At 65.8% G+C, this 57671-nt stretch carries 46 protein-coding genes and 1 pseudogene (1 of these 47 only partly in view); 20 read left to right on the forward strand and 27 right to left on the reverse strand.

Annotated elements, in window-relative coordinates; genetic code table 11:
* Positions 1 to 330: 330 nt before the first annotated feature.
* Positions 331 to 570: pseudogene (locus SH602x_RS11310) on the forward strand (response regulator); the annotation flags it as partial.
* Between the two features lie 97 nt (positions 571 to 667).
* Positions 668 to 928 (forward strand): LuxR C-terminal-related transcriptional regulator, encoded by a 261-nt coding sequence (locus SH602x_RS11315; RefSeq protein WP_479476889.1) that lies wholly within the window; start codon positions 668 to 670, stop codon positions 926 to 928.
* A 54-nt stretch (positions 929 to 982) separates the two neighbouring features.
* On the opposite strand, the gene SH602x_RS11320 is transcribed toward SH602x_RS11315, so the two are convergent.
* The 3 genes from SH602x_RS11320 to SH602x_RS11330 form a co-directional block, all read right to left on the reverse strand.
* On the reverse strand, positions 983 to 1405 hold the full coding sequence (locus tag SH602x_RS11320) for an RrF2 family transcriptional regulator (RefSeq protein ID WP_479476890.1): 423 nt from the start codon (positions 1403 to 1405) through the stop codon (positions 983 to 985).
* Between the two features lie 81 nt (positions 1406 to 1486).
* Positions 1487 to 2299, reverse strand: coding sequence for a phosphoadenylyl-sulfate reductase (locus SH602x_RS11325; RefSeq protein ID WP_479476891.1), 813 nt, complete (start codon positions 2297 to 2299; stop codon positions 1487 to 1489).
* Between the two features lie 191 nt (positions 2300 to 2490).
* Complete coding sequence (locus tag SH602x_RS11330) at positions 2491 to 3579, reverse strand: acyl-CoA dehydrogenase family protein (protein WP_479476892.1); 1089 nt, start codon at positions 3577 to 3579, stop codon at positions 2491 to 2493.
* A 375-nt stretch (positions 3580 to 3954) separates the two neighbouring features.
* Between SH602x_RS11330 and glgP the strand changes: the two genes are divergently transcribed.
* Positions 3955 to 6180, forward strand: coding sequence for an alpha-glucan family phosphorylase (gene glgP, locus SH602x_RS11335; protein ID WP_479476893.1), 2226 nt, complete (start codon positions 3955 to 3957; stop codon positions 6178 to 6180).
* Positions 6181 to 6247: 67 nt separating this feature from the next.
* Here the strand turns inward: glgP and SH602x_RS11340 are convergent, their stop codons facing one another.
* From SH602x_RS11340 to SH602x_RS11355, 4 genes are all read right to left on the reverse strand, one after another.
* Complete coding sequence (locus SH602x_RS11340; RefSeq protein ID WP_479476894.1) at positions 6248 to 7618, reverse strand: efflux RND transporter periplasmic adaptor subunit; 1371 nt, start codon at positions 7616 to 7618, stop codon at positions 6248 to 6250.
* Positions 7615 to 10002: an ABC transporter permease gene (locus SH602x_RS11345; protein WP_479476895.1), complete on the reverse strand. Its 2388-nt coding sequence runs from the start codon at positions 10000 to 10002 to the stop codon at positions 7615 to 7617. The genes SH602x_RS11340 and SH602x_RS11345 overlap by 4 nt, the downstream gene beginning before the upstream one ends.
* The gene (locus tag SH602x_RS11350; protein WP_479476896.1) at positions 9996 to 10712 is read right to left on the reverse strand and encodes an ABC transporter ATP-binding protein; all 717 of its coding nucleotides are present in this window, start codon (positions 10710 to 10712) and stop codon (positions 9996 to 9998) included. Before SH602x_RS11350 ends, SH602x_RS11345 begins: the two co-directional genes overlap by 7 nt.
* A 285-nt stretch (positions 10713 to 10997) precedes the next feature.
* A complete protein-coding gene (locus SH602x_RS11355; protein WP_479476897.1) occupies positions 10998 to 12149 on the reverse strand; it encodes a Glu/Leu/Phe/Val family dehydrogenase in 1152 nt (383 codons plus the stop codon).
* A gap of 236 nt (positions 12150 to 12385) precedes the next feature.
* Here SH602x_RS11355 and SH602x_RS11360 point away from each other — a divergent pair, with 236 nt between their 5' ends.
* Positions 12386 to 15358 carry a serine/threonine protein kinase gene (locus SH602x_RS11360; protein WP_479476898.1) on the forward strand — a complete coding sequence of 991 codons (2973 nt, stop codon included), beginning with the start codon at positions 12386 to 12388 and terminating at the stop codon, positions 15356 to 15358.
* A 176-nt stretch (positions 15359 to 15534) separates the two neighbouring features.
* Here SH602x_RS11360 and SH602x_RS11365 read toward each other — a convergent pair whose 3' ends face one another.
* The 10 genes from SH602x_RS11365 to SH602x_RS11410 all read right to left on the reverse strand — a co-directional run bounded on the left by SH602x_RS11365 (position 15535) and on the right by SH602x_RS11410 (position 23715).
* Entirely contained in the window at positions 15535 to 15837 is a 303-nt protein-coding gene (locus SH602x_RS11365) for a hypothetical protein (protein WP_479476899.1), read from the reverse strand.
* Positions 15838 to 16007: 170 nt separating this feature from the next.
* A complete protein-coding gene (locus tag SH602x_RS11370; RefSeq protein WP_479476900.1) occupies positions 16008 to 16295 on the reverse strand; it encodes a hypothetical protein in 288 nt (95 codons plus the stop codon).
* A 525-nt stretch (positions 16296 to 16820) separates the two neighbouring features.
* Positions 16821 to 17219 carry a hypothetical protein gene (locus SH602x_RS11375; protein ID WP_479476901.1) on the reverse strand — a complete coding sequence of 133 codons (399 nt, stop codon included), beginning with the start codon at positions 17217 to 17219 and terminating at the stop codon, positions 16821 to 16823.
* On the reverse strand, positions 17216 to 18289 hold the full coding sequence (locus SH602x_RS11380; RefSeq protein WP_479476902.1) for an MBL fold metallo-hydrolase: 1074 nt from the start codon (positions 18287 to 18289) through the stop codon (positions 17216 to 17218). Before SH602x_RS11380 ends, SH602x_RS11375 begins: the two co-directional genes overlap by 4 nt.
* Positions 18286 to 18759, reverse strand: a complete 474-nt coding sequence (locus SH602x_RS11385; protein ID WP_479476903.1) for a hypothetical protein — start codon at positions 18757 to 18759, stop codon at positions 18286 to 18288. The genes SH602x_RS11380 and SH602x_RS11385 overlap by 4 nt, the downstream gene beginning before the upstream one ends.
* Before the next feature lie 89 nt (positions 18760 to 18848).
* Positions 18849 to 19646, reverse strand: coding sequence for a hypothetical protein (locus SH602x_RS11390; protein ID WP_479476904.1), 798 nt, complete (start codon positions 19644 to 19646; stop codon positions 18849 to 18851).
* A gap of 315 nt (positions 19647 to 19961) precedes the next feature.
* Positions 19962 to 20852, reverse strand: coding sequence for a DUF1559 domain-containing protein (locus SH602x_RS11395; protein ID WP_479476905.1), 891 nt, complete (start codon positions 20850 to 20852; stop codon positions 19962 to 19964).
* Between the two features lie 51 nt (positions 20853 to 20903).
* On the reverse strand, positions 20904 to 21782 hold the full coding sequence (locus tag SH602x_RS11400) for a DUF1559 family PulG-like putative transporter (RefSeq protein WP_479476906.1): 879 nt from the start codon (positions 21780 to 21782) through the stop codon (positions 20904 to 20906).
* 37 nt (positions 21783 to 21819) lie between these two features.
* Positions 21820 to 22713: a DUF1559 domain-containing protein gene (locus SH602x_RS11405; RefSeq protein ID WP_479476907.1), complete on the reverse strand. Its 894-nt coding sequence runs from the start codon at positions 22711 to 22713 to the stop codon at positions 21820 to 21822.
* 117 nt (positions 22714 to 22830) lie between these two features.
* On the reverse strand, positions 22831 to 23715 hold the full coding sequence (locus SH602x_RS11410; protein WP_479476908.1) for a DUF1559 domain-containing protein: 885 nt from the start codon (positions 23713 to 23715) through the stop codon (positions 22831 to 22833).
* Between the two features lie 168 nt (positions 23716 to 23883).
* Here SH602x_RS11410 and SH602x_RS11415 point away from each other — a divergent pair, with 168 nt between their 5' ends.
* From SH602x_RS11415 to SH602x_RS11450, 8 genes are all read left to right on the forward strand, one after another.
* Positions 23884 to 26460, forward strand: coding sequence for a multiheme c-type cytochrome (locus SH602x_RS11415; protein WP_479476909.1), 2577 nt, complete (start codon positions 23884 to 23886; stop codon positions 26458 to 26460).
* Positions 26461 to 26687: 227 nt separating this feature from the next.
* Positions 26688 to 29843: a PSD1 and planctomycete cytochrome C domain-containing protein gene (locus SH602x_RS11420; protein ID WP_479476910.1), complete on the forward strand. Its 3156-nt coding sequence runs from the start codon at positions 26688 to 26690 to the stop codon at positions 29841 to 29843.
* Positions 29844 to 29885: 42 nt separating this feature from the next.
* Entirely contained in the window at positions 29886 to 31313 is a 1428-nt protein-coding gene (locus SH602x_RS11425) for a DUF1501 domain-containing protein (RefSeq protein WP_479476911.1), read from the forward strand.
* 109 nt (positions 31314 to 31422) lie between these two features.
* Complete coding sequence (locus tag SH602x_RS11430) at positions 31423 to 32085, forward strand: DOMON domain-containing protein (protein ID WP_479468315.1); 663 nt, start codon at positions 31423 to 31425, stop codon at positions 32083 to 32085.
* Between the two features lie 167 nt (positions 32086 to 32252).
* Positions 32253 to 33257, forward strand: coding sequence for a ketoacyl-ACP synthase III (locus SH602x_RS11435; RefSeq protein ID WP_479476912.1), 1005 nt, complete (start codon positions 32253 to 32255; stop codon positions 33255 to 33257).
* Between the two features lie 82 nt (positions 33258 to 33339).
* Complete coding sequence (locus tag SH602x_RS11440; RefSeq protein WP_479476913.1) at positions 33340 to 33891, forward strand: YqgE/AlgH family protein; 552 nt, start codon at positions 33340 to 33342, stop codon at positions 33889 to 33891.
* Positions 33892 to 33969: 78 nt separating this feature from the next.
* The gene (locus tag SH602x_RS11445; protein WP_479476914.1) at positions 33970 to 34665 is read left to right on the forward strand and encodes a hypothetical protein; all 696 of its coding nucleotides are present in this window, start codon (positions 33970 to 33972) and stop codon (positions 34663 to 34665) included.
* Between the two features lie 192 nt (positions 34666 to 34857).
* Positions 34858 to 35127, forward strand: a complete 270-nt coding sequence (locus tag SH602x_RS11450) for a hypothetical protein (RefSeq protein WP_479476915.1) — start codon at positions 34858 to 34860, stop codon at positions 35125 to 35127.
* 32 nt (positions 35128 to 35159) lie between these two features.
* On the opposite strand, the gene SH602x_RS11455 is transcribed toward SH602x_RS11450, so the two are convergent.
* Positions 35160 to 36479 (reverse strand): prepilin peptidase, encoded by a 1320-nt coding sequence (locus SH602x_RS11455; protein WP_479476916.1) that lies wholly within the window; start codon positions 36477 to 36479, stop codon positions 35160 to 35162.
* Positions 36480 to 36592: 113 nt separating this feature from the next.
* On the reverse strand, positions 36593 to 37171 hold the full coding sequence (locus SH602x_RS11460) for a hypothetical protein (RefSeq protein ID WP_479476917.1): 579 nt from the start codon (positions 37169 to 37171) through the stop codon (positions 36593 to 36595).
* 369 nt (positions 37172 to 37540) lie between these two features.
* Here SH602x_RS11460 and SH602x_RS11465 point away from each other — a divergent pair, with 369 nt between their 5' ends.
* Entirely contained in the window at positions 37541 to 38179 is a 639-nt protein-coding gene (locus SH602x_RS11465) for a hypothetical protein (protein ID WP_479476918.1), read from the forward strand.
* 16 nt (positions 38180 to 38195) lie between these two features.
* Here the strand turns inward: SH602x_RS11465 and panB are convergent, their stop codons facing one another.
* Positions 38196 to 38993: a 3-methyl-2-oxobutanoate hydroxymethyltransferase gene (panB, locus tag SH602x_RS11470; RefSeq protein WP_479476919.1), complete on the reverse strand. Its 798-nt coding sequence runs from the start codon at positions 38991 to 38993 to the stop codon at positions 38196 to 38198.
* Between the two features lie 325 nt (positions 38994 to 39318).
* Here panB and SH602x_RS11475 point away from each other — a divergent pair, with 325 nt between their 5' ends.
* The 4 genes from SH602x_RS11475 (at position 39319) to SH602x_RS11490 (ending at position 42372) form a co-directional block, all read left to right on the forward strand.
* Entirely contained in the window at positions 39319 to 40263 is a 945-nt protein-coding gene (locus SH602x_RS11475) for a hypothetical protein (RefSeq protein WP_479476920.1), read from the forward strand.
* On the forward strand, positions 40260 to 41312 hold the full coding sequence (locus SH602x_RS11480; protein WP_479476921.1) for a hypothetical protein: 1053 nt from the start codon (positions 40260 to 40262) through the stop codon (positions 41310 to 41312). Before SH602x_RS11475 ends, SH602x_RS11480 begins: the two co-directional genes overlap by 4 nt.
* A gap of 234 nt (positions 41313 to 41546) precedes the next feature.
* Positions 41547 to 41933: a hypothetical protein gene (locus SH602x_RS11485; protein ID WP_479476922.1), complete on the forward strand. Its 387-nt coding sequence runs from the start codon at positions 41547 to 41549 to the stop codon at positions 41931 to 41933.
* Positions 41934 to 42174: 241 nt separating this feature from the next.
* Positions 42175 to 42372 (forward strand): Flp family type IVb pilin, encoded by a 198-nt coding sequence (locus SH602x_RS11490; RefSeq protein WP_479476923.1) that lies wholly within the window; start codon positions 42175 to 42177, stop codon positions 42370 to 42372.
* A 109-nt stretch (positions 42373 to 42481) separates the two neighbouring features.
* On the opposite strand, the gene SH602x_RS11495 is transcribed toward SH602x_RS11490, so the two are convergent.
* On the reverse strand, positions 42482 to 47326 hold the full coding sequence (locus tag SH602x_RS11495; RefSeq protein ID WP_479476924.1) for an outer membrane protein assembly factor BamB family protein: 4845 nt from the start codon (positions 47324 to 47326) through the stop codon (positions 42482 to 42484).
* A gap of 642 nt (positions 47327 to 47968) precedes the next feature.
* Between SH602x_RS11495 and SH602x_RS11500 the strand changes: the two genes are divergently transcribed.
* Positions 47969 to 48307, forward strand: a complete 339-nt coding sequence (locus tag SH602x_RS11500) for an HU family DNA-binding protein (protein WP_479468301.1) — start codon at positions 47969 to 47971, stop codon at positions 48305 to 48307.
* 404 nt (positions 48308 to 48711) lie between these two features.
* Positions 48712 to 51603: an excinuclease ABC subunit UvrA gene (gene uvrA, locus SH602x_RS11505; protein WP_479476925.1), complete on the forward strand. Its 2892-nt coding sequence runs from the start codon at positions 48712 to 48714 to the stop codon at positions 51601 to 51603.
* Between the two features lie 543 nt (positions 51604 to 52146).
* Here uvrA and SH602x_RS11510 read toward each other — a convergent pair.
* The 5 genes from SH602x_RS11510 to SH602x_RS11530 form a co-directional block, all read right to left on the reverse strand.
* Positions 52147 to 53058, reverse strand: a complete 912-nt coding sequence (locus SH602x_RS11510) for a TIGR01777 family oxidoreductase (protein WP_479476926.1) — start codon at positions 53056 to 53058, stop codon at positions 52147 to 52149.
* A gap of 247 nt (positions 53059 to 53305) precedes the next feature.
* A complete protein-coding gene (locus SH602x_RS11515) occupies positions 53306 to 53548 on the reverse strand; it encodes a hypothetical protein (RefSeq protein ID WP_479476927.1) in 243 nt (80 codons plus the stop codon).
* Positions 53549 to 53565: 17 nt separating this feature from the next.
* A complete protein-coding gene (locus tag SH602x_RS11520) occupies positions 53566 to 53829 on the reverse strand; it encodes an addiction module protein (protein ID WP_479476928.1) in 264 nt (87 codons plus the stop codon).
* A gap of 43 nt (positions 53830 to 53872) precedes the next feature.
* Complete coding sequence (locus SH602x_RS11525) at positions 53873 to 54823, reverse strand: TIGR00266 family protein (RefSeq protein ID WP_479476929.1); 951 nt, start codon at positions 54821 to 54823, stop codon at positions 53873 to 53875.
* 137 nt (positions 54824 to 54960) lie between these two features.
* Positions 54961 to 55947, reverse strand: a complete 987-nt coding sequence (locus SH602x_RS11530) for a peptidylprolyl isomerase (RefSeq protein WP_479476930.1) — start codon at positions 55945 to 55947, stop codon at positions 54961 to 54963.
* Positions 55948 to 56177: 230 nt separating this feature from the next.
* Here SH602x_RS11530 and SH602x_RS11535 point away from each other — a divergent pair, with 230 nt between their 5' ends.
* Positions 56178 to 57077 (forward strand): recombinase RecA, encoded by a 900-nt coding sequence (locus SH602x_RS11535; RefSeq protein ID WP_479476931.1) that lies wholly within the window; start codon positions 56178 to 56180, stop codon positions 57075 to 57077.
* 89 nt (positions 57078 to 57166) lie between these two features.
* Here the strand turns inward: SH602x_RS11535 and SH602x_RS11540 are convergent, their stop codons facing one another.
* Positions 57167 to 57671: the final stretch of a hypothetical protein gene (locus SH602x_RS11540; RefSeq protein ID WP_479476932.1), read on the reverse strand. It continues 515 nt past the right edge of the window; only the last 505 of its 1020 coding nucleotides appear in the window; its start codon lies off the right edge, out of view; its stop codon occupies positions 57167 to 57169.

Genomic DNA, 57671 nt, shown 5'->3' on the forward strand with positions numbered 1-57671 from the left:
CGAGAATCTGTCCGATCGCGCGGCTCGACTTTTTGCGAACGAATGTCGAGTCACCAGGCGGCGCCGTGCGTGCTCTGCGGCGCCCGGAACCCCCTAAGAGAAATACGGGGTTGCTCGTGGGCCGTGAGCGCAAAGACTGGTATTGCCACCGGAGAAGGCCCGGAAACGTTTCCATCGGCTCGCCCAGCGGTTTAGGTTGATGTCGTCACCTTCCGGACCCGGGCTTCCTGGGGGGCTCGCAAAGGAGGACCGATGAACGCCATGGAACGACCCTACGACCGCTCAGTCACCTTTCTGCTCGTCGACGATCACGAGATGTACCGAATCGGCATGCGGCGGCTGATCGAGAAGCAGCCCGGCTGGCGAGTGGTCGGCGAAGCGGCGACGCCCCAGGATGCGCTCCGCCTGGCAGGCGACCTGCACCCACAGATCGCGATTATCGACCTGCGCTTGAAGGATGGCGACGGGCTCGAGCTGGTTCGTCAGATGCAGGCAGCGGATCCGGCCGTCAGGGCGCTGATTTCGTCGGTGAACGACGAGGAACTGTTCGCCGATCGGTGCCTGCAGGCCGGAGCCTCCGGATACGTCGCCAAAGGCCAGCCTGCTGAGACGCTCGTCGCGGCCGTCCAGAAGGCGCTCGCGGGGGGGCATCTACCTCAGCGAGGAGATGACCGACCGGATGGTCACGCGGACCGCGGGGAGGCGAAAGGCAGTCTTCCCGCTCGACACGCTCACCCCGCGCGAGCGAGAGGTGTACGTCATGATCGGACGCGGTCTGAGCGTGAAGCAGATCGCCGGCGCGCTTCAGCTAAGCGCGAAGACCGTCGAGTATCACCGGCAGCAGCTCAAGAAGAAGCTGCAACTCTCTTCCAGCGCGGCCCTCGCTCGGCATGCGACCGTCAACCCGCTGCAAGCCGAGAACGCCTAGTCGTGGCGTCGCCTGTTCGCCGCTGGCTCGCCCGCCGCTGCTCGGGCGTCGCGCTCAGATGTAGTACATCGGGTCGGCGTCCGCGCACCGGCGGGCGAGTTCCGACAGCGGCGTCGCGCGCAGCAGATCGCTGACCGAGGCGTCGATCTCCTGCCAGACGCCCGAGAGTGCGATCATCGCCGGGGTCGGACGCTCGCCCGGTTGCCGTAAGGCGGGGCGACCCTCCATCGCCTCGATCACTTCGTCGAGCGTCGTCTCCTCCGGATCGCGGGCGAGAAGGTATCCGCCCGACGCTCCCCGGGCGCTGATGACCAGGCCCGCGCTCTTCAACTGGTGCAGGATCTGGACGAGGAACTTCTCGGGGATCCGCTGCGCCTCCGCGATTTCGCGCACCGGCGCCGGCGCTCGCGAGGCATGTCGCCTCGCAAGTTCCACCAGCGCCAGACAGGCGTATTCGGTTTTCGCGCAGAGATTCACGGGGATTCGTCGTCCGGGCGTCGCGTCAGAGATTCGTGCGGCGGGTCATCGACTTGCCGAGTTTCGATCGTTCGAGGGCCGTCACACGTTGCGTGCCGGGTCCGTTCCCTGCGTGCCTTCGTCGAGCGAGTGCAGCCCGCACTCGGTCTTGGCCGTGCCGCTCCAGCGACCGGCACGTTCGTCCTCGCCGAGTTGGATGGCCCGCGTGCAGGGCCAGCAGCCGACGCTGGGGTAACCATTGTCGTGCAGAGGGTTGTACGGGACGTCGTGGTCGAGGATGAACTTCCAGACCTGACCCTTGCTCCAGTTCGCGAGCGGGCTGATCTTCACCAGGCTGAACTTCTTGTCCCAGCCGATGATCGGGGCCTTCGCCCGGTCGGGGCTCTGATCCCTGCGGATCGCGCTCGCCCAGGCGTGATAGCCGACGACCGCCTTCTCCAGAACGCGAAGCTTGCGATCGAAGCAGCAGCGGTCGGATCCTTCTTTGGTCTTGTACAGCGGGCCGCCGTGCAGGGCTTCGTAGGCGACGACGTCGAGTTCCGGCTTCTTCAGTTCGACCTCGATGCCGTAGCGTTCCTTGACCCGCTCGCGCAGATCGAGCGTCTCCTGGAACTGATAGCCCGTGTCGAGATTGAAGATCGGCGTTTCAGGAGCGACCTCGGCCAGCATGTGGATCAGGCACATTCCTTCGGGTCCGAAAGCGGTCGCCATCGTGAACCGGGGGGCGAAGCGTTCGACCGTCCAGCGCAGGATTTCCTGGGCCGTCGCCGTTTCGAGTTCGGCGCTCTTCGCCGCCATCTCGTCGCGCAACTCGTCCGTCCAGACGAGCGGCTCGACCGGCTGCGAAAGGCTGGCGGCCGAATCGTAGGAAAGTTCGGCTGCAGCGCGGCCCACGGCGACTTCCTCGGAAACGAAAACAAAGTGGTTGATCACGAACCGCGGCGAACCGCGCGTTCTGGCTGCCTTGAATCCTTACTAACTTGACGTATTTAGTCAAGTATGCGGCGGTTCCATCCCATAGAATCGGCAGATCCGGCAGTCCGTCTTCACCTCGTCCGTCGGCGCGATCCGATTCCAACGCGGATCTAGCCGTTCGACAGCGAGTCGAGGCCGGCCAGTGCGCAGAGGTGGGCCTGCTGCACGGGAGCGGGGCAGCTCCAGACCAGGAAAAACATCGCCTCCCGGCACCAGCGACCCGCCGGATGGCCCGAGACGTAGCCCGCGCCCTTCGCCGCGCTGAGCGCCGCCTGCGACGATCGCAGGGCCAGTCCGTTCGCCCGCTGACGGATTTCGGAACTGGAACAGCTTGCCTCGCCGACGCTCGCGGCCAGCAAGTCAGCGAGCAAGGCGTCGGTCTGATTCGCCAGCGCCTCCGCCGGTTCGGCCAGTTCCGTCCGCTGGGCGGCTTCGTTCCGGAGGAAGTCGACCGCAGCTTGCGCCAGTCCGACCGCCAGAGCGCTCGTCTGCAACCCTCCGGTTCCGGCGCCGGCGCCCTGGGAGAGAACGCCGACCGTCGGCCCTGCGAGGACGCGGTCAGACGGAACTCGCACGCTTTCGCAGCGCACCGCGCCGGTGCGACTGCCGGTAAGCGCCATCAGGCTTTGGGGTTCGGCGACCTCGACGCCCTCGAGTTTCGTCTCGACGAGGGCGAGGATCTCTTCGCCGCTCTCGAGCGTCGCGCCCATGACGATCCAGTCGGCCTTCTCCGCGCCGGTGACCCAGGGGCTGTAACCGTCGAGAAAAAACTCGCTTCCGTCCTGCCGGGCCGCGAGCGCCGGTCGCCCCATGTGCCGGCGACTGGTCGTCAAATGCGAGATCCCCACCGTCGCGAACGCCCGCCCGGTCAGCAGATCCTGCAGCAGTTCGTCCTTTCCTGGAAACCCGGGAGCAGCGGCGATCCGCTTGCAGGCGCCGAGAAACTGGGTCAGGACGAACGTCGTCGTCATACAAGCCCCGGCCAGACGGACATACGCTCTCAGCAGGTCGGTCTCCGACCAGCTTCGTCCCCCCTGCGCTTCCGCCAGAAACCATTGCGGGACGCCCGCGCGAACGCAGTCGGCAAGAGATTCCGCCGGCCAGGTTCCGCCCGCATCGACGACGCTTGCGCGGTCCGTCAGGCGCCGCACGAGCGGCTCGAACGCAGGCGAATCGACGTGGACGATCGGCTGAAGCATGGCGGCAGGAATCACAGGACACCGATCGATTCGCAGAGACGACTTCCGACGCGCTGACCGAGGCCGCAAGGGCGGGCTACTTTGCCTACGCGGAATATCTTTGCATTAAGTGGCCGCCCGGGTACTGCAAGGGGGATAACGATTAACAGGTCTTGCAAAGCGAAACGGAGATCGCCACGCTTTGTGCAGCGGACGTCGATTTCGCGTCTTCTCCTTCCGAACCCGGAAAAGTCCGACTTGTTGAGTTCGCGCGTTAATCGTGAATGCCAGCGAGCGTACTTCAGCTAACTCGAACGAAAACGACGACTTGCAGCCCGAACGGTCTCCGTGATCCGTTCAGGCTTCAGCGTATCGTGAGAATAACAAGGGATTGCGATGAACCCGACGGAACTGACCGAGCAACCGAAGGAGAACCCCGTCGTCGAAGTGCTGGCGACGACGCGCCCCATCGAGGCGACCGAGCTGTCGGCGCAGGCGCTTTATGACAAGTGCATGGCGCTGGCGAGCAATCTCTGGTGGTCGTGGCACCCGGAAGTCACGGCCATCTTCCGGGATCTGGATCCGATTCTCTGGCGCCAGCTCGATCATAACCCGATCGCCCTCCTGAAGGAGTTCGAGCCCGAGAAGCTCGCGGCGCGGGCGACGGAGACGGTTCTCTTCAGCCGCATCAATCATGCGTATCGGCTGCTGCGGGTCTATCTGGAGAACAAGCAGACCTGGGGCTATACACACGCCGGCGTCCTCGGCGCGCGCCCGGTGGCATACTTCTCCGCGGAGTTCGGCATTCACGAGTCGCTGCCGATCTATTCGGGCGGCCTCGGCGTGCTCTCCGGCGACCACGTGAAGAGCGCGAGCGGACTCGGCGTGCCGATGGTCGCCGTCGGTCTGTTCTATTCGCAGGGCTACTTCCGCCAGCAGCTCGACGAGAACGGGATGCAGCAGGAGGCCTACGTCAACACGCAGGTCGATAACCTGCCGATTCGCGCCGCGACGGACGCGGACGGCGCCCCCGTGACGATCGAGATTCAGACACGGACCGGGACCCTCAAGGCCAAAGTCTGGCAAATGGACATCGGCCGCGTGCCGCTGTTGCTGCTCGACACGCGGGTCGAGGGCAATTCGCCGGAAGATCGCGAACTGACCAACCGTCTCTACGGCGGCGACGAGCGGGTTCGCATTCGTCAGGAACTGCTCCTCGGCGTCGGCGGCGTCAAGGCGGTCGCGGCGATCGGCTACACGCCGGGCTGCTATCACCTGAACGAAGGTCACAGCGCCTTCGGCCCGCTGGAAGCGATTCGGCAGCGGATGGTCGAGGACGGCCTCACCTTCGACGAGGCGCTTCGCGAAGTCCGGCAGCAGACGATGTTCACGACCCACACGCCGGTGCCGGCAGGGCATGACCGTTTCGCGCCGGAGATGGTCGAAGAGCATCTCGGACCGCTCCGCGATGCGCTGGGAATCTCTTACGAGCAGTTGATGGGCCTCGGCCGCGTCGAGCCGCAGAATCACGGCGAGTCGTTCTGCATGACCGTGCTGGGACTCAAGCTCTCGCGCAGGGCGAACGCCGTCAGCTCGCTGCACGGACACGTGTCGCGGCGGATGTGGTCGAACCTCTGGCCCTGGCGGAGCGAGGAAGAAATTCCGATCGGTCACATCACGAACGGCGTGCATATCCCGAGCTGGCTCGCTCACCAGATGCAGCTCCTGTACGACCGGAATTTTCCGGCGGGCTGGATGAAGGACATGGGGCAGCCGGAGATCTGGCGGCATGTCTACGGCATCGACCCGGGCGAACTGTGGGAGACCCACATCGCGCTGCGAAACCTGCTCCTGGAGTTCGCGCGTCGTCGCCTCTCCCGACAACTCCGCCGACGGAGCGAGGCGGAGGATTCCGTCGAGGCGGCGCGTCACGTCCTCGATCCGCGCATCCTGACGATCGGCTTCGCGCGGCGGTTCGCGACGTACAAGCGGGCGAACCTGCTGCTGCTCGATCTCGACCGGCTCGATTCCATCGTCAACGATCCGCACCGACCGGTGCAGTTCATCTTCGCCGGCAAGGCGCATCCAAAGGACGAGCCGGGCAAGCGCCTGATCCAGCAGATCGCGAATATGCGGAAGGATCCCCGGTTCGCGAATCGCGTCGTGTTCATCGAGGACTACGACATCAACGTCTGCCGGCACATGATTCAGGGGATCGACGTCTGGTTGAACAACCCGCGACGTCCCCTGGAAGCGTCCGGCACGAGCGGTCAGAAGGTCGTTCTCAACGGCGGGCTCAACTGCTCGATCCTCGACGGCTGGTGGGCGGAAGCCTACGACGGCGAGAACGGCTTCGCCATCGGACGCGGCTCGCACCATTCGGACGAGAAGATCACCGACCGGCGGGACGGCGAGGCGCTCTTCGACGTGCTCGAGAATCAGCTCGTTCCGATGTTCTATGACCGCGACGTCGACGGCCTGCCGCAGGCGTGGATCAAGCGGATGATGAACTCGATCGCGAGTCTCGCCTGGCGGTTCAGCGCCCACCGCATGGTGATGGACTATACCCGCGTCGGGTACGTTCCCGCCGCCGGCGGCCTGTCGTGCGAGATGCCGGACTGAGCTGACGCAGGCGGTCTTCGTCTGAGCGGGGGACGACCGTCCCCCGAGCCCTATCGGAAGCGCCGTTCTACGGTTCGACAGCCGTCGCCTTCATGCCGTCGCGGTAGCTGTTCTCCGGCGCGAGGGCGACGAGTTCGCCTTCGGCCAATCCCTCCACGATCTGGGCCGCTTCGTCGGTGAGGATGCCGGTCTTCACCGCCCGCTTGAGCAGGCGTCCGTCGTCGACGACGAAGACCCGTCGGCTGCCGTCCGCTGCGCGGTAGAGAGCCGTTCGCGGAACATAGATTGCGTCGGTCGCGGCCTCGACTTCGATGCGAACGCGGACGGCGTATTCGACGCCGACCTTTCGATCGCGCACCAGCGTCTCTCGCGTCGCTTCGGGAAGCTCGATCGCGACGCGCACCCGCTGCTCCTCCACGCCGAGCGAGCTGACTTCTTCGAAGCCTTCGGGCTCCACCAGTTCGACGGTTCCCGGAAGTCCGTTCCCCGCTTCGCGTCCGACGGCAGGCCCGTAAATCTCCGCCGGCTGACCCGCGCGAAGCTCGACCGCGTCGTCGCTCAACAGGTCGGCTTCGACCCGCAGATCCTCGATCGATCCGACTTCGGCCAGTTCGGCGCCGGCTGCCAGCGCCTGCGGAGAGACGACCGTCCGCTTCAGCAGCACGCCTTCGACCGGGCTGTAGATCGCCCGCCGGCGCCGGCGCAGCAGCGACTCCTCCAGCCGGGCCACCGCTTCCGCCTTCTGCTTTTCGAGCGTCGTCCGGGAGAGTTGCTTGCGGTCGATGTATTGCGCGATCAGTTCGGGCAGCAGCGTCACGGCGGTCTGAATCGCTTCGACACTCTCCTGGGTGAAGACGTCGGTTCGATAAGCCGCCTTGGCCTCCACCGACTGCATGCGGGCCCGCTGCAATTCGTCCTGCGTCGCGCCGCCTGTTCCTGCGACGCTCTCGACGCGGCGCAGGAACGATTCGGCATAGTCGGCGCGAGCTTGCGACGCCTCGGTCTGCGCCTTGGCCGACGCCGTTACCGACTGCGTCGCGTCGACGAACTTCTCGGCCTGACGCTTGGCGGTGGACTCGACGGTCACGTCGTCATTCTCGGCGATCTGCGCGTCGAGCGTTTCGACGACCGCCTGGAGCGCGGCGACTTCGAGGTCGAGATCCTCCGCCGACATTTCCGCGATCACGGGGCCGACGGGAGCAGGCGCGACGAACGTTCCGACGGGCAGCGTCACCCCCTCCGTTCGGCCCGCGTACGGCGTGGAGATCAGATGGCGCTCGCGCAGACGCGTCACGCCCTTCTCGTCGATGAATCGCCGCACGTCGCCTCGCTGCGCCGCGGCGACGACGACCTCCTCGCCCGGCGCCAGCAGCATGGCGCCGACGATGGCCGTTCCGATCAGAACCAGGATCGAGATCGCGATCAGCGTGCGCTTCATTCGCGGGTCTTCAGAGATTCGAGCAGGTTCAAGCGAAAGATCAGTCGCTGCACGACCGCGTGCGCCAGCAGGGTGAAGATGCCTGCCGCGACCAGCGCCCAGGCGATGCGGAGCGGCTCGAACAGGATGGGAAGCCGGAGCACGTCGGTCGCCGCGCCCTCCGCGGCGAGCACGGTCAGCAGGTAGCCGAGCGGCAGGCCGAAGAGGACGCCCAGCGCCTGAACCGTCGCGCTCTCGACGAAGAACTGGTAACCGATCTCCCACGGATCATAACCAAGAGCCCGCCAGGTCGCGGTCTCGCGACGGCGTTCCTCCAGGTTCACCAGCGCCGCATTGAGCGACCCGCCGAAGAAGATCGTCCCCGCGAATCCGACCAGGACGACGACGAATACCGTCTGGTTGCGCAGCAGGGTCTCGTCGAGCAATTCGCCGATCCGGCGGCGGTCGACCGTCGACTCCACTCCCGGTATCGCGGCGATCTGCCGCTTCAGCCGATCCTCTGCGCCCGGCTCGACGGCCAGTTGCACGGACGCCAGGTGCGGCTCCGCCTGAATCATCTCGGCCAGCGATTCGATGCGGGCGTAGGCGGCGGCGCCGAGAAACGTCTCGGTCACGGCCGCGACCGGCGCGACGTACTCGCGTCGCTCGCCCGTCAGCGTGCGAAAGCGGAGCGGTTCGCCCACTTCGACGCCGAGAATGTCCGCCAGGCGGGACGAGAGCACGATGCCTCGCTCCGGCAGTCGAAACTCCTCGCCGTTCGCGTCGTAGAGCCTCGTCAGCATCGCGGTCGACGACAGACCGGAGATCGCCCCTTCGCGCGTCTCGCGACCGAGAAACTCCACCGCAAGGTCGAGCTTCGGCTCGGCCCGATCGACGCCGGACAGTCGCCGGAACGTGTCGAGTTCGTCGAGCGGAGCGACGTCCTTGAGGACTACCTCCAGATCATGTCGCTCCTGTTTCTTGAAGGCGACTTCGATCAGCGCGTCCTGCGAAGAGGTCAGCATAAGACCGCAGACCAGTAGCGCGGTTCCCATCGCGCTCGCGAAGATGCCGATCCCCGCGCGACCCGGCGCGCGAAGCGCGTTTCGCACGCCGATCCGGATCTGCAAGGGAAGCGTCCGCCAGATGGCCCAGGAGGAGACTCCGCGACCGCCGACGACCTCCGGCGCTGCGGGTCGCATCGCCGCGGCAGGCGGCAGCCGCATCGCGCTCCGCGCGGCGAACGTCGCGCCCGTGGCTGCGGCGCCCAGACCGAGCGAAGCTGCTCCGATCAGCGAGACGGCGTTCGGCTCGAACGGCAGCGAAGGAAACTGGTAGTAGACGTCGAACACGAGGACCAGGCCGTACGCCATGGCGAGGCCGAGCGCCACGCCAGCCGCGACGGAGCCGCCTCCCACGATCAGGCCGAACTTCAAAAAGTGAAAGAAGATCGCACCGTCGGAGTATCCGAGCGCCTTGAGCGTGCCGATCACGGTCCGGCGGTTTCGCACCATCCGCTGCAGGAAGACGTTGATCAGCAGCGTGCCGACGATCAGGAAGACCGTGGGCACGACCGCCGACATCGAACCGATCCCTTGAATATCGCCCTCGAGAATCTCGTTCGAGGCCTGACGGGCCAGCGGCGTGACGCGGGTGACGCCTGCGGAATCGAGACGCGATTCGAGCAGCGCGAGAGTCGTCCGGCGCTCGGTTTCGCTGAGCTCTTCGCCGTTCGCGTCATGCACGAACGTGCCGACGATTTCGTTGGACGCTCCTTCCAGGTTCGCGAGGCGCTCGGCGAGCGACTTCCGAACGTAGATCGCTCCGTACGCGGACGGGTCGGGAAGCAGGCTGCCGGGACCGACGAGAAAGGCGAACTCGCTGCTGACCGCGGCGCCGACGACGGTGAACCGCTCTCGTCGGCGATTGACGGTGAGGATCAGTTCGCTGCCGGGATTCAGTCGATGAGCCTGAGCGAACTTGTCAGAGACGATCGCCTCGTTGCGCGACGGATCGGAGAAGTATCCGCCTCGCAGCACGATCAGATCGTTCAGCGTCCGTTCGCGTTCGTCGGGCGCTGAAACCAGGATCGCGTTGACGTTCGTCGCCGCGCCTTCGAGTTCGACTCGGACCGGCAGGCTGATCCGCCCTTGGAGTTCCGCCACTCCCGGGGTCGACGCCGCACGCTGAACTTCCGCGTTCGAAGCCGTCTCGACGCGGATCCAATAGTCCGCCATGCGACACCGGGCGTAGTACGCGTCGCGTGCCTGCAGCAACGTCCGGTGGGCGTTCTGCATCCCGACGAAGCAGCCGAGTCCGACTGCCAGGACGCCGCCGATCGCCAGGATCACGCCCAAGTGGTTCCACAGATCGCGACCGAGCATGCGGTCGAGCTGACTTACCACGCGGCCGCCTCCGGCTCGACGCGGTTCGCGACGCGAGTGACGCTGGCGATGCGACCGTCGCGCATCTGGACGACCCGCTCGCAGACGTCGGCGAGCGCGAGGTTATGCGTGATGATGACGACGGTCGTCCTGAGATCGTGGTTCAGGTCCACGAGCAGGCGCAGCGTCGCCTTGCCGGTTTCCCGATCGAGCGCCCCGGTCGGTTCGTCGCAGAGCAGCAGTTCCGGGTTCTTCGCCGCCGCCCGGGCGATCGCGACTCGCTGTTGCTCGCCGCCCGAGAGCTGCGCGGGGAAATGATGCAGCCGCGCGCCGAGCCCGACCCGTTCGAGCGCTTCCCGGGGGTCGAGCGGATCGGGACTGATCTCGGTGACCGCCTGCACGTTTTCCAGCGCCGTCAGGTTCGGCACCAGGTTGTAGAACTGGAAGACGAAGCCGACTTTCTCCCGGCGGTAGCGAGTCAGTTGTCGAGCGTTCGCTCTGCCGAGGTCGAAGTCGCGATAGCGGACCTCGCCCGACGTCGGCGAATCGAGTCCGCCGGCGAGATTCAGCAGCGTCGTTTTGCCCGAGCCGCTCGGTCCGACGATGCAGAGCATCTCTCCTGCGTCGATATCGAGATCGACGTCCGCGAGAGCGATCGTTTCGACTTCGCCGGAAAGATACTTTCGTCCCGCGCCGCGAAAGCGGAGTAGGACTTCGCGTTCGTCGCTCATGTTCGCGATGAGGCGCTCCTTCCGCAGGTCAGGCATCGCCTGACGGAGACTTCGATCCGGCCGTCGTTCAGCTGCGGACCTTGCAGACGTCGTCGTCAGGCAATGCCTGAACGGCTAGTTGGAACCGTCGTAAATGTCACGTGTGCCATGCCCACATCGCGCCAGCAGGGTGGGCAGGTAAGGTTCGGCCGGCCCTGAAGCATGCCCACCCTTCCTTCGGAGATGTGGGCATGGCACACAGAACCGTCGAGCCTGACGAAAGAGCCCGGGTCGACCTACCGCAAATCACGTGAGGCCGGCCCGTTCCGCGGCGCCGTGGACGCGACGGATGGCGAGCAGATAGGCGGCGTTGCGGAGGCTGATTTCGCGTTCGTGCGCCTCCTGCCAGACCTCTTCGAACGCTCGCGAAAGATACGCGTCGAGCTCCTGCCGGACGCGGGTGAGGTTCCACTTGTAGTACTGCATATTCTGCACCCACTCGAAGTAGCTCACCGTGACGCCGCCCGCGTTGGCGAGAATGTCGGGCAGGACCAGGACGCCCCGGGCGTGCAGCAGATCGTCGGCCTCCGGGGTGACCGGCGCGTTCGCCGCCTCGATGACGATCGGCGCCTGGATGTGCTCGGCGTTCTTCTCGTCGATCACGCCGCCGATCGCCGCGGGAATCAGGACGTCGACCTTCAGCCGCAGGAGGTCCTCGTTCGAGATCCGCTCCGCGTCGGGGTAACCCTTCAGCGACAGACCCTGTTCGACGTAGTAGTGCAGCATGGCCTTGATATCGAGTCCGCCGGCGCGGAAGTAGGCGCCGCTGACGTCGCTTACGGCTACGACGCGATACTCCGATTCATGCAGGTACTTCGCCGCGTGCGACCCGACATTGCCGAATCCTTGAATCGCGACGGTCGTTCCCTGCGGATCGCGACCGAGTCGTTTCAACATCTTGTACGTGAGGATGCCGACGCCTCGCCCCGTCGCCTCCTCGCGGCCTTCGGCGCCGTAGTCCTCGACCGGCTTTCCGGTGACGACGCCCGGGTTGAAGCCGTAGTACTTTTCCCACTGATTGCGGAACCACGCCATTTCCTGGGCCCCGGTCCCCATGTCGGGAGCCGGAATGTCCTTGCGCGGTCCGACGATCTCGTGAATCTGGTCGACGAATTTTCGCGTCAGCCGCTCCCGCTCCTTTTTCGACAGCTTCCCGGCGTCGACGCAGATGCCCCCCTTCGCTCCGCCGTAAGGAAGGTTCACGACGGCGGTCTTCCACGTCATCAGCGACGCCAGGGCCCGGACCTCGTCCAGGTCGACGTGATAGTGGTACCGCAGGCCCCCTTTCATCGGTCCGCGAACGGCGCTGTGCTGCACGCGGTAGCCAGCGAACGTCTCGATTCGCCCGTCGTCCATCTCGATGGACACCTGCACGGTCATCTCGCGCTGGGGCGTCATCAGAAGCTTCCGAACGCTGTCAGGCATTCGAAGCAGGTCCGCCGCTCGGTTAAAATAATTCTGCGTCGCCTCGAAGGCCTTCATGTCGATCTTTCAAGATGGTTCGGGCGCGGCGTCGCTTCGCCCGGTTTTCATCGACGCCATGCCCGCGCTGCGTCGCGACCTGGGCATGGCGCCCAGATTCGTCGCGGGATGCCGATGACGATCGGGCTACTTTTTCAGGAACGTGTCCGCGCATGAACGCCGTGGCTGCCGAGGATTTCTGGTCCCTGCTGCGCCAGAGCCGTCTGTATACCGAGGACGTCTGCGATGCGCTCGAAGCGGAGTTCGAGCGAGCGACCGGCGAGCGGCATCCGGAGGATCTGTCGACGCTCGTCGACTGGCTCGTCGAGCAGAACGCGCTGACGGAATACCAGTCGCTGGTGCTCAAGGCGGGACGTCCCGGACCGTTCTTTTACGGCGATTATAAGGTTTACGATCGCGTAGCGCAGGGCGCGCTCGCGGGGACGTTCCGCGCCGTTCACGTGCCGACCAGCCACCTGGTCGCGCTGCAGTTCCTGCGCGGCGAGGCGCTGACCGACGCGTCGCTCTGGAAGACGATCGTCGACCGGTCGCTCAAGCTCGCAGCGGTGCGGCATCCTTTCGTATTGCCGTTTCTGGAGCCGGTCGATCTCGATTCGTTTCGGTTTCTCGTGTACGAGGATCCGGGCGCGCTGACGGTTCGCGACTGGCTGAAGAACGGCCCGCTGCCGCCGGAAGAGGTCGTGCGCGTCGTGCGCGACGTGGCGATGGGGCTGGAGGCCCTGCACGAGAAGAAAACGACCGCGGCTGACTTCCGCCCGGAGCGGATCTTCGCCACGACGAACGGCGCGGTCCGGCTGCTGGTCGATCCGTCGCAGCGCCGCGGCACCTTCGCCGAGATGGCGGAGGCTTCTCCGGAAGATCTGGAGCGCCGCGCGGATTACCTGGCGCCGGAGTTTCAACTTCCGACGCAGCGCCCGAACCCGCAGACGGACATCTACGCCCTGGGTTGCCTTGCGTTCGAGATGCTGACGGGACGACCGCCGTTCCAGGGAGGCGACGTCGCGACGAAGCTGGCCCGGCATGCCAGCGAGAAGATCGAGAACCTGAAGGCGCTCGGCGTGCCCGAGCCGATCGCGAAGCTCGTCGCCTACATGATGGCGAAGAACCCGGAGGTGCGATTCCAGACCGCGACCGACTTGAAGGAACAGGCCGACTCGCTCCTGCCCCCCAACCTGAAGAAGCCGCGCGTCGCGATGCCGCCCGAGACCGCGGCGCCCTACGAACAGTGGGTCAAGGCGAAGCGCGCCCGGCTCGCCCGCACGCAGCGCGAGAAGGCCCTGAATACCCAGATGGCGGGCGCGGTTCCGGCAGGGCCGGCAGCGATCAATCCTGTCGCGGTGAACCTGGCTCCTGGAGTCGCCGCCGCGAGCGCTCCCGACGGCGCCGCGCCGGGCGAACGAGCCCCGTTCGTCGTCCGGAAGAAGCGCGTCTCGAAGAAGCTGGTTCCTGCCATCGCCGCAGGCGTGTGCGCGGCGCTCTTCGCCGCCGGGGCGATCTATGCGTTCATGACGTACGGCTCGTCAGACGTGGCGACGACGGATCCGAACGGAGCCGGAGCGAACGGGACCGACGCGAACGGTCCGCCTGTGGTCCCGACGTCAGGAACGGGAGGGACGACGGTCCCGCCGGTGAACGGAGCGTCGGCGAACGCCACGGCGACGAACGTCACGGACGATCCGGACGCGCTCTACGTTTCGCCGACTTCGGGAGAGCCCTGGTCGCTCGATCTGGTTCCGCCCGACTCGCAGGTCTTTCTGTTTCTCCGGCCGTCGCAGATCGTCGGCGATCCGCGCAGCGCGGTCCTGTTGGAAAAGGACGCGCTCGGCCCGGACGTCGCCGCCGGCGCCGACTGGATCGAGGAAGCGTCGGGCCTTTCGTGGAGCGAGATCGACCGCCTGGTCGTCGCCATCTTCCCCAACGGAAACGACTTCCCCAGAGTCGCTCTCCGCGTCGACCCCCTGCCGGAGCTGACGCGGGAAGACTTGCTCGCGAAATGGGACATGCCCGACATCACGCTCGAAGAGGGGATGGGTTATTTCGAGCGCGGCGAATCGATGATCGTCCTGCCTGACGACCAGACTCGCTTTCTGGTCGCGACGCCCGACGACGCCCAGGCGACGCTGAAGGTGAAGGGCGCTCCGCCGCTCCTCCGTCGCGAACTGGAGAACCTGCTCGCGACGACCGACAGCGATCGCGACTTCACCGCGATGTTCGCCCCGAACTTCTTCTTCGGGGAAGGTCGTAAGCTGTTCGCCGGCACGCGCGAGAAGCTGGTCGCGCCGCTGGCCAACTTCCTCGGCTCCGGCATTCAGGCGGGCGCGTTCAGCGTGCACCTGGACGATCTTTTCTACCTGGAGATGCGACTCGCTTCGGAAGCGGGCATGAACGATGACGAGGTCGCGTCGGGCATGCGCGACCGACTGGTCGCGCTGCCTGACCAGGTGGAGGAACACGTCCTCCTGCTCGACCCCAATCCGTACTGGAAGAAGCTCGCCCTGCGATACCACCTGATGGTCGCCTTCCTCAGCGATTACACGCGCGTCGGCAGCGATCGGCAGCAGGCGACGCTGAACGCGTACCTTCCCCCGGAAGCCGCGGCTGACCTGGCCGTGGGGACCGAACTCGTCATGCATGCGGCGCCGGGCGCTCGTGCGGTGGCGTCGGCTACCGAGGCGCCGAAGGGCCCGTCGACGATCGAGGAAGCGCTCGAGGAGAAGATCACGCTCAAGTTCGCGTCCGATCAACTCGACTTCGCGGTCGCGAACGTGAAGTCGGCCCTGGAGGCGAAGTATCCGGCGATGCCGCTGAAGCTCAACCTGAAGATCGTCGGCAAACACTTGGAGACGAACGGCATCACGCGGAACCAGCAGGTGCGCGAATTCGACCAGCAGGACAAAACGGTCGCCGAAGTCCTGACCGCCATGATGCAGAAGGCCAATCCTCCGCCGGTCGAGGATCTCACCACGCCCGAGCAGAAGCTCATCTGGGTGGTGGCCAACGATCCAGACTCGGGCGAGAAAAGCATCCTCGTCACCACGCGCGACGCCGCCGAGGCGAACGGCTACGAATTGCCGCCGCCGTTCGCTCCCAAGAAGCCGGAAGAGCCGCCGGCAGAGACCGAGTAGCGGTTCGGGTTATAACGATGCGGCTTCCTCGTTTTCGCCTGCGAGTAGAGGGATCCGACGGCGTTTGGCCGCTTCCCGCGCGCGCTGCTTCGCTTCTGCGCAATGAAAAACCGATCCGTCCACAAAGGGGACGAATCGGTTCGCGAAGTTCAGGCTGTCGGAGCGAAAGGCGCCGCTTAGAACCGGATGCCGATCCCGCCGCGTCCGAGGTAGACTCCCGAGCCGCCGCCGTAGTAACCGCGATTGTTGTATCCGCGATTGTTGTAGAAATTCCGGCCGCCGTAAGCACGGTTGTTGTAGCCGTAGTTGCGGTAACCGCCGTAGGGGTTGCCGTAGTAGCCGCCGCCGCTGTAGACGCGGGGGGCGTAGCCTCCGCCGTAGCTGCGATAGCCCCACTGGGCGTCCGCCGCGCTGGCACCGAGAAAGAGCGATCCGACCCCGAGGGTCAGCATCAGCAGCGTCTTCTTAAACACGTTCATCTTCGCAATCCTCTTATGAAGCCGAATCAGGGCCGCATGCCCTTCGACTCCGAAAGAAGTCGCGCGTTATTTCCCTTCGCGCTTTTGATTAAGACAACTCAGCCGTAGCGGGCGTCACGAGCTTGGATGCCGTGACTACCGAGTTCGCTTCGACTTCGACCGGAAAGTTCTCACGGGATGCCGGGGCCGATGCCCTGGATCGTGATGTCCGGCGTCGGGTCGATGTGGTACGGGTAGTAATTCCCGTACGGTTCCCGAGGCCAGTAGTACGCGCCGTGATACGCGTACGGGTAGACCGCCGTGGTGTTCGGAACGAGCCGCGTACGCGCGTACGGGCTGCCGTACCAGGTCGATCGGTGGTAAGCCCGCCACCCGCCTTGTGCGTGAGCTGCGCTCGAGAAAACGAGCGAACCCCCCGCCAGAGCCAGGATCGCGAGCGTAAGGCGAAACGTCTTCATGCGTTCGTTCCTCTTCGGAAGGTGAGGCCGTTTACGCGATGGAGGGTACACGCGAAAGGCGTGCCGATCCAGAGCGATTTCGCAGGCGGGAACTTCGCGAATCTTTCGCGAACGAGCGGCGAGATTTTTCGGAAGAAGCGGATGGCGCTTTCTCAGGAACCTGATAACTTCCCTTCGCATCCTTGAGGCGAGTTCGTTCCCGCGGAGCGAAGCGCTCCGACACAGCGTCCGTCGCGACAGTTATCGAACGTGTCGCCGATCTTCTCCGATCTCTTCATCTTTCGCGTCGGAAGCGTCGCCCCTCTGCGAGCTTCCCCTGATTACCGATCATCTGACGAAGCACGGATCGCACGCAGGAGTTGCCGTCTCTCGACCATGGATGGCCGAGATGGCGCTGGGCTCCTGGGCAGGGAAGCCTCTTTCGAACAACGATCGACCGCGAGCAGCGTATCGCGACTTGACGGCCCTCGCGAGGAAGCCCGCTGGCGTCGATCGCTGAGCTGAATCGCTCAGGCCGCGTGCGAGTCACGCGCCTTCGAACACGATGCGGGCGCCGATCATCGCGGGACGAATCGCGGCCACGCCCTCACGCGTGACGCGGCTGCCCGTCAACGTCACCAGTTTGAGCGAGGGAAAGCGTCGCAGCTCGGCGAGGCCCGCGTCATCGACCTGCGTTCGACGCAGGTTCAGCGTGGCGAGTTGCGGCATGTCGGGCAGCGTCGCCAGGCCCGACGAAGAAATCGCCGTGTCGTCGAGCGTCAGTTCCCGAAGCTCGATGCAATCGGCGAGTTCCGACGCGCGACGGTCGTCGAAGCTGTCGCCGAGCGGCGAAAGATCGAGCGTCCAGAGCCGCCCCTTCTTCGATCGTTTCAGCGCTGCGCCTTCCGCCGCCCAGCGAGCGGCCTTCTCCGCATCGTCGGTCATGAGGTTCGATCCTCGGCAAGAAAATCGTCGTCCGGCGTCAGGCGAAACGGCGTACCCAGCGCGTCGAGGTCCCACAGATCGCCGTCGAACAGGCTTCGCACGTTCGGCAGCTCGCCGCCGTTCGAGGCCGAAGCAGGCATCCGCTCGGCGATTCGTCGACTCAGTTCGAACGCCAGGCGGTCTTCGTGCAGGTCGGAGATCGTGCGATCGGGATCGTGGTGCGTGAGCAGCACGAGGCCGGGCGGACGCTTCAGGCGAACGAGCGAGTCCGCGACCATCTGCGGCGAGTTATGACCCCAGCCGCGACGGTCCTGCGCGATGCCTCCCAGCGGCGCCGCGCCTGAGTATTCGTCGTCAAGGTATTGAACGTCGACCACGATCACGTCCGCTCCGTCGAAGATCGCGTCGGCTGCGCCGTCCGGCGCCGCATCGATCAGCTCGCAATCGGTCGCGACGGCGACGATCGGCCCCTCCGGCATTTCGATCCGATAACCGACGCAGCCGCCGGGATGCGGAAGCAGGCAAGTCCGGACGGTCCAGCTTCCGAACGTCAGCGTCGTGCCAGGGTCGAAGGCCGAGTGCTCGATTCGGGTACGCGGCGTCAGGACCGGAGTGGGCCAAATTCCGGGCTCGTCCATGCGCTCGATCAGGCGCTCCAGCGGCGACCTGCCGAGATCCGACGCGGCCCTGGAGATTCCGTCCGCGAAGAGGGGCGAGAACGCCTTGCGGGGCAGATCGTCCGGTCCGAGCGGGCGCCGCCACCGCAGGCCGCACCAGTGATCCTCGTGATAATGCGTCAGCGCGAGGAACGTCTCCGCCTGGGGATCGCGAAGCGACAGACGCCGGCAGACTTGCAGCGAGGCTTCGAGGCCCGTTCCCAAATCGATCAGCAGCCGAACGTTCCGGTCCCACAGCAGGAAGCTCGTCGTCGCCTGAACGCCGCGCGCGAGCGCCGCGGCGGGGTCGGCCTTTCCGAGCGGCCGCGCGCCCATGCGTCCGCCGGCAGAGCCTCCGACGAAGAGTCCCCTCGCGGGAAGCGCCGGCGCGGAGGAGCCCTCCTGCGCAGTCACGCCGTTTTCCCGGACGCGAGCGGGAGCGACACGGGCGAATCCTCGCGCAGCACGAGCGCGGCTTCGAAGCGGCCTCGGATTCGCCGACTGAGCGTCAGGTCGAAGACCATCGGAGGGGCGTCTTCCCACTCGACGACGAACGCGGTCGCCGGCGCGGGGCGATCGAGCAGCACGGCGAGTCCCGTCGGCGAAACGTAGAGCACCCGCGCGAGGAACGACTTGCCGGTGCGACGACCGTCGAGGGTTAGCGCGGTGACGGCGACGACGGTGCATTCCAGAGCGTCCGTAGCGCTCGCGCCCTTTCGTCGGCGTCGAACGGCTTCCGCCAGACGGAGCAGGGCCGATCGCGATGCCTGTTCGGCGGATGCGACTCGGCCGATCGGCGCAGAACGGCCGTCCGCGACGTCCATCGACGCTGTCCCGGAGAAGTCACGCGTCGTGTCGTCGGCGACGGATTCGGCGACAGCCATCCAGCATCCTCCTTGCGAATCGCACGATCCGGAAGCGCTTCGCCCCACGACGAGTCCGCGCCGTCAGTATCCCACCCGTCGCGCCGGCGTCAATCTTCGCGTCGGCACATCGCGGTGAAATCCAGCGTCTCGCGGCAGTCGCTGCCGGACGAATCCGCCGATTCCAGCAGATCCCCGACGTCGAGGCTATCCTCGGACCCCCGCTCGTCGGCCAGCACGACCGTCTGGCTCTCGCGTTGCAGGGACCGCAGTTCCGAAAGCACGATCGTCTCGCGATCGAAGGCCAGCGGTTCGTCGAGCGCCGAGACGCCGAACGTCGATTCGTCGTGCGACGGAATCTCCTGGCGTCGCCCGATCGGCAGCACGAGCGTCATCGCCGGGTCGTCCTTCGCCTTCGCGGCGAAGCTCGGAGGAGCGACCAGCGAGGAGGCGTCGAACTTCGGCGGAGCCGTCCCCGGCGAGGTCGCGGCGAGCAGGTTTTCCTGAATGCGATTGATCGCTTCGCCCGACTCGGCCCAGTAGTCGCCCTTGCGGAAATAGATCGGGTCGATCGTCTTGCCGTCGGCCATATCCTGCAGCGCCCGACGGATGCGGAGCGTCGGGCCGACCATGCGGTGGCTCTGACGCAGAATGTCCATCATCACGATCGGCAGCATCATCGCGGCCACGAAAAAGGCCGGCCAGAGCTGGCTCGAGACGCGGGACGCGATCTCCCAGAACTCCGGCGGTCGCTGCGACAGGGCGACTCCGATCGCGTAGGGGGCTCCGACCAGCAGCACCGTCGCCGCCCAGAGCATGGCCATCCAGTAGGCGGCCACGCGGAACATCAGCGGTCCCTGGACCTTCGGCTCGATGAACAGTTTGCGGCGGCGGTTGTGACGGGCCATGGTCGGTTCTCGGGCGGGAAGGGGCCCCTCTCGAATCGCGAAAGACGCGCGAATCGGGAAGACATCTCGCCCTGCGACGCGAGCGGCGACCGTCCCGCGTAGGACGACTCTTCGCCGCGACGCCGCGCAAGGCGACTCCCGGGAGAAGACTAGCCCGCCGATAGGACCCGCGCCGACCGAGAGCACCTGTCTGCCGCGCAGGACCCTGGAGAATGCCGCGGCTCCGCCGTCAAACTCCTCGCGATCGGCACATGCCGACCGGACGCAGGGCCTGAGCGGACCGATCGCCAAGCCTGAGAACGCGGCGCTGAACCGTCAGGGAACGTAGACCGCGTTTCCGTCCGCCTTCATGAGCAGGTAGCGGAACGTCTGTTCGTCGACGCTGTCGCCGTTGAGGAAGCGGACCGACCCGTCCCCCATCGCGACATTGGCGCCTCCCATGTGCTTGCTCGACACGCCGAGTTCGCCGTCGGGCACGTTCAGGTTGAACTGCATCTCGTTGAACGGTATATCGCGAGGTTCCGACCAGGGGACGTGCAGCGAGTCGGACTCCACGATCATGATCGTGTTCGAGGTGCCGTCGGTAACGTCGGCGAAACTGCTCCAGCGATTCGGTGCGAACATCGTCTCGTCGCCGTAGACGACGAAGTAGCTGGTCTCGTTCGAGTTCGGTCCGTGAGCGCTCGACGGACAGGCGTACGCCGGAACGTGGACGTCCGCCAGGGCCCGATTGGCGGGGCTGTTCCAGGGCTCGTTGAAGTTGTACTGCTGATAAAGCGCCTGCTGTTCGATGAACGGCAGGATCGCGACCCGCCAGCTATGCATCGGCTGGCCGTTCTCGTCCAGCACGGCCTGAGCGGGGAGGGCCCGGTAGGTGTCGTGATAGTTGTGCATCGCCAGCGCGATCTGCTTCAGGTTGTTCTGGCATTGCGAGCGGCGTGCCGCTTCGCGGCCGGCCTGCACCGCCGGCAGCAGCAGGGCGACCAGGATTCCGCCGCAGCCGATCAGCACGCAGCCGGACACGCCCAGGACGACCAGCAGCACGGCGCCGATGCCCATACCGGCGGCGGTCGCGTTGGCGCCTCCCTGCGGCGGCAGCGGAGCGTTCGGGTCGGGCGAACCCTTGCCGCACTGGGGACAGGTGACCCACCCGCCCGGCGCCTGGCCGGAAGGTTTGAACTCGGCGCCGCAGTGAGGGCAATGCATGGTTCGTCTCTCTGGTGACGGAACGGCCGCGAACGGGGAACGCACGCCAGGTCAGGGCAAGCTGATATTCTGGCCGTCGTTTCGGATCAGCATATAACGGATCGTCTGTTCGTCTGCCGTTTCGCTGACGAACTTGATCGACCCGTCGCCCAGGACGACCTGAGCGCCGCCTCGGTGATCGCTGGAGAGGCCGACGCCGCTGGGCGGGTTGATCTTGAACTCCATCTGATCGAAGGGGATGTCGACCGGCTCCGACCATTGCACGTTCATCGTGTCGCATTCGACGACCATGATCGTGTTCGAGAGCCCGTCCGGGACGTCGGCGAACTTGGTCCAGCGGTTCGGCGCGAACATCGTCTCGTCGCCGTACACGACGAAGTAGTTCGTCTGGTTCGTCCCCTTCGTCTGATCGCTCGACGGGCACTGAAAGATGGAAAGGGGCTGCTGGCCGACGAGCTGATTGTTCGGGCTGTCCCACGGTTCGTTGAAGTTGTAGCGATCGAACAAGGGGCCCTGTTCGATGAACGGCAGGATCGCGACCCGCCAGCTATGCATCGGTTGGCCGTTCTCGTCGAGCACCGACTGGGCGGGGAGCGCGTTGTAGGTGTCGTGATAGTTGTGCATCGCGAGGCCGATCTGCTTCAGGTTGTTCGAACACGCCATGCGGTTCGCCGCTTCGCGAGCGGCCCCGATCGCGGGCAACAACAGCGCGACCAGGATGCCCACCACGCCCAGCAGGACGCAGACTCCCACCGCACCGACGATCAGCAGGATCCCGCCGATGCCTGCCGCCGCGGCGCCCGAATTCGGAGGCGGAGGATACGACCCGTTGGGGTCGGGAAACCCTTTGCCGCAACTCGGGCACATGACCAGGCCGCCCGGCGCGGCGCCGGTCTGCTTGAATTCGCTTCCGCAGTGGGGGCAATGCATGAGAGGTTCTCGAATAGTTGGAAGCGATCGCGTGCGACTAAGGGAGTCGCACGTTCACGCCGTCGTCGCGAATCAGAGAATAGCGGAAGGTCCGTTCGTCGGTGGCGCCCTCCATGAGAAAACGAACCGAGCCGTCGCCCATCGCGACCTGCACGCCATGGTTGCCGCCGTGACTGCTCGAAACGCCGATCCCGTCCGGAGGATTGATCCGAAACGTCATCCGGTCGAAGGGGATGTCCCGCGGCTCCGCCCACTCGACGCGCATCGATTCGGAGTCGCACTCGACGACCATGATCGTGTTTCGCAGGCCGTCCGTGACGTCGCTGAATTTCGTCCAGCGGTCGGGTGCGAACATCGTCGCGTCGCCGTAGACGACGAAGTAGTTGGTCAGGTTGGAGTTCTCCGTCCCCTCGCTCGACGGGCACAAGTACATCGAGATCGGCTCGCTGCAGACTTCGCGATTGTGCGGACTGTCCCAAGGCTGATCGAAGTCATAGCGATCGTACAAATCACCCTGTTCCATGAACGGAAGGATCGCCGTTCGCCAGCTATGCATGGGTCGACCGTTTCCGTCGGTGATCGACTGCGCGGGAAGCGCCCCGTACGTGTCGTGATAGTTGTGCAACGAGATCGCGATCTGCTTGAGGTTGTTACCGCATGAAGACCGGTTGGCTGCCTCGTATGCAGGACTGAAAGCAGGCAGCAAACAGGCGATGACCAGCAACCCGAACAGGATCGCCGCTCCGATTTTGCAAGCCAGCCAGAACGTACTCCCGAAGCTCGACGTTCCTCTCTTCGGCGGCAGGGGCTCGACGCCGACGGACGGAAGTCCCGCGCCGACGACGCCGCTGCGACAAAGCGGGCAGGGCACGATCTCGCCCGGCTGCGGGCTTTTCGCGCCCAGTTCGTAGCCGCACTTCGAGCAGCGCACGACGTTCCTTTCAGCGGACGAGCGAGAAAAGAAACGGGCGCGACGGCTTGTTCGTCCGCGCCGGATCGATCTTGGCGGAATTGTGCAGGGAATCCCTTTCCCCGCCTCGGCGATCGATCAGGGAACCTGAACCGGGACCCCGTCGTTCCGGATCAGAAGATAGCGGAACGTCGTTTCGTCGAGCGTTTGATCGGAGAAAAGCCGGACCGAACCGTCTCCCAATGCGACATTGACGAGACCCGTGTGCGGCCCCGTAACGCCCACGCCGTCGGGCGGGTTGAGGCGGAAGCTCATTTGATCGAACGGGATATCTCGCGGTTCGGACCACTCGACGCGGAACTCCGAGGAGTCGCATTCGACGACCATGATCGTGTTCGAAAGTCCGTCGGTCACGTCCGAGAAGCTGCGATATTCGTTCGGGGCGAACATCGTCTCCTCGCCGTACACGACGAAGTAGTTCGTCAGGTTCGAATTGACGTCCCGATTACTTCGCGGACAACGGAACGTATTGAGCGGTTGGCGCCCGACCTCGCGGTTGTGCGGACTGTCCCATGGCTGGTCGAAGTCGTACGCCTCGTAAAGTTTCGTCTGCTCCATGAAGGGCAGAATCGCGACTCGCCAGCTATGCATCGGGCGGCCCTCCTCGTCCGTGACGCATTGCGCCGGCAAAGCCTTGTAGGCGTCGTGATAGTTATGCAGGGCGAGGGCGATGTTCTTGAGATTGTATTGACAGGTTACCCTACTCGCTTCGTGGGATCCTCCATCGACGTCAGGCATCAACAACGCGACCAGTACGCCGATGATCAGCAGCACGACGGCGACTTCGATCGCCCTCGATTTCCACCCTTTTCGCGGAGCGGCCTGGAGAGGCGGCAGCGGCTCGACGCCGACGGACTCGATTCCGAAGGAAGCGACGCTGCTGCCGCAGCGCGGACACGAGGCGATCTCGCCCGGCGGGGGACTCTTCGCTCCCAGTTCGTATCCGCAGTTCGAACAGCGCACGCCGGGAGACTCCTTCGAGGCGGAGCATCGCGGGGAGGACGTCGCTCCGATTGTCCGCCGCGGCTGGCTTCAGGATAATCGACGGACGGCTCGCGACGACGCGCAGCCCTGTTCGCCTTCTTTCGTTGCGTACACCGTTCTCGTCGCAGCGCCTGCCGATCGTCCTGCATGTTGAAACGCCCGCCCCGCGATCTGCCGGCGACGCGCCGACCGTTTCCCCGCACGCGCCAGATTCGAATCGCGATCGGGGTCGCCGTCGCTGCAGTCGCGCTGGGCCTCGGCGGGTGGGTCTTTTCCGACTGGTACGTCACGCTGCCGAAGGAGGCCAAGGCCGAGTACGTCGGACGCAACGCCTGCGCGCAGTGTCATCCGGGCGAGACGCACGCCTTCACCGGCTCGCACCACGATCTGGCGATGGACGTCGCCACGCCGCAGACGGTGCTGGGGAACTTCGACGACGCCACGTTCGAGCATCACGGCATCGTCAGCCGGTTCTTCAAGAAGGGCGACGAGTACTGGGTCAACACCGAAGGTCCGACCGGCGCGATGGAAGACTTCCGGATCGACTACGTCTTCGGCGTCGATCCGCTGCAGCAGTACATGGTCGAATTCGATTCGTCAGCCGACGAGCCCGGGCAAGCTGCGAAGCCGCAGGACGCGAAGCCGCGAGACGGAACGTCGGAAGAGGGGCTTCCCCGCGTGCAGGTTCTGCGGATCTCGTGGGACACCAAGAAGCAAGAGTGGTTCTATCTGCCGCCGCCCGACGTGCCGGAGAAGATCGCGCCGGAAGACGATCTGCACTGGACCGGCGTGGCGCAGCGCTGGAACGTCATGTGCGCCGACTGCCACTCGACCAACCTGCACAAGAACTTCGACGACAAAACGCTGCAGTACCACACGACGTTCAGCGAGATCGACGTCTCCTGCGAAGCCTGCCACGGACCGGGCAGCCTGCATGTCGATCTGGCGGAGAACAAGACCTTCTTCTGGGATCGCGAGCGCGGCTACGCCCTGGCGAAGTTGAAGGGGAAAGATGCCGAGCCGCAGATTCAATCCTGCGCGCCGTGCCATTCCCGCCGGCAGGCGATCTGCCCCGACTGGCAGGCGGGGAATAACTACTTCGACTGCTTCGCGAACGAGATGCTGAACGACCGGACGTACCACGCCGACGGCCAGATCGAAGACGAGGTCTACGAGTTCGGCTCGTTCCTGCAGAGCAAGATGTATCACAAGGGGATCCGCTGCACCGACTGCCACGATCCCCACACGGGCAAGCTGAAGCACGAAGGGAACCATCTCTGCACGTCGTGCCATCAGCACCCGGCAGGAAAGTACGACAGCCCGTCGCACCACTTCCACAAGCCCGGCTCGCCCGGCGCCTCGTGCGTCGAGTGCCACATGCCGGAGACGACCTATATGGAGGTCGACCCCCGCCGCGATCACAGCATCCGCGTGCCGCAGCCGGAGCTGTCTCTGGAGTTCGGCACGCCGAACGCATGCTCGCGGTGCCACCTGGAAGAGGAGAAGGTCGCTCCGGCAGCACGCGACGGACTCAAGCAGTACGGCGACTGGGTCGTCGCCGCTCGTGACGGGAACGCGGAAGTCGCTGCCGAACTGAAGCGACTCGACGGCGAGATGGCTGCGGCGGTCGCGAAGTGGTATCCAAAGCCGGACCAGCCTCCGATCCAGCGTCGCATCGCCGAGGCCTTTACGCTCGCCCGGACCGAACAGCCGGGCGCGGAACAGGCGCTGTTCGATCTGGCGGAACGGGCCGAGGCGCCGGCGATCGTCCGCGCGACGGCTCTCTCCCAGGCGGCCTATCTCGCGACGCCGGAACGCCGGGACGAAGTCCGCGACATGCTGAAGTCCTCGGATCCGCAGATCCGTCGCGCCGCGGTCGGCATGTACGAGCCGTGGATCCCGTCGCTGGGAAGTTATCCGCTGGCGCCGGAACAGGCACGCGTGCTTGCCGAGAACCTGCAGCCCCTGGTCGACGATCTCCTGCCGCTGCTGGACGATCCGATCCGATCGGTGCGGATCGAAGCCGCGCGGGTGCTCGCGCGCGTTCCGGCCAGCGTCCGGATGCGCGTCGCCTCGGGTCCCGAGCGTAAGAAACTGACGGACGGCATCGAGGAGTTCCGCCGGGCCATGCTGGTCAACAACGACCGGGCGGGCGCTTTCCTCGCGCTCGGATCGATGGAGGAGCAACTCGGAAACGACGATCAGGCGGCCAAGTACTATCGCACCGCCATGCGGGTCGAACCGACGACGACCGGGCCGAGGGCGAATCTGGCGTCGCTGCTTGAACAGCAGGGCGAAATGGCGGCAGCGGAAGCCCGCCAGGTGCAGCAGCAGGGGAACACGCAGCGGTACGCGGAACTGATGCGGCGTCGCGAGGAACTGATCGCCGAGGCTCAGCCGCTCCGGGCGGAAGAACTGAAACTGCTCGAACGGGACGCGAACCTCGCTCCCGAAATCGGCGCGGTCCAGTATCGCTTCGGCCTGGCGCTCTATCTTGCCGATCGGATGGGGGAGGCGGAGGCAGCGCTGAGGAAGGCGGTCGACCTGGAGCCGCGAAACGCCGCGTTTCTCTCGGCGTTCGCGATGCTCCTCGAACGGCTCGAAAAGTACCAGGAGGCGGCGGACGTCGCGGACCGGCTCGTCGAATTGGCGCCGGAGAACACCGAAAGCGTGGAGATTCGCGACCGGATCCGGGCGCAGCTTAGCGTCGGTCCTCGCAAGTGAACGGACGGTCGCCGGCGCTATGCGGCGTTACGCCCCCTTAACTTGTGCGTACGTAAACGATTGCGTATCGGAGGCCGAATCCGTACGATGAAGGCGGATGTTTTCGCCGATGGGAAGAGCAGGGGCCCCTGATTCGGGCGGCTTCGCTCGCCTTCCAGCGTGCTTCACGAGATTCGACGGCCTTTCGCCGTTCCCGCCTCCTTCGTTCCTTTTCGCCAGGCGACGCCATGTTTCGCGCCCGCCGCTGGACGATCGCGTTCGTCGCGCTCTCGATCGCCTGTGCGATTTCCGCCGCAGGTCGAGCTGCCGAGACGTTCGCGCCCGATGACGTCAAGTTCTTCGAGGAATCGGTCCGTCCGACGCTCGTCAAGAACTGCGTCAGTTGCCACGGACCCGAGAAGCAGGAGGGGAACCTCCGCCTCGATTCCCGCGAGGCGGCGCTCGAAGGAGGCGATTCCGGCGCCGCCGTCGTGCCGGGCGATCTGGAGGAGAGCATCCTCGTCTCGGCGATCCATTACGAACTGTACGAGATGCCGCCGACGGGGCAGCTTCCGGCGGAGACGATCGCCGTCCTGGAACAGTGGGTCGAGCGCGGCGCCCCTTGGGGTCGCAGCGGTCCCTTGCGCCGGCAGGACAAGGTCTCCGACCTGGATCGGAGTCACTGGGCGTTCGTGCCGCTGACCGATCCCGCCGTGCCTGAGGTCGACGGAGACGACTGGTCGCTCAATCCGATCGACAAATTCCTGCTGGCGAAGATGCGATCCGAAGGTCTGCATCCGTCGGAGGACGCTTCTCGCGAAGAGGCCCTGCGGCGGTTGTCGTACGCGCTTCGCGGTCTTCCGCCGAGCGACGCCGAGCGTGCGACCTTTCTCGCGGACACGGCTCCCGACGCGTGGTCTCGGTGGGTCGAACGCTATCTCGCCGATCCGGCGTACGGCGAGAAGCAGGCGGTCGCCTGGCTCGACTTGGTCCGGTACGCCGAATCCGACGGCTGGAGACAGGACGCCTACCGCCCCAATTCGTGGCGCTATCGCGACTACGTCATCGACGCGTTCAACGCCGATCGATCGTGGTTCGACTTCGCGAAGCAGAACCTCGCGGGCGACGAACTCTATCCGGGCGATCCGCAGGCGCTGGTCGCCACGGGTTACCTGCGGCACGGGATGTACGAATACAACCAGGCCGACGTGATGACGCAGTGGGACGAGATCCTCACGGACCTCACCGACACCACGGGCGACGTCTTTCTCGGCATGAGCATGAGCTGCTGCCGATGCCACGATCACAAGTTCGACCCGATTCCGCGGGACGATTATTACCGTCTGCGAGCCTTCTTCGCTGCGGTCCGCTGGGTCGATGACGCGCCCGCCGCGACGCTGGCGGAGATCGAGACTCACCGCGCTGCTGAGCGCGCGTGGGAAGAGGCGACCGCGGAGATTCGTACGAAGCTGGCGGCGATCGAGCAGCCGCACTGGGATAAGGCCAGCGCGAATCGCCTGAAGTTTCTGCCGGACGAGATTCAGGAGATCTTCGCCAAGGCGCCGGAGGATCGTACGCCGTACGAACAGCAACTGGCGGCCCTCGCCGATCGGCAGATGAAAGAGAAGCGAGACGCCGTCGATTTCAGCAAAGCGCTCAAGGACGAAAAGCTCGCCGAATGGAAGACTCTGCACGAAGAGCTGGCGAAGTTCGATTCGCTGAAGCCTGAGCCCCTTCCGAACGCGCCCGCCATCTCCGACATCGGGCAGCACGCCCCGGAGATCTTCGTGCCGGGCCGCGAAGACGAGCCTCAGGAACCAGGGTTCCTGACCGTGCTGACGGGCGAAGACGACAAGGTGCAGCCGCAGACCGCCGATACGCTGCTCGGTCCGACGACCGGACGGCGCTCGGAACTGGCGAAGTGGGTCGCCGATCCGAACAACGCGCTCACGATGCGGGTCGCAGTGAACCGCGTCTGGCAGCGCCATTTCGGCGTCGGCCTGGTTCCCACGGCCAGCGACTTCGGCAACCTCGCCGATCCGCCGAGCCATCCGGAGCTTCTCGACTGGCTCGTCGCACGCTTCGTCGAATCGGGCGGCTGCGTGAAGTCGCTCGATCGGCTGATTCTTGGCTCCCATGCCTGGCAGCAGACGGCGTTCGCCGATCCGCAGCATCCGGGCCTGCTCGTCGACGCCGGCAATCGGCTGTTGTGGCGCATGAACGCCCGGCGGCTCTCCGGCGAGGAGGTTCGCGATACGCTGCTCACGGCGACAGGCGAGCTCGATCGTCGCGGCGGCGGACCGGGCGACGCGCGGGAAACGAACCGCCGGGCCGTCTATCTCCGCGTCATGCGGAACAGCCCGGTCGAGGCGCTCGCCCTGTTCGATCTGGGCGATCGCATCACCAGCCTGTCCGAACGGCAAGTCACGACCACGCCGCTGCAATCGCTCTATCTGCTCAACGCGGAATGGACGCTCGCCCGCGCGCAGAAGCTGGCCGATCGTGCGCGGCGGGAAAGCGCCTCGGACGAAGAGCGACTCGAGCGAACGTTCCAGGCCGCATGGGGTCGCCCCGCGACTGCGGAGGAACTCGACCGGGCGCGAGCGTTCCTTGCCGCCCGTCGGGATCAGCCGAGCTTCTCGCCTGGCATCGAGCTCACGACCGGCGAAGACCAGTCGCGCACGCTCGTCATGGAACCGCGAAGCGGGATGAAGCCGCCGACGGCGCCGGCGACCGATTCGCTGCCCCAAGGCAAGTGGTTCGTCGAGGCCGACGTCTATCTCGACTCGCTCTATGCAGACGCGTCGGTACGAACGATCGCCAGTCAGTGGAACGACGATAAGAATGCCCCGGGCTGGTCGCTCGGCGTCACGAGCGAGAAGTCGAGTTACCAGCCTCGCAACGTCATCCTCCAACTGATCGGCGAAGGCGCCGACGGCAAGATGACGTACGAGGTCGTGCCGTCGAACCTGCGGCTCGAACTGAAGCGCTGGTACCGTGTGCGGGTCGACGTCGATCTGGCCGATCCGACCCCCGCCGGTATCCGGTTCACCGTCCAGTCGCTCGGCGAAGCCGAACCGGGCGAAACGCATCAGGCGGAAGTCGCCCATTCCGTCGTACGCTGGGGCGACGGATCGATGCCGCTGGCCATCGGCGGTCGGAATCAGACGGCCGCGCATCTGTGGGACGGTCAATACCGGCGGCTCCTGATGGGGCGTCGCTGGAATGAAACCGACGCCGAACCGACTTCGGCGGAGTGGGACTTCACCGCGACGGACGATCCGTGGCGCGCCCGCGAAGGCGAGCGCCGCTTCGTTCCCCCCTCGGTCGACGCGGACGATGCCGCGTGGCGGGATCTCGCGCATGTGCTGCTCGGGGCGAACCCGGTCTTCTTCGTCGACTGAACCCGTCGCTCTGCCGCAACGACGATCGCGGGAATCTGAATCATGAACCTGGACAGTCATCGCAATCCGATCCGCACGTCCCGCCGGGATATGTTGCAGAACGCCGGCGCGGGTTTCGGCGCGCTCGCGCTTTCAGGATTGCTCGGCGGATCGTCAGCGCGAGGAAACGAGAGCCCGGCGCCGCCGCTGGGGCAGCCGCATCATCCGCCGCGGGCGGACAGCGTGATCTTCCTCTTCATGGAGGGAGGTCCCAGTCACATCGACCTGTTCGATCCGAAGCCGGAGCTGCGCAAGCTCGCCGGACAGCAGCTTCCCGCCAGCTTCGGCAAGCCGATCACCGCGATGGGCGAGGCCGATTCGCCCCTGCTCGCCGACAAGCGAAAGTGGGCTCAGCACGGGCAGGGGGGGCTCTGGATCTCCGACTGGCTGCCCGAGCACGCCTCGATCGCGGACGACCTCACCGTCATCCGGTCCTGCTGGACCAACGGAATCAATCACTCGGGCGGCGTCTGTCAGATGAACACCGGCTCCGCGCGGGCCGGCAAGCCGTCGCTCGGATCCTGGATCTCGTACGGACTCGGGACCGAGAACGACGATCTGCCCGCGTTCGTGGTGATGGAGGACAGCCCCGGCAAGGTCGTCAACGGGCCGCGGAACTGGGGCACCGCCTTCATGCCGGCCGTGTATCAGGGCGTCGCCTTCGGAAACGGAGAGGCCCCGGTCCGGCATCTCGAAAACCCGAAGGGCGTCGACTCCGCACGGCAGCGGGCGAAGCTCGACCTGCTCTACGATCTGAACCAGGAGCATCGCCGCGGGCGGGAATCGTACGATCCGATCGAAGCGCGGATCGAAACGTTCGAGCTCGCCTATCGCATGCAGGCCGAAGCGCCCGAGGCGGTCGACCTGTCGCAGGAGACGCAGGAGACCAAGACGCTCTACGGCCTGGACGACGAGAAGACCCGTACCTTCGGATCGCAGTGCCTGCTCGCCCGGCGTCTGGTCGAGCGGGGCGTCCGGTTCGTGCAACTCTATCACGGCGCCGGATCGAAATGGGATGCCCACTCCGGCATCGAAGGGAACCACGCGGGCCTCTGCGCCGCGTCGGACAAGCCGGTCGTCGCGCTCGTCAAGGATCTCAAGCGGCGGGGACTGCTCGACCGGACGCTCGTCGTCTGGGGCGGCGAATTCGGTCGCACGCCGATGAGCGAGAAGGGGAACGGTCGCGACCACAACCCCTTCGGCTTCACCATGTGGATGGCGGGCGCGGGGCTCGCCGGGGGCCGGACGATCGGCTCGACCGACGAACTGGGCCTGCGGGCGGTCGACGAACCGCTGCATGTTCACGACCTGCACGCCACGATGCTGCACCTGCTCGGTCTCGACCGGCTCAAGCTGCAGTACGTCCATCAGGGACGCCCCGAACGCCCCACCCAGAACGAGGGCGCCGCCAGCAAGGCCATCCTCGGCTGAGTCGGTCTTGTCAGGCGCTCGCTTCGCGAAGGCCCGCGGGCGGTAGAATCAGCGTTCCGCTGTCGCTCCGTCGGTCGGCGAAGCGCTCCCCTCGTTTCGGCTACGCTTGATGTCCGAGTCGCTGCTGACGCCTGTCTTCCTGTTCCGTTTCGAAGCGCCCTGCTATCGCTACGACGGCGGCTGGGCGCGCGGGGGCGTCGATCTTTCGGAGGCGTACCGGCTTCCCGCGTTTCGCGAACTGGAGGGCAAACCCTCCTACGCCGACGTCCGAGCCGCCTGGAGCGCCGCCGGCTTCTGGTTCCGGGTGCAGATCGCCGGGAAGTCGCAGCTCGCCTGGTGTCGCAAGAACCGGATCGAGGACAGCGAGGGTCTGCAGATCTGGATCGACGTCCGCGATACGCAGGGCGTCCACCGTGCGGGCCGCTACGCCCATCGGTACGTCTTTCTTCCGTTCGGAGACGGTCCGCGATCGGAGGATCCCTGCTGCTCGATGCTGCCGATCAATCGAGCCCGGGAGAATCCGACGTTCGTCGAGCCTTCGCAGTTTCTCGTCCACAGCGAAAAGCGCCCCGACGGTTACGTGCTGCACGCCCACGTTCCGACGGCGACGATGACCGGTTTCGATCCGACGCAGTTTCCGCGGGTGGGTTTCAACTACGCGATTATGGATCGCGAGCACGGCTGGCAGACCTACGGCGTCGGGCCCGAATTCCCGATCACCGAGGATCCGAGTCTGTGGGGGAGCCTGGAACTTCGGAACGAACGGCCCTGACCTGGCGGCTTCCGGCTCGCCGGGCTGCCAGTTGCTGAATCTAAAGGCTTTGGCGCGTTCGGCTTCGGTTCTATCGCCCCCGTTTCGGTCGCATTGACCCCTCATCGGACCGCGTGTACCTTGGCGCTATCACGCACGGGTCGACCGTCAGGAAGGATGCTCTACACGTGAAATACGCCGCCGTCGGTCCGATCGCGATCCATCTGCCGGAGCGCGTGGAGACTAACGAGGATCTGCAAAAGGAGTTCCCCGACTGGGACGTATCCTTAATCGCCTCGAAAACCGGAATCTACGCCCGCCATATCGCGGCGGAAGGCGAAACGGCGGCTGACCTCGGCGTCGCGGCTTGCAAGAAGCTGTTCCGGGAGCATGACGTCGATCCGGCGTCGATCGACTTTCTGCTCTTCTGCACGCAGACGCCCGATTACCCGCTCCCGACGACTGCCTGCCTGATGCAGTCCCGCCTCGGCCTGGGGACGCACGCGGGAGCGCTCGACTTCAATCTGGGCTGTTCGGGGTACGTCTACGGCCTCGCGCTCGCCGACGGCCTGATTCGCTCGGGCAGCGTGAAGCGCGTGCTGCTGGTCACGTCGGAGACGTATTCGAAGTACATCGACTCGGGCGATCGGAGCCTGCGGACGATCTTCGGCGACGGCGCCGCGGCGACCCTGATCGACGCGAACGACGAACCGACCCTGTTCGGCTACCAGTACGGAACCGACGGAACCGGCGCCGACACGCTGATCGTCAACAAGCGCGGCGCCCGGCTCGCGAAGGACGCGATCAAGCCGCGGCATCGCCATCGCTGGGGCAGCGACCTATACATGGACGGGCCGAGCCTGATCAGCTTCACCGTCACGGCGGTGCCGAAGCTGATCGACGACATCCTCGCGGCGTCGGGCCGGACGGCCGATCAGATCCACTCCTACCTGCTGCATCAGGCGACGCTCAAGATGCTGCAACAGTTGCAGCAGCGACTGTCCCTCGACGAGCAGCGGATGCCGATCTACCTGGAACGGATCGGGAATACCGTCTCCTCCACGATTCCGATCCTGATTTCGCAGCTCCGTGCCGAGAATCGCTTGCCCCTGGGAAGCGAACACTTGATGATCGGTTTCGGAGTCGGCTGGTCCTGGGCCGGGTGCGTCTGGAAAGAAGTCTGGCGCGGCTGATTCGTCGGCCGCACCTGCCTCTCTCCAGAAGGTAACGCACGCCGCCGCTCCCTTCCGTTCGTGCGACCGGCTTGCAGCTCCGATGAAACCGTTCGAACCCTGCTTTCTCATCGCGTCGCCCGATCTGCGGGACGAGAACTTCGCGGAGACGGTGGTGTTCCTGATGGAACACAACAAGGAGGGGTCGTTCGGCCTGATCGTGAATCGGCCGACCCCCTACACCGTCGGCGACATCTGGAAGGAACTGACCCAAAAGGAATACCCGATCGAGGACCCGATCTATCTGGGCGGCCCGGTCGAGGGACCCTTGATGGCATTGCACGCTCGGCCCCTCCACTCCGAGCGCGAGATCCTTCCCGGCCTGTTCTGGACCACGCAGAAGCACGACCTCGAATCGCTGGTCGAAACGTACGAGCCGCCGCTGCTACTCTTCAACGGCTACTCCGGCTGGGGGACCGGCCAGCTCGATCACGAGGTCGCGCAGGGGAGCTGGCTGTTCGCTCCCGCGCAGAAGGATGTTCTGTTCGAGGCTAAGCGCGATCTCTGGAAGCGACTGATCGCCGGCGTGGGGGAGTCGTTCATGCGGAACCTGTCGCGAGTGCAGACGCTGCCGCACGATCCTTCGTCGAACTGACGCGGTGCAAGAAGACAGCGTTCGCGGCGAACCCGTAAGATGAAGGGGGTTGCCTCTCTGTCTCATGGATCGCCCGCGATGTCGATTCCTTGCCCGAAGTGCGGAACGCTGCTGCTCGGCAAGGTGAACCGCTGCTGGAAATGCGGGACGCCGCTCGAGGAGGCGGTCGCCGCGCCTGCGGAGAAGTACCCGACCATTCGTCCCGGGGCGCAGCTCGTTCAGCCGTCGCTTGCAACCGCGACGTACGGCGCCGAGGAGTCGCTCGCCGCCTTGCCCGTCGACGAAATGACGGGCGAAGGGGAAGGAGATTCGGCGCCCGCGGAAGCTCCTGCTGAACCGGACCGAGTCGGCTCCCCTTTCGCGGCGGGGCCCGCTCGAAAGGCGAACGCCGGCCGAAACGCTGCGAGCGAGTCGGGTTCGCCTTCCTTGGTTCCGGCTCCTGCGCGTCCGGTAGAGAATCCGAGCGCGACACTCGAGCGGGCGACGCGGCAGCAGATTTCCCGGGCGGGCGCCTACGGCGTCTGGGCGCTGGCGTCGCTGGCGCTGGCGGGAATGTTTTTCACGTCGATCGGCGCCGCCTGCGTCGCCTTTCTCGGTCTGACGTTCGGCCTGTGGGGGCTCTATTCCGATCGCAAGGCGCTGGCCCTCGGCGGCGCCGCGCTCTGTCTGGCCCTGTTTCTGTTCACCGGCTTCTTCGCCGCGACGGATCTCTACATCCACGCCTTCGGTCGTTCCCCCTGGACTCTGCCGCCCGCTCCTTCGGCCGGCCCGTAGATGTCCGTTCAGTAGACGCCGATCGCTCGTTAGGTTGAACCCGGAGGGACGCGGCGCCGATACTGGTCTGGAGCCGCGCCGTCCCATTGCGTACGATCCGCGGCGACTCGCTTAGGGGAAGGAATCCCGGCGAAGCGTATCCGTCCGCCTGCTGAATCGGCGTCGCGGACCGAGAGTCGAAGGAGCGATCCGATGCAATACAACTTCTTTCAGTGGCTGCGGGACGGCGTCCGACAATCCGTTCTGCTGGGCGTCTCCGACGCAGTCGAAGCGATCGGCGTTCCGCACGACGCTAACGAGTCGAACGAGAAGCTCCAGCGGACGCTCGGAATCTCGGCGCTCAACGAGAACGTCGCCCGACTGAGCGGCGAAGCGGCCTCGTCCGCGACCAAGCGCTCGACCGCCACGCCGCGACGCCTGGGCAAGTCGCTCAAGGATCTCGGGACGGTCAACCCGAGCTGAGTCGGTCGTGACTCACGCGTCCGGTCCGTGACTCACGCGTCTGCCCGCTCGTCGCGATCGACGCCTTCCAGGCCGAGAGCGTGGCGTTTGATGAGTCGCCAGACGAAGAGCATGGCGCCCATCAGGAGGACGCATGCGCCGACGGCCTGCGGGATGAAGACGCCCATCCGGAAGAGTTCGCGCGCCCACTCTTCCCAGATCGGGGCCCACCAGATGGCGGCGATCGCGGCGCCGAGGCTCAGGTAGGGGCCGAACGCGATGTCGTTGCGTCGCGTGATCGCGAACTGCACGACCGCGATCACGAGCGCCGCGAACGGAGCGAGGAAGAACGTCACCAGCGTCGGCTGCCACCCGAGCGCGGCGCCGATCATCGCCATCAGCGTGACGTCGCCGAAGCCCATCGCCTCCTTGCCGATCGCCGCGCTGGCGACGATGCGGATCGCCCAGATCAATCCGCCGCCGAACGCCAGGCCGAGCAGCGACGTGAGCAGTCCCTGCCAGGCCGTGCCGCCTCGCCAGTAGACGCCGACGATCGCCGCGCTGCCGACGATCAGAACGCCCAGGCAAATGAACGTCAGCGGTCGCGTCCCGTCCCGCAGCGGCGCCGCGAAGAACCACCGCAACGCACGCCCCGGGTTTCGGCGGAGCGTGCGAAACAGAACCGCAGGACGCAGCCAAGGAATCAGCGCCAGGCACCAGATGCCGAACGCGGCCAGCGCGTACCCGAGTCCCCACCCGCTTTCGAAGCTCGACGGCCAGTTCAGCGGTCGCGACGCGAAGAGGGGCGCGGCATCGACGCCGCCGACGCCGGTCAGCGTCGCGATCGGCGCATGCACGTAGACGAACGGCGACAGCGCGAGGGCGATCAGCGTTCCGAAGACCGTGATCTGGTCCGGAATGATCTGCTCGTCGAAATCGATGAAGGTCGCCGCGCAAAGCGCCGCCAGCAGACCCGCATGAAACGCGAACAGCGTCAGCGCCCAGGGGAGCAGCGCCTCCGCCAGAGGTAGCAGCCTCTCGGGGAACGCGTGCCCCTGCTCGACGTAGCGCCAGAAGAGCCACGGGAGCGCGAGCGCCCACGCGATCTCGATCAGCGCAGGGCGAATCCAGAATCGGGCGCCGTGCTGCGACGCCTCGCGACGAAGACTCCACCAGCCGAGGATCGGCACGAAGTCCGCCGACCGTCGATCCGGAACGCCGTTCTCGCGACTCGCCCAGGGGCCGATGCGACGGCGCCGGTCGTCCCACGCGAAGCCGTAGACCGCCGCGTTGACCAGACTGCCGACGACCGCCCCCAGCAGCGCGAGCGCCGCAAGCTGAAGGGGAAGCGGAAGATCCAGCAGAAAGAACAAAGGGCGGACTGCGAATTCGGAAAGAGTCGCTTGCCGGAGGCGATCGGCGGCGCCGCAGAATCGAAGCGAAGGCGCCGATCCTGTCGCAGCCAGCGTAGTGAATCCGCCGACGATCAGAACGCGTTCGACGTCCGGATTTTTCGAATGTTCCCCATCGGACGCAATCGGCGTCCGCTCGTCTCGCTCTCGACGACGACCGGTCGACTCGCGAAGAGCGACGTCTGCGGGGCGTCCACGCGGATCGAGTCGCCGTTCTCGCGAAGCGTCACGAACTCCTGTGACATTCGCGCGCCGGCCATGCCGAACGCGGTCGGTCGTCGCTTCCCGGCGAGCAGCGCTTCCGAAAGATCGGAGGTTCGGAACGGAGTGGAGAAGTCCGCGACGACGCGGATAGCGCCCGGCGCCGTTTCGTCCAGCAGCGCGTTCAGCCGGTCGAGTCCCCGCTGGCCTCGCTCGTTCCAGACGCGAACCTGCGGCCAGCGACGCATCGCCTCGACTGCCGCGTCGTAGCGGGAGAAGGGCCGGTCGGCCGCCGCCATCGGGACGAGCCACAGGCGAAAGCGGGGCGATGCCTCGGCCAGCATCTCCAGCGCGGTTTCCCAGCGCGCGGCGTCGAAGCGGGCGTCGTCCGTCCAGGGAACGACGCACTCGACGGCCGGCGCCGCGGCTCGGGCGTACAAAGGGCGACTCATGCAGGAGCTTTCGTCGATACGTGCGGAGACGTTCGGAATCGCCTTCGCGCTTCCGAACCGAACCAGGCGCCGAGGGAGGACGCGGCGAAGTCAGTGGGGAGGACTTCGCCGGCTCGAGACCCAGGGCCCGAAGACGTGCAACATCGTCACGAGACGCGCAACGACGTCGCTTGCGACAACGTGCAGATCGGCCTGCCGCGTCGCGGCGCTTCAGCCTCCGCGGAAGTCATGCGACTGCGCCGCCTGTTCGGATCGCGACGGATCGCAGGGATGAATCGACGACGCGCATTCGGTTTGCCTGATCGAGCCCCGGGCGCTTCAATGAACGGGTCGGGGTCGCAGGGAGAGGTCAGGAGAGGACGGATCGTCATGCTCGTTCGTCAGGTCGCCCAGTTCGTCGTCGCGTCGTCGCTCCTCGCGTCAGGAGTCGCATCAGTCGCCACGGCGCAGGTCGTGCAGTTGCCTAGCTACAACTTCACGACCGTCGGAACCACCGTCTCCGTCCCTGACGGAGGGGCCGCCTATCTGGGCGGCATCTACCGGTCGTCGGAGGGCTCGACGACCCGGGGCGTCCCGCTGGTTCCGTTCAAGAACCGCGCGATCAGTCGGTCCGTCGGCGCTTCGACGATGAGCGTGCATGCGACCATCATCGACCACGCGGCGATGGACGAAGCCCTGCTGGCGGAGGCCGCGGCCAGGCGTGCGGCCTCCCCCTACGGACCTTATCGCGTCGACCCCGTCGTCGCCGCCGAAGCGTCCTTTCTGGATGCGCACGTCGGAAGAGCCCCGGGCGTCGCGAGTCGCGCTGCCGACCCCTCCAGCGTGAAAGCACGTGCCGGGGCTTCGCCTCTGACGCCAGCCGCTCCTCACGCCGCAGCGACCGTGCATGCGTCAGCCGCTCAGTCAAGCGACGCGGCAGCTGATCTCGCCGACCGACTATTCAAGTCGGAGGTGCAGTTGGGCCAGGGAACGAGCGAGGAAGCGACCCAGCCGGCGATTCAGCCGTAGGACGGAACGCCGATCGTCACTCGTACGAGTGTTCGGCGTCCGGGTAGGCGCCTCGTCGAACTTCGTCGCAGTAGGCTGCGGTCGCGTCGCGAATGGCCGTCCGGAGGTCGGCGTACTTCTTCACGAACTTCGGCGTCCGCCCGGCGGTCAGCCCGACGAAGTCGTGAAAGACGAGCACCTGCCCGTCGCAATGGGGCCCGGCGCCGATGCCGATCGTGGGAATCGCGAGTTGCGACGTCGTTTCTCGAGCGATCTCCGACGAGACGCATTCCAGCACGATCGAAAAGGCGCCCGCCTGCTCCGCCGCTTTGGCGTCTTCGACGATGTCGTGCGTTCGCTGCACGCGGTAGGAGCCCAGCGAGCGAATGCTCTGCGGCTTCAGGCCGACATGCGCCATGACCGGGATGCCGGCGCCGACGAGGGCCTCGATCGTCTCCATCTGTCGCGGCCCGCTTTCGAGCTTCACCGCGTCGCAGCCCGTCTCTTTCAGGAAGCGGACCGAAGTTTCGATCGCCTGGGCCGGCCCCTGCTGATACGACCCGAAGGGAAGGTCCCCGATCACGAGCGCCCGCTGCGCTCCCCGGCGGACCATCTCCGTGTGGTAAAGCATCTGCTCGACCGTCACCGGAAGGGTCGTTTCGTGGCCCTGCACGACGACCGCCAGACTGTCCCCGACGAGGAGCACGTCGACGCCCGCTTCGTCGGCGATCTGGGCCGTCGGGAAGTCGTAGGCGGTCGCGACGACGATCTTCCGCCCCTCGCGCTTCATGACCTCCAGTTGCGGAACGGTGACGCGAGCGACAGGCGAAGTCATATCGAATCGTGCTGATTGGTTCGGGCGGGCGGAGGAAGCTGGCCCGGTGGACGAGGTTCAGGCTACTTGCCGTGGGACAGGTCTGACAGCCCGGACGCGCCGCCGCGGGGGCAGGTTCGGCATCGACAGCCCCCTTTGCGCGAGCGTTTCGCGTGGATGTTCGGATGGGTCCGTCTGGATCGAAAGGCGGATTCCGCTGGTAACGCCGATTCGCGGGCGGTTATATATTAGGTAAAGGGCGACGCGCGGTGCGCGTCGTGGAACCTTCCCTCCTCTCGGTTCGGGCTTCCAGCCTGCCTGCCCGCCTTCGTAGGAATACGAGAAGATGCTAGCCCGCCTTACATTCTCGCCGCGCGTCCTGACGGCCCTCGTGATCGCCGCAACGGCTGCGTTCGTCGCCTCTTCCGCTCAGGCGCAAAACGACAGGGAAGAACTGGCGACGATCGGTCGCGTGATGGGGATGCAGGGCAACATGCTGCAGGTCGAGGCCCGCGACGGCGTCGTGTGGCTGGTGCAACTGCCCGACCGGATGCGGAACGTCACTTACCGAAACACGGCCGGCGCCAAGTTCCTCGGCCCCGGCGTCTTCGTCAACTTCACCGGAAAGTTCGACAAGCGCGGCAAGATGGAGGGTTCCGTCTCCACGCTGAAGGTCTTCACGCCGCAATCGCCCGATCAACTGGGCGTGTTTCCGGACGCACTCGGCGGAGTCGGGACCGGATTCGTCGCGACTCCCGGTCAACCGCAGCCCAATCAACCGCAATCCGGCCGACCCCAGGCGGGCGCCGGCGATGACGCCGCGAAGTCGTACCAGGTGAGCGGTCGCGTCGCGAAGATCGCACGGAACGGCGACATGACGCTGCTCGCGGGCCAGACTTCGGTCACCGTGCCGATCGATCCCCAGGTTCAAATCGAGGTCGAAGTCGGAACGCTCGACTGGATGCGGCCCGGAGACACGATCAACCTCGACGCGTGGTACTATCCGCAGCGCGTCGGCCAGGCGATGGCGCAGCGGGTCGAAGTGACGGGCGCTCAGCCGCTCGGGGTCGACCCGGTCGCAGGCGCTCCGGCGCCCAAGGGTCCGGATCGACCGGCCTTCACGCCGGGGTTCCCTCCCAACACGACGCCCCAGCCCGGGACGATCCTGCCGAACCCGCCGCAGCCGGGAGCTCCCGTTCCGGGAACGCCTCCGCAGCCGGGAACCATTCTTCCCAATCCGCCCCAGCCGGGAGCTCCCCAGCCTGAGGCTTCTCCGTTCGACCTGAAATGACGTTCGACTCAGCGCCCGCCGGCGCCGCTTCGGCAGTTCCATCCGCGGGCGAAGCGTCTGCGACGCGTCGCTTGCCAGGCAGGGCGGCGACGTCGCTGCTGACGGGAGCGGCGTTCCTCGCCGCGGCGATCGGTTTCTCGCCGACGGCATCGGCGCAGGTCGGTCCGGCCCCGGGCGTCGCCGTCCAGGTCGAAAAGTATTCGGGCGCAGGCGTGGTAGTGGACGCTGCCGGCATGCAGTTCCGCTTCCAGGACGACGCCGGACAGGAATACGCGGTCAGCGCCTCGCCCGAACGCGTTTTCGGCGGAATGCGTTACGGGCAGATCGATCCGCTGGAAGTGCGGATCCGCGGGACGTTCGATGGGGATCGGCTGGAGCCTGGCATGGTCGTCGCGTTCCACGCGATGATGTCCGGCCGACGCGTCGTGGAACCGGTGGAGCGGCTCACGGTCATCACTCCCGGCCCTAACCGTCCGCTCGGTATTCACGATCCTGAGGCGCTGACCGACGGCGCCATCTTCGGGCTCTTTCTCGGCAAACCGCTGAGGGTTGTAGCGACCGACGACGCCGAAAGCGGTAAAGGCTCCGCCGCCCGGGGAAGAAACGACCGCGACGCTCCCTCGCCTAAAGTGGTGATCGGCCAGGTGACGAAGGCGACGGGGCTCGACCGCTTCACGGTCGCAGCCGGCGAGAAGATCGACGTCGGCGCATCGCTTCAGGAGGGCGCTCTGCTGTTCGTCGATTCGGCGTCGATCGCTCATCTGACTGCGGGCGATCCGGTGAAGTTGGAGGGCGCCAAAGTCGCCGATGGTGCCCTGTTCGCGGTGAAGGTCGACGTCGAGCGGGCCGTCCCGCCCGAACTTCTCGCGCGACCAGAAGAGGAAAAGACGGAAGCGGAGACGGCCGGCGAGCCTGCGACGCCCGTCGCTTCGACCCCGGCGACTCCCGCCGGATCGGGTTCAGGCGTCAAACCGCCGGCATCAGGCGTCAAACCGGCAGAATCCGGGGCGACTCCTGCCGTGCGGGGTCGAATCGTCGAAGTGAACTGAGCGACGGTCCGAAAAGTCGGCAGCGTGCCTCCTTCAGGGCGCACGACGTCGCCGCCGGAGCCGGGATCGGAAAAGTCTGCTGCCCTGGGGGCCGATAAGCGAAGAAGGCCCGCTCATGCGCGTCGCGGTCGCTCGGGGCGTTTCCGGCGATCTGAAGCGCCGCGAAACCGCCCCTGCGGAGACGCGATCCGGGAGCGGCGACTCGACGAACCCCGTCAGGGAAAGGACGAAAACATGGCACGCGCACGCTGCGCAGCGATCGTGGGAGGCGCTTTTCTCCTCGCGGGCGGCATAGGTTTCGCCGTTTCGGTCGCCGCCGAGGATGCCCCGAAGAGCGAGATCAAGTACTCGCTCGAAGACGTGATGAAGCAGGGGATGAAAGGGGGCCTCGTCGCGAAAGTCGCCGCCGGGCAGGCCTCGAAGGAGGAGAAGGAGACGCTTCTGCACATGGTTCAGGACATGGCCAGGCAGGAGCCGCACAAGGGCGACGCCGAAAGCTGGAAGACGCTGAACGCGGAACTGGTCGCGGCCGCGGAAGAAGCCGTCGCCGGGAAGCCGACCGCGGGATCGCGACTGAAGCAGGCGGCGAACTGCAAGGGATGCCACGACCTGCATAAGTGATCGCGGACCGAGCGACCCGGAAAAGAGGACGGGTCGTAACGTCTATGCGGAAAAATCCCGCTTCGCAGGCGGACTCGTTTCCGAAGCATGCCGGATCGCGCGGCCGCTGGTTTGCCGCACGCGGCGCCGCGTCGTACGCTTGCGGTGCAGGCGCCCCGAACGTCTGCCGCGATTCGTCTAGCGATTCGCGACGTCGAATGCCCGCGTTCGCCGGCGAACGCATCTCTCCGGAAGCGCCGTCATGTCTCTTCGTCAGTTCTCCAGCCGGATCCGCCGCTTCGTCGTCGCGTCCGACGGCCCGACCGCGGTGGAGTACGCGGTGATGCTCGCCGCGATCCTGCTGGTGGCGCTCGCCGCGATCGGCACTCTGGGAACCGCGGTCGGCGACAGCTTCGGCGACTCGAACGCCAAGATCGCCCCGCACATGACGGGTAGCTGATCCGCTGCGAACCGTACTCGTTCGCCTGTTCAGACGACGCGACTTCTCCCGACGACCACCGCGAGTCGTCGGGGCCTGTGCGCAAAGCCGCTCTTTGCGGACAGGCGCTTTAGTTCGCTGCCGGCAAAGCCGCCGGCGCGACGACTCGCGCCCGAATGCGGGGCACGAGGTTCTCACCGAGCTGGCGTGCCTGCCGCATCGCTTCGGCTTCGATGATCGAGCCCAGTTCGACTTCCTTCTGCGGATGCCGCAGGGAGAACTCGCCGATCCGCGCGGGAGGCGCGGGAGGCCGATCCTCCTCCGTGAATCGCATTTCGAACGTCTTGCTGGGCAGGCGGAGCGTGCCCCGCTGTTCGCCCGGCTTCGCCTCGACTTCGTAGAAGTTCGTCGACGACGCGATCGCCTCGTCGAGGATCGTCCGTCCGTCGCCGCGGTCGATGACGATCGCCTCGGTCGTGATTCGGCGAGGGCCCTTCGAGACGCTCGGAGTGATCTGACGCATGAAGATCAGGAACGGGAGCCCCTGCGGCTGATCCAGCGGAAAGCCGAACTGGTTGACGTGCGCTGCCGTCGGCCAGCGTAGATCGCCGGTCTTCGCGTCGAGCGAATAGACGTAGGCGTTCATCAGCGGCGCTTCGGAGCCCGCCGGCGCCGACATCACGTTGGCGTTCGGTTCCGGTTCGGTCACGGGAACGTTCGCGATGACGATGCGATCCGTTTCCCCCGCCAGGACGTAGACCCCCAGGAGCGAACGCTGCGGATCGAGTTCGCGATCGAGCAGCGGAGCCCCGGCGAGCAGGTCGATCGTCCGGAACCGTCCCTTCGGTTCGTAGATGGCCAGTTCGGTTTCGCTGACCAGCGAGGCCCGCGTGCCGGTTTCGAACGTCTGACGCCAGAGTTCCTTGTCGACCCATCGGCGGTCATCCCCTTCGCCCTCGAACCCGCCGCCCAGCAGGATGAAGGTCTGATCGGCGCCGCGGCGTTCCTCCCAGGCCAGAACGTTCGTGCCGACAGTGACGAAGCGGCGCGACTCCGGCGGAAGAGGCCGCTCGCCGACGACTTCGCCGTCGAAGACGCGGATGATCGTGGCGACGTCGGAACCGGGCGGCGTGACGAAGACGTACTCCGCATCGCCGAACATCGTCGAACCCTCGACCATGTCGCTCCGGCGCCAGTGGGCCTGACCGTTGAGCGGGTCCACGCAGATCAGTTCCTTCAGCCGCAGATAGCAGGCGCCGTTCGGTCCGATGTCCGACACGCTGCCCATGCGACGCCCCTTCACGTCGGTCGCCGCCACTACGTCCGGCCCCCACGGCGTGTCTTCGGAATCGGGCTGAACCTTGAAGGCCTGATTCGGGGGAACGCCCGGCTGGGGCGAGGTGAACTCGTCCCGCCAGAGCACGAGCTGGCTGTTCGACGCGTCCGCCTCCAGCAGGTTACAGCCGACCAACTCGAATCCGTGCGAGAAGAGCGCCAGATGCTCGCGGGAGAAGGTCCGCAGGAAGTCGAAGTTGCCGGAGTAGAAGTTGGCGTTGTCCGTTCGTTGCAGTCCGACCCGCAGGCGAACGGCGCCGAAGGCGTCGCGAAGGGCGAGCGATCGCGAATGCTGTTCGTAGAGAAACTGCGACCTTGGGTCGAGGAACTCCCCGCGGCGGGAACCTTCCAGAACGTATTCCCGCTTGTACTGATTGACGCCCTCGTCGCCCGTGCCGGACGCTTCCACTGCGACCTCGCCGTCGTTCCAGCGAACGCCGTAGGCCCACCGCATCGGTTCATGCGCTTCCAGCCACGCGGCGTAAACTTCGGCGCCGGTCTTGCCGTCGACGACAGGCTGTTCGGCGAACTCTTCGCGAATCGCTTCGGCCAGGAGCCGGGCTTCGTCGAAGCGACCGACGGAGATCAGCAGCTCCGTCTCACGGGCGAGAGCGAACTTCCTCGCTTCGGCGTCGCCGGAGGAAGCCAGATCGGACAGGATCTGCTCCGCTTCGAGCAGCTCGCCGCTCTCGATCAGTCGTACGCTGAGCGCTTCGCGGACCGGCTGAACGGTCGCCGTCAGGAAAGAGAAGAACCGCAGGAACTGTCGGAGCGAATCGGGATCCTTCGCTTCCAGCACCGCGACGCGGCGCGCTTCGATCTTCTCCCGCATCCAGTCCTGCTCGGCGGGCTCGGCCTGTTCGTAGGACGTCCGCAGGCGCGAAGCCACCCAGCGGTCGCGGCTCATCTTCAGTTTGGAATCGACCACGTCGAGCTCCTCGGCAGGGCGCCCGAAGAGACGGAATTCGGTCGTCGGCTGAAGCTCGGCGATCTGCATCAGACGATCGAACGCCTCCCGGCGGCGACCCGTCTCCAGGTAGCCCTGCGCCATAGAGCGCAGGAACGTCGCGCGATGATCTTCGCGTTCGACGAGCGGTTCGAGTTCTTTGGCCATCTCCTCCGTACCGGCGAAATCGGTTTGGAGCGCCGAAAGGAGCGCCTGGACCAGCAGATCGCGAGTCGCTTCCGAGGCCTTCTTTTCGAACGCCTTCCGCAAGCTTCGCAGGGCTTCGTCCTGGTCTCCGTCCCGCAGCAGCATTTCCCCGTGACGTTCCAGGGCCCAGACGTCTTCGGGATCGGCCTTGAGTCGGCGGTCGATCTCCTCGCGCAGCGGCTCGTCCTGATAGAACGCGGTCAACCCGTCGAGCGAGTGCGAGACGATCTGGTCGCGGTAGCAGATCAGGTTGCCGAGCTTGGCGCCCGTCTTGGCGGTGGCGTCGATGCGTCCTTCGACCAGATGAATGCGACGGATCGTCGAGTCGTCGCAAGGGAGGAAGTAGTAGACGTCGGAGAGGAAGCCCTGACCGCTCGGCATCGCGCCGTCGGGGAGCGTCACGTCCCACACCGACTTGCCGTCGGTGGTGCGAACGGCGGAGACGCCGTTTCGTTTGACGATGACCAGCTTGTCTTCGTAGACGCCGCCCAGGTAGAGCCCGTCGCCTCGCGGTTGAGGCGGAAAGGCCGGCTCGCCCGTCAGCAGGTCGAGCGCGAAGAGATAATCCGATTCGACCGGCGTGGCGAACGCTTTGCCGTCCGCCACGAGAACGGTGGAATCGTTCCAGCGGCTGCCGACTTCTCGCGGCGCGTCCATGTTCTGCGGATAACCGTACTGCGACGGCGAAGCGATCGAACGGTACTGGTATCCCCACAGAAGCGACCGGGTCGAGAGATCGACCGCCACGACGGCGCCTGCCGACGTGGGGCAGAGCAGGACGCCGTCCGAGAACGAAGGGGTCGCTCCGGCGAGTCGTCGCTGCTTATCGTCGGCGATGGGCGACGCTTCGACCTGCGCGATCTGCTGGCTCCAGAGCAGCTTGCCGGAGCGCGACTCGAGCGCGTACAGCCGAATCTCGTTCTTGGCTTCGCCGAGTATGTAAAGCTGTCCCTGCAGCGGGAGGGGCGGACCGAGGAAGAAGACGCCCGCGAGCGCCTTTTCGTCTTCGCCGTTCTCTCCGCCGACGATCCAGGTGAGTTTGCCCTCTCGCTTCAGATCGAGGGCGACGAGCTTGTTCTTGTTGCCCGCGATGCCGGGGTTGTCGAAGCCGCGTCCGCCGAACCCGATGATGACGCGTCCGCCCATCATGCCTGAGTCGGAGGCGAAGCCGACCTCGTCCAGCATGTAGACGAACTCTCCGTCGCAGGCGACCTGGCCGAAGGTGTTGTCTTCCAGCAGGCGCTGCTTGAGCCGTTCTTCCGGCGTCGTCGGCTGCCCCCCCACCGCGGCGGCCTGCCGCGCGAGCGCGTCGTCGAAGCGCTCTTCGTTGGTCGAGTACCAGGGGAACTCCCAGATCCGCTTGCCCGTCTCGAAGTCGACCCCCATCACGCGATAGGGAGTCCGCATGATGATGCAGCCGTCGACGGCGAGGGGCTGAACCGTCGGGACCGCGGGCGCTCCCTGGTTCTTCAGCGACTGCTCGATCATCTGCACCGTCGCTTCGTCGCCCGGTTCGTTGACGGTCGGGACCTTCCAGCGAAAGCTGAACAGGGGCATCGCGCCGGAAGCGGCAGCGTTCCGCGAGGGCGACCCGCGGAAGAGGGCCCACTCCGCCTGGAGCATGCCGCTTTCGAGCATTCCGGCGCCGAGCGCGTCCTCCAGCCACTTCACCGCAGCTTTGCGCGCGGCGACCTTGTCGGTCGACGCGGCGAAGATCCGCACCGGCTCGCCCGCGATGCGAATCGACGCAGCGGGATTCTCCTGCTGAAGTTCGACGAGCACGTCTGCGGCTCGTCGTGAATCGCCGGCCAGGTACCACGCGGCCGCGAGCTGGATCGGCAGGTCGATGCCGAAGCGAGCGCGGGCTTCGGGCTGGACGATCAGACGCTGATAGCAGAGAGCGGCCGCGAACGGACGCCCCTGATCCATCTGAACGCGTCCGAGCAGGGCCGCGGCTTCGTATCCCGCCGCGGTGTGAAAGTACATGCGCGTCGCTTCGCTGAGCTTATCGACGTCTCCCCCTTCGACCGCGTCTTCGAGCAGTCGCCGCGCGTCGGCGCCGTAGCGCAGTTCGTAGGCGTCGCGTCCCGCCTTCGGCATGGCGCCGAGCAGGCGCTGGGCCTCGACCTTGACGCTGGTCCGGGCGCCTTCTTCGCCGAGCCTGCCGACGAAGTAATCTTCCGCGTCGCCGCCCGTCAGCAGTTCGCCCAGTTCGATCACCGCTTCGCTGTAGGCGCCGTCGGCGATGGCCGTGCGTGCCCGTTCGAGCTTCTGCAGCAGTTCCCGCGGGGCAGGGAGAAAGACGTCGTCGAACTCCTCCGTCGTGCCGTCGCCGGCCTGTGCGCCGGGCGCTCGGAACTGGCCCAGCGCCTGTGCGGAGAACCGCATCGGCAGGAGCAGCCCGATGAAAACGAGGACGAGACCCGCGAACGCGAGCCGGCAGCGAAACGCCGTCCTGACGGACGACGGGCGGCGCAAGCCGAGCATAGTGAATCCTTCAGGTTCGCGAAGGGCCGGCGCAACATGACCATCGGCGCCGGCTTCAAGCGTACGTGCCGCGAGCGGGACGTCAGTTCATTTTAGGATTCGCTGACGCTCCCAGCAACGAAACCTTCTGTCCTGGCGGAAGTTGGAACGGTTATCCGGCGGCGGTCTGCGTCGTGCGATTCCCGGCGATTTCGGGGCGTTCGACCGCTGAATCAGGCGAGGCCCCGCGATCGTGCAGCGGTTGACCTGAGGGGCTGGAACGGCGCTTACGATCGTTCCACGGCGGCGAAATGGCGAAAAAACCGCGTTTTTTCGCTCTTTTTCGCTTAGGACGGCGTGCGGGGATTTGCATTCAGCGATAGCGACAGGTAAATCTTCCCGTTCATACGAGCGGCGCTTCGCGTTCGCAGGCGGCGCCGGCATCGCTTTCGGCGGTGCGTCCGACTCGTCCTCGACTCATCGATTTTCCGGCGACGGACGCGAGGCGAAATCGCTTCGCAGTCGTTTCTCCGGCGACTTCACGTTCGTTCGCAGGACGCGAACGTCTCTCGAACTGTTTCCGCTGGCGTTCGTCGATGCCCTGGAAGGAACGATTCCTTTCCGGCGTCAGGCGCCGATTTTTCGACCCAGGAGTCCGTTTAGATGGCGAAGAAGGCAGCTGCCCCGGCCGTGAAGCCCCTGACCAAGACCCAGCTCATTGCGAACATCGCGGAGCAGACCGAGCTTACCAAGAAGCAGGTCAGCGCCGTTTTCGATGCTCTCTATGCCGAGATGGAGAAGTCGCTCGAAAAGAAGAAGGGCAGCGGCTCGCTCACTCTGCCCGGCATCGCCAAGATCTACCGCCACACCAAGCCGGCTCAGCCGCCGCGCAAGAACGTGCCGGTTCCGTTCCAACCCGGCGTGTTCAAGGACATGCCCGGCAAGCCCGAATCGGACGTCATCAAGGTCCGCGCGCTGAAGACGCTGAAGGACATGGCGTAAGCCAAGAATGTCGCGTAAGCCGTTCGACCGAAGCGCGTCGATCGCTCGACTCGCTTCGTCACGAGCTTGATGGCCGGCGAAGCGAGCGGAGGGCGTCAGCCCTCCGTGTCGTTTCCGCCCGCGAAGCTGCGGTCCGCATACCGCTCCGGCCCACGCTGGGCCCGCGCATCTGGCACGCCGTCCCTTGCTTATGCGAGGCGCCGATCCGAGGGGCGCCGCGTCTCGCCCCTGCGCGCTCTGGGACGGCGCCGGCTGCGGAAGTACCATGAACGGCTTGTGCATGGTCCTTCCGGACGCCGTCGTTCCCTCGCTCTTCGGCGAAGGGGGGCGATCGCTCGCCGGTTCGCGATAAGCAGTGACGGCTGTCGAAGCGTCGGCCGCCGTCGCCGTACGGGGGAACGGGTTTGACCCAGCGTTCGCTATCGGTGCGCGGCGTTCGCGTACACAACCTCAAAGGGATCGACCTCGACCTCCCCTATCGCGCGCTGATCGGCGTCTGCGGCATGAGCGGCGCCGGCAAGACGAGCCTCGCGATCGATACGCTCTACACGGAAGGTCAGCGCCGGTACATCGAATCGTTCTCCGTCTACGAACGCCGCCGGCTCGAACGGCTCGAGCGACCAGAGGCCGAACGCCTGGAAGGGATCCCGCCGTCGGTGGCGATCACCCGCCGGCAGCTTTCGGCGTCGAGCCGGCACACGATCGCGACGCTGACCGAGACCGACGACTACCTGCAACTCCTCTTCGCGCGGGTCGGCGTGCCCCACTGTCCCGAATGCGGACGGGAGATCGTGCAGGACTCGCCGCAGTCGGTCGCGCGGGCGATGCAGCAGGAACCGCCCGGCAAGCGCTTTCTGGTCACGTTCGAGCGGACGCTGCAGGGGCCCCACCAGGCGACGCTGCTGCGAAAGGAACTGGTCGAAGACGGCTTCGTCCGGGGCATCCTCGCCGGGAAGACCGTGCGGCTGGACGACGATCAGCCCTTCGCGAACCTGGAAGAGAGCCGCTACCCCCTCGCGCTCGACGCGGTCGTCGATCGGCTCGCGACGGGCGCCGTCGATCCGGCTCGCTTGCAGGACTCGCTGGAACTCGCCTTCTCGCGCGGGGACGGGCTCTGCTCGCTGCTGATCTCGTCGGAGGCCTCGGCGGACGCGTCGACCGATCTGCACAGCGTCGACTTCGAATCGCTCGACGGCGAAACTTTCGAGCGTCGGCGCTACGCCAGGCAGCTCGAATGTCCCGAGCGGCACCGGACGCTGCACGAGCCCGAACCGCGGCTCTTTCGCTTTCATGATTCGCTCGGCGCCTGCGCGCGGTGCGAAGGACTCGGCACGGTCGAGGACTGGGACCCGGAACTGATCGTGCCCAACCCGACGCGCTCGCTGCGCGACGGAGCGATCGTCCCCTGGACCGGACCCGAACATGAAGCTGAGCGTCGAGCCTTGCTCTCGTTCGCGCGCGAAGCAGGTTACGCAGCGGACGCGGCGTTTCGCGATCTTGCGCCCGAAGCGCGGCGGGACGTGATGTTCGGCCTGCCGCTCGCCGGCTGGCCCGGCGTCATCCCGGCGCTCCAGATCGCGTACGACGCGGAGTCGAAGAAGAAGCGCCAGGCGACGTTTGAACGCTTCCGCGGTCCGCAGCGGTGCCCCGCCTGTCACGGAGCGCGCCGCACGGTCGACGCTCTCGCGTATCGCGTGGGCGGGAAGAATATCGCGGAGGTTTCCTCGCTTCCCGCCAGCGATGCCGAAGACTTCCTCGCCGGTTTGACGTTCCCCGAGTGGCAGACGCCCATCGCAGAGCCCCTGCTGGAACAGATCCGTTCGCGGCTCGCGTACCTGCGGCAGGCCGGCCTGGGATACCTGCGACTCGATCGATCGCTGGAAACGCTCAGTCGCGGCGAAACGCAGGCGACGCTGCTGACGACCGCGCTCGGGTCGAACCTCGTCAACATGCTGTACGTCCTCGACGAACCGGCGACCGGTCTGCATGCCGAGGACGTCTCGCGACTCGTCGAAGGGCTCCGCCGACTGCGCGACCGCGGCAACACGGTCGTCGTCGTCGAGCATCAGGAGGCCATCCTTCGCGCCTGCGACCACGTCGTCGAACTCGGGCCCCGCGCGGGACGCGACGGCGGCGAGGTGGTCTATTCCGGATCCGCGAACGACTGGTTCGAGCGCGCCGAAACGCTGACGCTCGATCACTTCCGCCACCGGCGCGGCAACTGGGCGCCGAAGAAGCGCCGGGAGACGCGGCACGGGTGGGTCAAGCTGGTCGGCGCTCGCGGCAACTCGCTCAAGAACGTGACGGTCGAGTTTCCCCTCGGCGTGCTCTGCGTCGTCGCCGGCGTAAGCGGGTCAGGTAAAAGTTCGCTCGTCGAGCGCACGCTCTACGGCGCGCTCTGCGCACGAAAGCGCAAGGCCGGCTCGAAGCCGCTTCCGTATGACGACGTCTTCGGCGACGGACAGTTCGACGACGTCGTGCTGATCGACCAGACGCCGCTGGGAGGCTCTTCGCGTTCGAACGCCGCGACGCTGGTGAAGGCGTTCGACGAGATCCGCAACGTCTTCGCCGAAACGACGGCCGCGCGGATGCACAACTATCCGCCGAGCCACTTCAGCTTCAACGTCGACGGCGGGCGCTGCACCGTCTGCAAGGGCGAGGGCGAGATCTCCGTCGATATGCAGTTCCTGGCCGATATCTACATGCGGTGCGCGGCCTGCAACGGGAAGCGTTACCGACCGGAGATCCTGGACGTCACCTATCGCGGCTACGACATTCACGACGTGCTGACGATGACCGTACGCGAGGCGTTCGTCTTCTTTCAGGGACGCGTGAAGGTCCAGACGCGGCTCAAGACGTTGCTCGACGTGGGCCTGGAATACCTGCAACTGGGCCAGCCGACGCACACGCTTTCCAGCGGCGAGTCGCAGCGACTGAAGCTGGCCATGCATCTTGCCGCGCGGCCGAAGGGTCGCATCCTCTACCTGATGGACGAGCCCGCGTCGGGGCTCCATCCGGCGGACCTTTCGCCGCTGCTCGACTGCTTCGATTCGTTGCTTTCCACCGGCGCCTCGATCGTACTGGTCGAGCATCAGATCGGGCTGCTCGCCGCGGCGGACTACGTCATCGAGATGGGCCCCGGCCCGGGCGACGCCGGCGGAAGCATCATCGCGACCGGCCCTCCCGAGCAGATCGCCGAAAACGACACCCCGACCGGCCGCACCCTTCGCCGGTGGTTCGACGCGCGGAAGCGGGCTCTCGCCGAACTCGACGAGCCGGTGGAGAACGCGCGGTAAGTGGAGCTTCTATCGGAAAGCGAAGCCGAACTTCCAACGTCCGAGAAGTCCGGATCCACGCGTCGTTGACATGCGAGGCTACGCGTTCCGTACTGAGACCGAGTTGCCGCATCCTTTGCATCGACATTCGGTCTTGCCGCGCCAAACTCGATTGGTCGCACAACGAGTACAGCGAATTGCAGGGTCGAACTGCGCCAAGCATTCGGCACACTTTCGAACATAGCGCGTCATTCGCTCGTTTCGTTCGAGCCGCGACATGCAGACCGGGCAATTTCCGGACCGCTTACGCTTTGCGTGCCTGTCTGACTTGACGTTCGCCGCTGAACTCTCCGCGACGACGGTCTTCGCGAAGCGGCGAATGCGGCGATTCGATTGCTGTTTCGAGAACGGCGTGGGGCGTTCGCCGTGCTCCTGTTTCTTATGTCTGTTCGTGATAAGGTTCGGCATCGGGTACTGGGCATGCAAGAGTTTTAGCGCGCATGACTGCCGGCTAAGTTCTCCGTCACGAGTTCCGAATCGGAAGCCGAATACGCGGGGTCGCCTTTAGCGATCGATCAACTCCTCCAGCGCCCCCTCGATCTCCGGATGCAGGAACGTGAACCCCGCGGCGAGGGCCTTGGCGGGAATCACGCGCTGAGAGTAGAGGAGCAGGTCGGACATCTCGCCGGCGAGCGCCTTGAGGGCGAACTTCGGAGCGCCGAACAACGTCGGGCGGTGCGTCGCTTCGCCCATCGCCTTCGTGAAATGGGCGTTGGTGACGGGGTTGGGCGACGTCGCGTTGACGGGGCCGGAGAGCGTCTCGTCCGTCGCGGCGAAGTTGAGCAGTCGCACCAGATCCTCGATGTGGATCCAGGGGATGTACTGCTCGCCCGAGCCGAGCTTGCCGCCCGCTCCCCACTTGAAGACGGGCAGCATCTTTTCGAGCGCCCCGCCGTCGCGGCCCAGCACGACTCCCAGCCGGGGCGTGACGACGCGGAGGCCCGCCGCTTCCGCCCGCATCGCCTCCCGTTCCCACTCGACGCAAACCGAGCCGAGGAAGTCGCTCGCCGGCGGTTCGTCTTCCGTCAGCAGGCGATCGCCGCAGTCGCCGTACCAGCCGACGGCCGACGCGCTGACGAGCGTTCGCGGACGAGGTTCGAGAACCGAAATCGCCTCGACCAGTCTGCGCGTGCCGACGACGCGACTGTCGCGAATGCGGCGCTTCTTCTCGTCGGTCCACTTTCCTTCCGCGATCGATTCGCCCGCCAGGTTGAAGACGACGTCGACGCCGTCGAAGGCCGCAGCCGGGATCGGCGCGTCGCCCGTCGAATCCCACGCGAACGCGCGAACGTCGAACTTCGCCAGCGTCCGCTCCGCCTTCGCGGCGTCGCGGGAGAGTACGTGCACCGACCCCGGCAGCTGGGCGAGCAAATGACGACCGACGAACCCGGTCGCCCCGGTGATGAGTGCGCGCATGGTCTCTTTCTTAGAGTCCGTCTATCGTTCTCTGTCACGCTGAACGAAGAGTTTCGGGTGCCACTGGCTCCGCCAGTGCTGCAGCTTGAAAGGTTGCCCAACACGAGCGATCCGGCCTCCGGAAAAGCGCTGGCGGAGCCAGTGGCACCCGGAGGAGAGGATGACATTCAGCGACAGGATGCCGGAATGAAACTGCACGGGCCAGCTCCGCTCGAAGAAGAGGCGGCAAGCAACGACAGGCGGGGCACTAAGTAACCGGCGGCAACTCGTCATCAACAACGACGAAATACTCGCTCGACACCTCGATGGCGAACTCGCCGTCTTCGAACGTCAAGTCGAAGCAATCGATGCCGTAGCGGCTCGGTTGCAATTGGACGTTCGTCTCGTCGCCTCCGTAGAACTCGCGAATCGGCGGATCATGAACTTCTATCGGCCCGAGTTTCAGAGAGTAGGAATGCTCGCGTCCGCCGGCGAATCGGATTCGACGCATGGCTTTCGTTTCTTGCATCATTCAGAGGAGCGGCTACGTGCGTGATTACCTGCGATTCGCGACCAGAACTCTTCTACCGGAATGCTTGGCTCGCTTCCGTCGTCAGACGCCGCGGCACGTCGATCCAACTCAGGTATCCATGCCTCACGCCATTCTTCGGACGTAAGGGCCTCCCCCTCGGAGTGAAGACTCTTGTTCAGACGATCGGCGATCGCCTGGCGATCTTCGTACGGCAGATTCAGCAGCCGCTCGACAAGTTCCTCGGTCAATTGATCGGACATCGATTCGTTCCTGTGCTCGTTCGATGACGTTGCATCGTCACCCTCAGTCCCCCATCAGCATGTTACCCAGGCCGCCGAAATTGTTCAGGACCGATCCTTCGCCCTTGCCGCTATTGGCGCCCGCGAGCATGCGACCGGCCAGTCGCGAGAAGGGAAGCGACTGCAGCCAGATCCGCCCCGGCCCGGTCAGCGTCGCCAGGAACAGACCTTCTCCGCCGAAGAGCGTGTTCTTGACGCCGCCTACCATCTGGATGTCGTAGTTGACCGACGGCTGCAGCGCGACCAGGCAACCCGTATCGAGCCTCAGCGTCTCCCCCGGCTTGAGATCTCGCTCCAGCAGCGTGCCGCCGGCGTGGACGAGCGCGATGCCGTCGCCGGTCAGGCGCTGCATGATGAATCCTTCGCCGCCGAACAGGCCGACGCCGATCTTCTTCTGAAAGGCGATGCCGACGGAGATCCCCCGCGCTCCGCAAAGGAACGAATCCTTCTGGCAGACGATCTCGCCGCCGAGTTCGTCGAGATGCAGCGGGATGATCTTGCCCGGATAGGGCGCGGCGAAGGCGACCTTCTCCCGCCCGCTCGGCAGGCTATTGGCGAACGTCGTCATGAACAGCGACTCGCCGGTCAGCACGCGTTTGCCCGCGCTGGCGAGCTTGCCGAAGAAGGACTGGTTCTGCTGCGAGGGGTCGCCGAAGCTGGTGTCCATCCTGATGCCGGAGGTCATGTACATCATCGCCCCGGCGTCGGCGAGGACCATTTCCTGCGGGTCGAGCGTGACCTCGACGTACTGCATCTCGTTGCCGAAGACTTCGTAGTCGATTTCGTCGGACCTCCGCGTCCGTCCGCTGACGATCTGCGGCATGCCCAGATCGACGGCGCCCAGTTCCTGGGCGAGGAACGTCGCCCCGCAACGGTTGCAGCGAAGCTGCTTCCCCAGGTACGACGGATCGACCTGATAGGGAGCGCGGCACTGGGTACATTCGATGTGCGGCATGGCTTCGTCTCTCGCGGGAAAGTCGCGTAATCGGCGGGCATGAATCGGAAGCATCTCGTCGGCTGCGGATCAAGTTAGCCGATCGCGCTCGCCCACGCATGTCCTTCGTCCCAGCGACCAGCTTCTTCCCGGTCGCCTTACTTTTCCGCGGGCTTCACCGGGCTCGTGGGCGGGGCAGGGATGCCGAGCAAACTGGGCGAGAGCGAACGCTCGAACTCTTCGCGGGTTTCGTTGCCGAGGAATTCGATCTGCGCGTCGGCAAGACGCCGTTCGACGATCCAGCGGAACAGGTCCTCCCGGGCGAAGTCGGCGACCTGTTCGCGAACGTCCTGGTACGTCTTCTTTCCCTGCTCGACCTCGAGGCAGCGGATCAGGGCGACGCCGAACGGCGTCTCGACCGGTTCGCTGATCTCCCCCGCTGCGAGCGCGAAGGCTGCGCGATTGAAGCCGTCCGGCATCGGGCCATCCGCTTCGATCCAGCCGAGAACGCCCCCCTCCTGCGCCGATTCCGCCTGCGAGAACTGACGAACGGCCTCCTCGAAGGTCAGCTCTCCGGCGACGATCTTCGCGCGGATCGCCTCGGCTTCGCGGCGAGCGCGCTCGCGGTCCTGCGGATCGTCCTGCGCTTTGAGCAGCAGATGCGCGACGCGGCGCCGGCTGTCGTCGAAGCGCCAGCGGAAGCGTGCGTAAAACTTCTCGACGTTCGCCTCCGTCAGCGAGCGATCAAGATAGCGGCTCCACGCGATCCGCCAGCGAAAGAGCCGTCGCACCGCGGCTTCGCTGATCTGGGCCTTTCGCAGTTCGTCTTCCCACGATCGCTCGACCGCCGCGAAGGCCTTGCGGCGGCGTTCGATTTCGAGAGCGACCTCCGCCTCGGTCGGTTCGACGTTCTGATCGGCGAGAAAGCCGCTCGCCAGCGCCCGCTGCACCAGGGTGAACAACGTCCGGCGCTGCACGTCGACGGAATCCCGCCGTGCGTCCGCTTCCGGCAGTTGCAGCAGCAGGGCCAGCCGCACGTCCTCGTCGGTAATCGCTTCCCCGTTCACGCGGGCGAGAATCTGCGGCGTCGGAAGAGCGTCGGCGGGGAGAGCCGCTGCCGGTTGAGCATACGCCCAGCCGGCCATCGCGAGAGCGAACGAAACGAACGCGATGAACGCGATCCTCCTGCTCGCCGACCCTCTCGCCGAATGCGGCTTTCTTCGATTCGTCATGCTGCGTCGCTCCCCGCTGCTTTGCCCCATCGGATCTCAGTCTATCCGGACAGCCTGCCGCTGCGACGCTCCGCGGCTTGACAGCCTGCGCGGTCAGCGGGAAGCTTTCGCGGATCGCCCTGCCGCATGAAAGACCGAATCGCGTGACGAAGCCTCAACGCCAATCGACCGGTTTCCTGTTCCTGGACGAAGCGCTGGGAGGGGGCCTGCTGCCGGGAACGCTGACCGTCGTGCTGGGCGCCTCGGGCATCGGCAAGACGCAGCTCGGCGTGTCGTACCTGTTCGGGAATCGGCAGAGCGCTCCGGGCGACGCCGCCTCCGCGGACGGCACGCTGATCGACCTGGCCACGCGGATCGATTCGCAGAACCACGACGACTACGCCGAGCGGCTGGTCGGCAGGAAGTTGCTCGCTGGAGACGCACACCTTCCGCCCGACTTCGCGGAGTTGTTCGACGGATCGCCTTCGTCGTGGAACTATCTCGCGCCGCTGGCGGGGCAGATCAAGAAGGTCACCCGGCGCGACCTGAACGAGGACGAGTGGCACGAGTGGAAGTGCCTGCTGCAACGCCGCCTGCAGGTGACGGGCTCGAGGCTGTACGAGCGCCTTCTTGCGGGCTGCCGGCGCTTCGTCGTCGACGGCGTCGAGCCGGTCGAGCACGTGCAGGACTCCGTCCAGTTCGAGGTCTTCGAGTACCTCTATCGCCAGATCCTTCGGCAGGATCCCATGTGGACCGCGCGGGAAGTCCTCCGCGAAAAATTCCGCACGTTCGAAGCTCAGGCCCAGGCACGCGTCTACGATCCGAAGGACGTCGGCTGCATGATCCTCGTCACGTCGCGGGAGTCGATGCTGGAGGAGTTGATCGAGCGACCGCTCGAAGAAGGCGACCTGCTCGCGAACGCCAACACGCTGATCTACATGGGCAAGATTCGCGAGGGGATGAAGGTCCGCCGGGGCGTCTACGTCGCCAAGCATCGCGGCAGCGCCTGCAGCGACGACGTCCAGTTCTACGAGATCGACGATGCGGGCCTGAAGCCGGCTTGATCGGAGCTCGCCGCATTCTGTTTCTGTGCCATGCCCACATCGCGCAGCAGGGTGGGCATGTTCGGTGGACCTGGCGACGCTGATCGATCTCACAAAAGCAGCAGGTCGGCCGCACGACCGCGTTGCAGGAACGGCTGCGAGCGAAGCAGTTCGCAGGCGCTTCGGCGGAAGCGGTCAACCTGAGCTTCGACTTCAAACCAGTCCGCGTTTGATGGTTCGGTCTGCTCCAGGAACGCGAGGAAACTCTCGTAGCTGCGGCAGAGTTCGCGAGCCGCGTCAGGTTTCGAATCGGCGAACGCAAGAACGCGTTCCAGCGGCGTCAAGTTCCAGAACGGCGTCAGGCTCTCCCCGACGGTTCCGCGATCGATGCCCTGGGCTAACGGCAGAAGCAGGCCGAGGTAATTCAGGAATCTTGTGAAGCGAAGCTTGAGCTTCAGCCGGCGGGTCTTGTCGCTCGCCGGGTTCGGCAGCCACTGCGTCATCGTGCAGAGCGAGCGGTGGTAGCGGACGAGGTCGTTGAAGAGGTAGATGCCTTCGCGACCGTCGCCGATCGCTTCTTTCGCTCGCGTTCGCTGCGTTTCGATGCCGTAGAAC

Source organism: Lignipirellula cremea, assembly GCF_056501455.1.

Excerpts from the sequence above, each read along its gene's own strand:
- SH602x_RS11495 (WP_479476924.1), bottom strand. The coding sequence starts at position 47,326 with ATGCTCGGCTTGCGCCGCCCGTCGTCCGTCAGGACGGCGTTTCGCTGC.
- SH602x_RS11360 (WP_479476898.1), top strand. The coding sequence starts at position 12,386 with ATGAACGCCGTGGCTGCCGAGGATTTCTGGTCCCTGCTGCGCCAGAGC.
- SH602x_RS11315 (WP_479476889.1), top strand. The coding sequence starts at position 668 with ATGACCGACCGGATGGTCACGCGGACCGCGGGGAGGCGAAAGGCAGTC.
- SH602x_RS11385 (WP_479476903.1), bottom strand. The coding sequence starts at position 18,759 with ATGGCTGTCGCCGAATCCGTCGCCGACGACACGACGCGTGACTTCTCC.
- SH602x_RS11510 (WP_479476926.1), bottom strand. The coding sequence starts at position 53,058 with ATGCGCGCACTCATCACCGGGGCGACCGGGTTCGTCGGTCGTCATTTG.
- SH602x_RS11340 (WP_479476894.1), bottom strand. The coding sequence starts at position 7,618 with ATGAAGCGCACGCTGATCGCGATCTCGATCCTGGTTCTGATCGGAACG.
- SH602x_RS11490 (WP_479476923.1), top strand. The coding sequence starts at position 42,175 with ATGTCTCTTCGTCAGTTCTCCAGCCGGATCCGCCGCTTCGTCGTCGCG.
- SH602x_RS11390 (WP_479476904.1), bottom strand. The coding sequence starts at position 19,646 with ATGGCCCGTCACAACCGCCGCCGCAAACTGTTCATCGAGCCGAAGGTC.
- SH602x_RS11485 (WP_479476922.1), top strand. The coding sequence starts at position 41,547 with ATGGCACGCGCACGCTGCGCAGCGATCGTGGGAGGCGCTTTTCTCCTC.
- panB (WP_479476919.1), bottom strand. The coding sequence starts at position 38,993 with ATGACTTCGCCTGTCGCTCGCGTCACCGTTCCGCAACTGGAGGTCATG.
- SH602x_RS11415 (WP_479476909.1), top strand. The coding sequence starts at position 23,884 with ATGTTGAAACGCCCGCCCCGCGATCTGCCGGCGACGCGCCGACCGTTT.
- SH602x_RS11465 (WP_479476918.1), top strand. The coding sequence starts at position 37,541 with ATGCTCGTTCGTCAGGTCGCCCAGTTCGTCGTCGCGTCGTCGCTCCTC.
- SH602x_RS11440 (WP_479476913.1), top strand. The coding sequence starts at position 33,340 with ATGAAACCGTTCGAACCCTGCTTTCTCATCGCGTCGCCCGATCTGCGG.
- SH602x_RS11525 (WP_479476929.1), bottom strand. The coding sequence starts at position 54,823 with ATGCCGCACATCGAATGTACCCAGTGCCGCGCTCCCTATCAGGTCGAT.
- SH602x_RS11530 (WP_479476930.1), bottom strand. The coding sequence starts at position 55,947 with ATGGCCGGCTGGGCGTATGCTCAACCGGCAGCGGCTCTCCCCGCCGAC.
- glgP (WP_479476893.1), top strand. The coding sequence starts at position 3,955 with ATGAACCCGACGGAACTGACCGAGCAACCGAAGGAGAACCCCGTCGTC.
- SH602x_RS11460 (WP_479476917.1), bottom strand. The coding sequence starts at position 37,171 with ATGAGTCGCCCTTTGTACGCCCGAGCCGCGGCGCCGGCCGTCGAGTGC.
- SH602x_RS11450 (WP_479476915.1), top strand. The coding sequence starts at position 34,858 with ATGCAATACAACTTCTTTCAGTGGCTGCGGGACGGCGTCCGACAATCC.
- SH602x_RS11375 (WP_479476901.1), bottom strand. The coding sequence starts at position 17,219 with ATGACCGACGATGCGGAGAAGGCCGCTCGCTGGGCGGCGGAAGGCGCA.
- SH602x_RS11500 (WP_479468301.1), top strand. The coding sequence starts at position 47,969 with ATGGCGAAGAAGGCAGCTGCCCCGGCCGTGAAGCCCCTGACCAAGACC.
- SH602x_RS11425 (WP_479476911.1), top strand. The coding sequence starts at position 29,886 with ATGAACCTGGACAGTCATCGCAATCCGATCCGCACGTCCCGCCGGGAT.
- SH602x_RS11430 (WP_479468315.1), top strand. The coding sequence starts at position 31,423 with ATGTCCGAGTCGCTGCTGACGCCTGTCTTCCTGTTCCGTTTCGAAGCG.
- SH602x_RS11475 (WP_479476920.1), top strand. The coding sequence starts at position 39,319 with ATGCTAGCCCGCCTTACATTCTCGCCGCGCGTCCTGACGGCCCTCGTG.
- SH602x_RS11480 (WP_479476921.1), top strand. The coding sequence starts at position 40,260 with ATGACGTTCGACTCAGCGCCCGCCGGCGCCGCTTCGGCAGTTCCATCC.
- SH602x_RS11520 (WP_479476928.1), bottom strand. The coding sequence starts at position 53,829 with ATGTCCGATCAATTGACCGAGGAACTTGTCGAGCGGCTGCTGAATCTG.
- SH602x_RS11515 (WP_479476927.1), bottom strand. The coding sequence starts at position 53,548 with ATGCGTCGAATCCGATTCGCCGGCGGACGCGAGCATTCCTACTCTCTG.
- SH602x_RS11395 (WP_479476905.1), bottom strand. The coding sequence starts at position 20,852 with ATGCATTGCCCTCACTGCGGCGCCGAGTTCAAACCTTCCGGCCAGGCG.
- SH602x_RS11445 (WP_479476914.1), top strand. The coding sequence starts at position 33,970 with ATGTCGATTCCTTGCCCGAAGTGCGGAACGCTGCTGCTCGGCAAGGTG.
- SH602x_RS11355 (WP_479476897.1), bottom strand. The coding sequence starts at position 12,149 with ATGACGCCCCAGCGCGAGATGACCGTGCAGGTGTCCATCGAGATGGAC.
- SH602x_RS11365 (WP_479476899.1), bottom strand. The coding sequence starts at position 15,837 with ATGAACGTGTTTAAGAAGACGCTGCTGATGCTGACCCTCGGGGTCGGA.
- SH602x_RS11330 (WP_479476892.1), bottom strand. The coding sequence starts at position 3,579 with ATGCTTCAGCCGATCGTCCACGTCGATTCGCCTGCGTTCGAGCCGCTC.
- SH602x_RS11370 (WP_479476900.1), bottom strand. The coding sequence starts at position 16,295 with ATGAAGACGTTTCGCCTTACGCTCGCGATCCTGGCTCTGGCGGGGGGT.
- SH602x_RS11350 (WP_479476896.1), bottom strand. The coding sequence starts at position 10,712 with ATGAGCGACGAACGCGAAGTCCTACTCCGCTTTCGCGGCGCGGGACGA.
- SH602x_RS11420 (WP_479476910.1), top strand. The coding sequence starts at position 26,688 with ATGTTTCGCGCCCGCCGCTGGACGATCGCGTTCGTCGCGCTCTCGATC.
- SH602x_RS11400 (WP_479476906.1), bottom strand. The coding sequence starts at position 21,782 with ATGCATTGCCCCCACTGCGGAAGCGAATTCAAGCAGACCGGCGCCGCG.